General features: G+C 62.3%; 58 protein-coding genes, 1 tRNA gene and 1 pseudogene (2 of these 60 only partly in view). 31 read left to right on the plus strand and 29 right to left on the minus strand.

The window, feature by feature from the left end; all coding sequences use genetic code 11:
• Positions 1 to 1,519 carry the 3' portion of an acetate--CoA ligase gene (acs, locus tag P1M51_RS08970; RefSeq protein WP_276247863.1) on the plus strand. The gene continues 476 nt to the left of window position 1, outside the view, so the window shows 1,519 of its 1,995 coding nt (coding positions 477-1,995); its start codon lies off the left edge, out of view; the stop codon is at positions 1,517 to 1,519.
• 112 nt (positions 1,520 to 1,631) lie between these two features.
• Positions 1,632 to 3,242 (plus strand): long-chain-fatty-acid--CoA ligase, encoded by a 1,611-nt coding sequence (locus tag P1M51_RS08975; protein WP_276247864.1) that lies wholly within the window; start codon positions 1,632 to 1,634, stop codon positions 3,240 to 3,242.
• 306 nt (positions 3,243 to 3,548) lie between these two features.
• Here the strand turns inward: P1M51_RS08975 and P1M51_RS08980 are convergent, their stop codons facing one another.
• The 6 genes from P1M51_RS08980 to P1M51_RS09005 all read right to left on the minus strand — a co-directional run bounded on the left by P1M51_RS08980 (position 3,549) and on the right by P1M51_RS09005 (position 8,422).
• A complete protein-coding gene (locus P1M51_RS08980; RefSeq protein ID WP_276247865.1) occupies positions 3,549 to 3,809 on the minus strand; it encodes a cox cluster protein in 261 nt (86 codons plus the stop codon).
• 239 nt (positions 3,810 to 4,048) lie between these two features.
• Entirely contained in the window at positions 4,049 to 5,833 is a 1,785-nt protein-coding gene (gene ctaD / locus P1M51_RS08985) for a cytochrome c oxidase subunit I (RefSeq protein ID WP_276247866.1), read from the minus strand.
• A 187-nt stretch (positions 5,834 to 6,020) separates the two neighbouring features.
• Entirely contained in the window at positions 6,021 to 6,290 is a 270-nt protein-coding gene (locus tag P1M51_RS08990; protein ID WP_276247867.1) for a DUF6684 family protein, read from the minus strand.
• Positions 6,291 to 6,340: 50 nt separating this feature from the next.
• On the minus strand, positions 6,341 to 6,745 hold the full coding sequence (locus P1M51_RS08995; RefSeq protein WP_276247868.1) for a cox cluster protein: 405 nt from the start codon (positions 6,743 to 6,745) through the stop codon (positions 6,341 to 6,343).
• 46 nt (positions 6,746 to 6,791) lie between these two features.
• The gene (locus tag P1M51_RS09000) at positions 6,792 to 7,031 is read right to left on the minus strand and encodes a C2H2-type zinc finger protein (RefSeq protein WP_276247869.1); all 240 of its coding nucleotides are present in this window, start codon (positions 7,029 to 7,031) and stop codon (positions 6,792 to 6,794) included.
• The gene (locus P1M51_RS09005; protein WP_276247870.1) at positions 7,028 to 8,422 is read right to left on the minus strand and encodes a hypothetical protein; all 1,395 of its coding nucleotides are present in this window, start codon (positions 8,420 to 8,422) and stop codon (positions 7,028 to 7,030) included. The genes P1M51_RS09000 and P1M51_RS09005 overlap by 4 nt, the downstream gene beginning before the upstream one ends.
• A gap of 100 nt (positions 8,423 to 8,522) precedes the next feature.
• Here P1M51_RS09005 and P1M51_RS09010 point away from each other — a divergent pair, with 100 nt between their 5' ends.
• Both P1M51_RS09010 and P1M51_RS09015 read left to right on the plus strand, forming a co-directional pair.
• Positions 8,523 to 9,377 (plus strand): heme-copper oxidase subunit III, encoded by an 855-nt coding sequence (locus tag P1M51_RS09010; RefSeq protein WP_276247871.1) that lies wholly within the window; start codon positions 8,523 to 8,525, stop codon positions 9,375 to 9,377.
• Between the two features lie 145 nt (positions 9,378 to 9,522).
• The gene (locus P1M51_RS09015; RefSeq protein WP_276247872.1) at positions 9,523 to 10,578 is read left to right on the plus strand and encodes a S8 family serine peptidase; all 1,056 of its coding nucleotides are present in this window, start codon (positions 9,523 to 9,525) and stop codon (positions 10,576 to 10,578) included.
• A 94-nt stretch (positions 10,579 to 10,672) separates the two neighbouring features.
• Here P1M51_RS09015 and coxB read toward each other — a convergent pair whose 3' ends face one another.
• Positions 10,673 to 11,509: a cytochrome c oxidase subunit II gene (gene coxB / locus P1M51_RS09020; RefSeq protein WP_276247873.1), complete on the minus strand. Its 837-nt coding sequence runs from the start codon at positions 11,507 to 11,509 to the stop codon at positions 10,673 to 10,675.
• Positions 11,510 to 11,676: 167 nt separating this feature from the next.
• On the opposite strand from coxB, the gene P1M51_RS09025 reads away from it, so the two are divergent.
• Genes P1M51_RS09025 through P1M51_RS09045 form a run of 5 tightly spaced genes read left to right on the plus strand, consistent with a single transcriptional unit; the run spans position 11,677 to position 15,684 of the window.
• Positions 11,677 to 13,026 (plus strand): heme o synthase, encoded by a 1,350-nt coding sequence (locus P1M51_RS09025; RefSeq protein WP_276248488.1) that lies wholly within the window; start codon positions 11,677 to 11,679, stop codon positions 13,024 to 13,026.
• Complete coding sequence (locus tag P1M51_RS09030; protein WP_276247874.1) at positions 13,023 to 13,697, plus strand: hypothetical protein; 675 nt, start codon at positions 13,023 to 13,025, stop codon at positions 13,695 to 13,697. The genes P1M51_RS09025 and P1M51_RS09030 overlap by 4 nt, the downstream gene beginning before the upstream one ends.
• A gap of 31 nt (positions 13,698 to 13,728) precedes the next feature.
• Positions 13,729 to 13,962 (plus strand): Rdx family protein, encoded by a 234-nt coding sequence (locus P1M51_RS09035; RefSeq protein WP_276247875.1) that lies wholly within the window; start codon positions 13,729 to 13,731, stop codon positions 13,960 to 13,962.
• A gap of 40 nt (positions 13,963 to 14,002) precedes the next feature.
• A complete protein-coding gene (locus P1M51_RS09040; RefSeq protein ID WP_276247876.1) occupies positions 14,003 to 14,926 on the plus strand; it encodes an ABC transporter ATP-binding protein in 924 nt (307 codons plus the stop codon).
• Positions 14,923 to 15,684, plus strand: a complete 762-nt coding sequence (locus P1M51_RS09045) for an ABC transporter permease (RefSeq protein WP_276247877.1) — start codon at positions 14,923 to 14,925, stop codon at positions 15,682 to 15,684. Before P1M51_RS09040 ends, P1M51_RS09045 begins: the two co-directional genes overlap by 4 nt.
• A gap of 49 nt (positions 15,685 to 15,733) precedes the next feature.
• Here the strand turns inward: P1M51_RS09045 and P1M51_RS09050 are convergent, their stop codons facing one another.
• Positions 15,734 to 16,711 (minus strand): S1C family serine protease, encoded by a 978-nt coding sequence (locus tag P1M51_RS09050; protein WP_276247878.1) that lies wholly within the window; start codon positions 16,709 to 16,711, stop codon positions 15,734 to 15,736.
• Between the two features lie 80 nt (positions 16,712 to 16,791).
• Positions 16,792 to 17,421, minus strand: a complete 630-nt coding sequence (locus tag P1M51_RS09055) for a DUF420 domain-containing protein (RefSeq protein WP_276247879.1) — start codon at positions 17,419 to 17,421, stop codon at positions 16,792 to 16,794.
• A gap of 115 nt (positions 17,422 to 17,536) precedes the next feature.
• Here P1M51_RS09055 and P1M51_RS09060 point away from each other — a divergent pair, with 115 nt between their 5' ends.
• From P1M51_RS09060 to P1M51_RS09075, 4 genes are all read left to right on the plus strand, one after another.
• On the plus strand, positions 17,537 to 19,684 hold the full coding sequence (locus tag P1M51_RS09060) for a CocE/NonD family hydrolase (RefSeq protein ID WP_276247880.1): 2,148 nt from the start codon (positions 17,537 to 17,539) through the stop codon (positions 19,682 to 19,684).
• 81 nt (positions 19,685 to 19,765) lie between these two features.
• Entirely contained in the window at positions 19,766 to 20,185 is a 420-nt protein-coding gene (locus P1M51_RS09065) for a cobalamin B12-binding domain-containing protein (protein ID WP_276247881.1), read from the plus strand.
• A gap of 1 nt (position 20,186) precedes the next feature.
• The gene (meaB, locus tag P1M51_RS09070; protein ID WP_276247882.1) at positions 20,187 to 21,161 is read left to right on the plus strand and encodes a methylmalonyl Co-A mutase-associated GTPase MeaB; all 975 of its coding nucleotides are present in this window, start codon (positions 20,187 to 20,189) and stop codon (positions 21,159 to 21,161) included.
• Positions 21,162 to 21,186: 25 nt separating this feature from the next.
• Positions 21,187 to 22,098, plus strand: a complete 912-nt coding sequence (locus P1M51_RS09075) for an alpha/beta fold hydrolase (protein ID WP_276274379.1) — start codon at positions 21,187 to 21,189, stop codon at positions 22,096 to 22,098.
• On the opposite strand, the gene P1M51_RS09080 is transcribed toward P1M51_RS09075, so the two are convergent.
• From P1M51_RS09080 to P1M51_RS09105, 6 genes are all read right to left on the minus strand, one after another.
• Positions 22,095 to 22,481: a Zn-ribbon domain-containing OB-fold protein gene (locus tag P1M51_RS09080; protein ID WP_276274380.1), complete on the minus strand. Its 387-nt coding sequence runs from the start codon at positions 22,479 to 22,481 to the stop codon at positions 22,095 to 22,097. The genes P1M51_RS09075 and P1M51_RS09080 overlap by 4 nt on opposite strands.
• Complete coding sequence (locus P1M51_RS09085; protein ID WP_276247885.1) at positions 22,478 to 23,644, minus strand: thiolase domain-containing protein; 1,167 nt, start codon at positions 23,642 to 23,644, stop codon at positions 22,478 to 22,480. Before P1M51_RS09085 ends, P1M51_RS09080 begins: the two co-directional genes overlap by 4 nt.
• An 83-nt stretch (positions 23,645 to 23,727) precedes the next feature.
• The gene (locus P1M51_RS09090; RefSeq protein ID WP_276247886.1) at positions 23,728 to 24,003 is read right to left on the minus strand and encodes a hypothetical protein; all 276 of its coding nucleotides are present in this window, start codon (positions 24,001 to 24,003) and stop codon (positions 23,728 to 23,730) included.
• Positions 24,004 to 24,048: 45 nt separating this feature from the next.
• Entirely contained in the window at positions 24,049 to 25,191 is a 1,143-nt protein-coding gene (locus P1M51_RS09095; protein ID WP_276247887.1) for an acyl-CoA dehydrogenase, read from the minus strand.
• Between the two features lie 75 nt (positions 25,192 to 25,266).
• Positions 25,267 to 25,659: a hypothetical protein gene (locus P1M51_RS09100; RefSeq protein ID WP_276274381.1), complete on the minus strand. Its 393-nt coding sequence runs from the start codon at positions 25,657 to 25,659 to the stop codon at positions 25,267 to 25,269.
• Between the two features lie 47 nt (positions 25,660 to 25,706).
• On the minus strand, positions 25,707 to 26,459 hold the full coding sequence (locus P1M51_RS09105; protein WP_276274382.1) for a DUF2797 domain-containing protein: 753 nt from the start codon (positions 26,457 to 26,459) through the stop codon (positions 25,707 to 25,709).
• A 192-nt stretch (positions 26,460 to 26,651) separates the two neighbouring features.
• Here P1M51_RS09105 and P1M51_RS09110 point away from each other — a divergent pair, with 192 nt between their 5' ends.
• Complete coding sequence (locus tag P1M51_RS09110; RefSeq protein ID WP_276274383.1) at positions 26,652 to 27,797, plus strand: S8 family peptidase; 1,146 nt, start codon at positions 26,652 to 26,654, stop codon at positions 27,795 to 27,797.
• Positions 27,798 to 28,306: 509 nt separating this feature from the next.
• On the opposite strand, the gene P1M51_RS09115 is transcribed toward P1M51_RS09110, so the two are convergent.
• Positions 28,307 to 28,780, minus strand: coding sequence for a hypothetical protein (locus P1M51_RS09115; protein ID WP_276274997.1), 474 nt, complete (start codon positions 28,778 to 28,780; stop codon positions 28,307 to 28,309).
• On the opposite strand from P1M51_RS09115, the pseudogene P1M51_RS09120 reads away from it, so the two are divergent.
• Positions 28,721 to 29,444: pseudogene (locus P1M51_RS09120) on the plus strand (S8 family serine peptidase). The gene P1M51_RS09115 and the pseudogene P1M51_RS09120 sit on opposite strands and share 60 nt — an antisense overlap.
• A gap of 475 nt (positions 29,445 to 29,919) precedes the next feature.
• Entirely contained in the window at positions 29,920 to 30,249 is a 330-nt protein-coding gene (locus P1M51_RS09125) for a BsuPI-related putative proteinase inhibitor (RefSeq protein ID WP_276274384.1), read from the plus strand.
• Between the two features lie 34 nt (positions 30,250 to 30,283).
• Here P1M51_RS09125 and P1M51_RS09130 read toward each other — a convergent pair whose 3' ends face one another.
• Entirely contained in the window at positions 30,284 to 31,225 is a 942-nt protein-coding gene (locus P1M51_RS09130; protein WP_276274385.1) for an NAD-dependent epimerase/dehydratase family protein, read from the minus strand.
• 148 nt (positions 31,226 to 31,373) lie between these two features.
• On the opposite strand from P1M51_RS09130, the gene P1M51_RS09135 reads away from it, so the two are divergent.
• The 3 genes from P1M51_RS09135 (at position 31,374) to P1M51_RS09145 (ending at position 34,464) form a co-directional block, all read left to right on the plus strand.
• Positions 31,374 to 32,996, plus strand: coding sequence for a Na+/H+ antiporter NhaC family protein (locus P1M51_RS09135; RefSeq protein WP_276247894.1), 1,623 nt, complete (start codon positions 31,374 to 31,376; stop codon positions 32,994 to 32,996).
• Positions 32,997 to 33,081: 85 nt separating this feature from the next.
• The gene (locus tag P1M51_RS09140; protein WP_276274386.1) at positions 33,082 to 33,903 is read left to right on the plus strand and encodes an alpha/beta fold hydrolase; all 822 of its coding nucleotides are present in this window, start codon (positions 33,082 to 33,084) and stop codon (positions 33,901 to 33,903) included.
• A 24-nt stretch (positions 33,904 to 33,927) separates the two neighbouring features.
• Positions 33,928 to 34,464, plus strand: a complete 537-nt coding sequence (locus tag P1M51_RS09145) for a tRNA (cytidine(56)-2'-O)-methyltransferase (protein WP_276247896.1) — start codon at positions 33,928 to 33,930, stop codon at positions 34,462 to 34,464.
• Between the two features lie 132 nt (positions 34,465 to 34,596).
• Here P1M51_RS09145 and P1M51_RS09150 read toward each other — a convergent pair whose 3' ends face one another.
• The gene (locus P1M51_RS09150) at positions 34,597 to 34,950 is read right to left on the minus strand and encodes a PIN domain-containing protein (RefSeq protein WP_276274387.1); all 354 of its coding nucleotides are present in this window, start codon (positions 34,948 to 34,950) and stop codon (positions 34,597 to 34,599) included.
• A 36-nt stretch (positions 34,951 to 34,986) separates the two neighbouring features.
• Positions 34,987 to 35,199, minus strand: a complete 213-nt coding sequence (locus P1M51_RS09155; RefSeq protein WP_276247898.1) for an antitoxin VapB family protein — start codon at positions 35,197 to 35,199, stop codon at positions 34,987 to 34,989.
• A 123-nt stretch (positions 35,200 to 35,322) separates the two neighbouring features.
• On the opposite strand from P1M51_RS09155, the gene P1M51_RS09160 reads away from it, so the two are divergent.
• From P1M51_RS09160 to P1M51_RS09175, 4 genes are all read left to right on the plus strand, one after another.
• A complete protein-coding gene (locus P1M51_RS09160) occupies positions 35,323 to 35,532 on the plus strand; it encodes a hypothetical protein (protein WP_276274388.1) in 210 nt (69 codons plus the stop codon).
• A 111-nt stretch (positions 35,533 to 35,643) separates the two neighbouring features.
• Complete coding sequence (gene tfe / locus P1M51_RS09165) at positions 35,644 to 36,162, plus strand: transcription factor E (RefSeq protein ID WP_276247900.1); 519 nt, start codon at positions 35,644 to 35,646, stop codon at positions 36,160 to 36,162.
• Positions 36,163 to 36,828, plus strand: coding sequence for a DUF2110 family protein (locus tag P1M51_RS09170; protein ID WP_276247901.1), 666 nt, complete (start codon positions 36,163 to 36,165; stop codon positions 36,826 to 36,828).
• Positions 36,825 to 37,580 (plus strand): DUF5803 family protein, encoded by a 756-nt coding sequence (locus tag P1M51_RS09175; protein ID WP_276274389.1) that lies wholly within the window; start codon positions 36,825 to 36,827, stop codon positions 37,578 to 37,580. Before P1M51_RS09170 ends, P1M51_RS09175 begins: the two co-directional genes overlap by 4 nt.
• Here P1M51_RS09175 and P1M51_RS09180 read toward each other — a convergent pair.
• Entirely contained in the window at positions 37,577 to 39,808 is a 2,232-nt protein-coding gene (locus P1M51_RS09180; RefSeq protein WP_276274390.1) for a DUF2298 domain-containing protein, read from the minus strand. The two genes, P1M51_RS09175 and P1M51_RS09180, sit on opposite strands and share 4 nt — an antisense overlap.
• A 110-nt stretch (positions 39,809 to 39,918) precedes the next feature.
• Here P1M51_RS09180 and P1M51_RS09185 point away from each other — a divergent pair, with 110 nt between their 5' ends.
• From P1M51_RS09185 to P1M51_RS09195, 3 genes are all read left to right on the plus strand, one after another.
• Entirely contained in the window at positions 39,919 to 40,695 is a 777-nt protein-coding gene (locus P1M51_RS09185) for a glycosyltransferase (RefSeq protein WP_276274391.1), read from the plus strand.
• Positions 40,696 to 40,814: 119 nt separating this feature from the next.
• Positions 40,815 to 40,889: transfer RNA gene (locus tag P1M51_RS09190), tRNA-Met, on the plus strand.
• A 242-nt stretch (positions 40,890 to 41,131) separates the two neighbouring features.
• Entirely contained in the window at positions 41,132 to 41,629 is a 498-nt protein-coding gene (locus P1M51_RS09195) for a hypothetical protein (protein ID WP_276274392.1), read from the plus strand.
• Between the two features lie 70 nt (positions 41,630 to 41,699).
• On the opposite strand, the gene P1M51_RS09200 is transcribed toward P1M51_RS09195, so the two are convergent.
• Entirely contained in the window at positions 41,700 to 44,012 is a 2,313-nt protein-coding gene (locus tag P1M51_RS09200; protein ID WP_276274393.1) for a DUF2298 domain-containing protein, read from the minus strand.
• Positions 44,013 to 44,163: 151 nt separating this feature from the next.
• On the opposite strand from P1M51_RS09200, the gene P1M51_RS09205 reads away from it, so the two are divergent.
• Positions 44,164 to 44,616 carry a GtrA family protein gene (locus tag P1M51_RS09205; RefSeq protein WP_276274394.1) on the plus strand — a complete coding sequence of 151 codons (453 nt, stop codon included), beginning with the start codon at positions 44,164 to 44,166 and terminating at the stop codon, positions 44,614 to 44,616.
• 58 nt (positions 44,617 to 44,674) lie between these two features.
• Here P1M51_RS09205 and P1M51_RS09210 read toward each other — a convergent pair whose 3' ends face one another.
• From P1M51_RS09210 to P1M51_RS09245, 8 genes are all read right to left on the minus strand, one after another.
• A complete protein-coding gene (locus tag P1M51_RS09210) occupies positions 44,675 to 45,358 on the minus strand; it encodes a type 1 glutamine amidotransferase domain-containing protein (RefSeq protein ID WP_276274395.1) in 684 nt (227 codons plus the stop codon).
• Between the two features lie 72 nt (positions 45,359 to 45,430).
• On the minus strand, positions 45,431 to 46,000 hold the full coding sequence (hpt, locus tag P1M51_RS09215) for a hypoxanthine/guanine phosphoribosyltransferase (protein ID WP_276274396.1): 570 nt from the start codon (positions 45,998 to 46,000) through the stop codon (positions 45,431 to 45,433).
• Between the two features lie 37 nt (positions 46,001 to 46,037).
• Entirely contained in the window at positions 46,038 to 47,933 is a 1,896-nt protein-coding gene (locus P1M51_RS09220) for a hypothetical protein (protein WP_276274397.1), read from the minus strand.
• Entirely contained in the window at positions 47,930 to 48,433 is a 504-nt protein-coding gene (locus P1M51_RS09225; protein WP_276274398.1) for a hypothetical protein, read from the minus strand. The genes P1M51_RS09220 and P1M51_RS09225 overlap by 4 nt, the downstream gene beginning before the upstream one ends.
• Before the next feature lie 42 nt (positions 48,434 to 48,475).
• Positions 48,476 to 48,895, minus strand: a complete 420-nt coding sequence (locus tag P1M51_RS09230; RefSeq protein WP_276274399.1) for a hypothetical protein — start codon at positions 48,893 to 48,895, stop codon at positions 48,476 to 48,478.
• 699 nt (positions 48,896 to 49,594) lie between these two features.
• On the minus strand, positions 49,595 to 50,038 hold the full coding sequence (locus P1M51_RS09235) for a type IV pilin N-terminal domain-containing protein (protein WP_276274400.1): 444 nt from the start codon (positions 50,036 to 50,038) through the stop codon (positions 49,595 to 49,597).
• A 244-nt stretch (positions 50,039 to 50,282) separates the two neighbouring features.
• Positions 50,283 to 50,759: a type IV pilin N-terminal domain-containing protein gene (locus tag P1M51_RS09240; RefSeq protein ID WP_276274401.1), complete on the minus strand. Its 477-nt coding sequence runs from the start codon at positions 50,757 to 50,759 to the stop codon at positions 50,283 to 50,285.
• A gap of 236 nt (positions 50,760 to 50,995) precedes the next feature.
• Positions 50,996 to 51,445 carry a type IV pilin N-terminal domain-containing protein gene (locus tag P1M51_RS09245; protein WP_276274996.1) on the minus strand — a complete coding sequence of 150 codons (450 nt, stop codon included), beginning with the start codon at positions 51,443 to 51,445 and terminating at the stop codon, positions 50,996 to 50,998.
• Between the two features lie 419 nt (positions 51,446 to 51,864).
• On the opposite strand from P1M51_RS09245, the gene mbhE reads away from it, so the two are divergent.
• The 4 genes in view from mbhE to P1M51_RS09265 are tightly spaced (each overlapping or abutting the next) and all read left to right on the plus strand, a layout consistent with a single transcriptional unit that may run on beyond the window.
• Complete coding sequence (mbhE, locus tag P1M51_RS09250) at positions 51,865 to 54,297, plus strand: hydrogen gas-evolving membrane-bound hydrogenase subunit E (protein ID WP_276248489.1); 2,433 nt, start codon at positions 51,865 to 51,867, stop codon at positions 54,295 to 54,297.
• The gene (locus tag P1M51_RS09255) at positions 54,294 to 54,770 is read left to right on the plus strand and encodes an MnhB domain-containing protein (protein WP_276274402.1); all 477 of its coding nucleotides are present in this window, start codon (positions 54,294 to 54,296) and stop codon (positions 54,768 to 54,770) included. The genes mbhE and P1M51_RS09255 overlap by 4 nt, the downstream gene beginning before the upstream one ends.
• Entirely contained in the window at positions 54,767 to 55,117 is a 351-nt protein-coding gene (locus tag P1M51_RS09260) for a sodium:proton antiporter (protein WP_276247917.1), read from the plus strand. The genes P1M51_RS09255 and P1M51_RS09260 overlap by 4 nt, the downstream gene beginning before the upstream one ends.
• A protein-coding gene (locus P1M51_RS09265) for a complex I subunit 5 family protein (protein ID WP_276274403.1) crosses the window boundary here: on the plus strand, positions 55,117 to 55,305 show its start. The gene runs 1,383 nt beyond the window's last position; 189 of the gene's 1,572 nt are visible here — the first part of the coding sequence; its start codon is at positions 55,117 to 55,119; its stop codon lies beyond the right edge, outside the window. The genes P1M51_RS09260 and P1M51_RS09265 overlap by 1 nt, the downstream gene beginning before the upstream one ends.

A 55,305-nucleotide genomic window follows, 5' to 3' on the forward strand; every position in this document is an offset into this window, starting at 1 on the left:
CATCGGCGCACCCCACAGCGAGGTGTTCGCCGGCTTCTCCGCACAGGCACTTGCAGACCGCGTCGACGACGCCAACTCTGACTACGTCGTCACCATCGACGGCTACTATCGCCGCGGCGAACTGCTCAACCACAAGCAGAAGGCAGACGAGGCGATGTCCCTCGCAGACCACGACGTCGAGAACGTCCTCGTCTGGACGCGCGACGAGGACCTGCACCCGGACGTGGAACTCGAAGAAGGCAGAGACCTCCGAGTCGAGGACATGCTCCCGGACTACAAGGGGGCACGCGTAGACCCCGTCTCCCGGGATGCAGAAGACCCCCTGTTCTTGATGTACACCTCGGGGACGACCGGCCAACCGAAAGGCTGTCAACACCGCACGGGTGGGTATCTCGCCTATGCCGCGGGCACCTCGAAGTACGTCCTCGACATCAAACCCGAGGACACCTACTGGTGTATGGCGGACATCGGCTGGATTACGGGCCACACCTACATCGTCTACGGGCCGCTCGCGCTCGGGACGACCAGCGTCATGTACGAGGGCGCACCTGACTTCCCGCACAAGGGACGGACGTGGGAACTCGCAGAGAAGTACGACGTAGACATCTTCCACACCTCACCGACGGCGGTGCGGATGTTCATGAAGTGGGGCGAACAGTACTTAGAAGACTACGACTTCTCGTTCCGTCACATGACGACGGTCGGCGAGCCGATTCAGCCGGAAGCGTGGCTCTGGTACTACAAACACGTCGGCAAGGAGGAGGCCGTCATCGTGGACACCTGGTGGCAGACCGAGACGGGCGGCCACCTCATCACCAACCTGCCGGCGCTGAAAGACATGAAACCCGGTAGCGCGGGCGTCGGGTGCCCGGGCATCAAACCGGGCCTGGTCGACGACAAGGGCGACCCACTCGAACCCGCGACGGGACAGGCGGGCAACCTCGTCATCACCCGGCCATGGCCGGGAATGCTCCAGACGGTGTACGGCGACGACGACCGCTTCATCTCGACCTACTGGGAAGACTTCTCCGACACCGATTCCGACGACTGGCGCGACTGGACGTACAAGGCCGGGGACGGCGCAGTCCACGAACGCGACGGCTACTTCCGCATCCTCGGACGCTTAGACGACGTGATGAACGTCGCGGGCCACCGCCTCGGGACGATGGAACTGGAGAGCGCCGTGGCAGAAGTCGAGGACGTCGCCGAGGCCGCCGTCGTCTCGAAAAAAGATGCCCAGAAGGGCGAAGTGCCAGACGTGTACGTCATCCTGCGTGAGGGCGTCGAAGCCAGCGACGACGTCCGACAGCGCATCGTCGGGGCCGTGGAAGACGAAATCGGCAAATTCGCTCGTCCGGCGAACGTCCTGTTCGTCGAGGACCTCCCGAAGACGCGCTCTGGGAAAATCATGCGTCGCCTCCTCGAAAACATCTCGAACGACGAGGAACTCGGGAACACGACGACGCTCCGTGACCCATCCGTCCCGGAGAAGATTCGCGACCAGCTCAAGTCGAACTGAGCACAAATTTCGGTTCCTCTTTTTTCTTGGAGTAATCTCGCCTGCTGGTAAGACTTAACATCTGCCGATGGCGAAAAACCTATGGTCCATTTTACCAAGTTTATCATGATACATGGAAAAACCGCTACTCGTCACCGAGTTTTTGGACAGAGCTCGGACCTATTACGGCGACAAAGAAGGGGTCATCGCGACCACTGGGGAGCGACTGACCTACGACGAAATCGGTGAGCGCGCAGACGGCTTTTCTGCGGCCCTCCAGGCCCGCGGTGTGGAGAAAGGCGACCGGGTGGCAGTGCTCGACCCCAACACCCACTACCACCTCGAAGCCGCCTACGGCAGCATGCAAATCGGCGCGGTTCACACGCCGCTCAACTACCGCCTCGTCCCCCGGGAGTTCGAGTACATCATGAACGACGCCGGCGTCAAGGCCATCTACGCCGACTACGAGTACGTTCCACAAATCGAGCAGATTCGTGACGACATCCCGACGGAAATCTTCATCACGAACGACGCGGCTGCAGTCGAGGGCGACTGGGAAGAGTTCGACGACGTGGTCGCAGAGTCGACCGACTACGAGCGCCCGGAGATGGCTGAAGACGAAGTTATCACCATCAACTACACCTCCGGGACGACGGGCGACCCGAAAGGCGTCATGCGCACCCATCGCTGTGAGACGCTCCACGCCTACCTCATCACCCAACAACAGCGCATTACCGACGAGGACGTGTACCTCTGGACGCTGCCAATGTTCCACGCAAACGGCTGGGGACACATCTTCGCGGTCACCGGCATCGGGGCGCGCCACATCTGTACCCGCGGCATCGACGCAGAGGGAATCTTCGACACGGTCGTCGCAGAGGACGTTTCCTACATGTGTGCCGCACCGACGGTGCTCAACTTGCTGATGGAACACTACGACGAGGCCACGCCACAGACGATTGGGGACAGCGACGTACGCGTCGCCACCGCCGGCAGTGCGCCCCCCGAGGCGACACTCAGAGTGGTCGAAGACGAGTTCGGCTGGTATCTGATGCACGTCTACGGCGCGACGGAGACCGGACCGCTCATCACTACCTCCGACTTCAGGAGTTTCTTCGACGACGATGACGACGGCCGCTTCCGATTCAAGAAGCGCCAAGGCATTGGCTACCTCGGCACGGAGATTCGCGTCGTGGACGCAGACGGCGAGGACGTGCCGTGGGACAACGAAACCCTAGGAGAGGTCGTCGTGAACGGGAATCAGGTCATGGAAGGCTACTGGAACAAAGAGCAGGAAACGCACGAGGCCTTCAACGACCGCGTCGAGGGCTACTACCACATGGGCGACCTTGCGGTCGTGGACGAACACGGCATGATTTCGATTCAGGACCGCAAGAAGGATATCATCATCTCCGGCGGGGAGAACATCTCCTCTATCGAACTCGAAGACACCCTGTTCGACCACGACGCCATCGCCGACGTGGCCGTGATTCCCGCGCCGAGCGACAAGTGGGGCGAAACGCCGAAGGCGTTCATCGTGCCCGCAAACGGCGATATTAACAACCCGGGTATCACGCTCGAAGACATCGAGGACTTCTGCCGAGAACGCCTCGCAGGCTACAAAGTCGTCCACAATGTCGAGTTCGTCGACGAACTGCCGACGACGGCGACCGGCAAGGTCCAGAAGTACGAACTGCGCAAGCAGGAGTGGGACGACCAAGACTCGATGGTCGGGCAGGGATAAGGCTAATTAGTTTTCTTTTCCGAGTCTAACACTTATTTGCATCCTCTCCGAGTAGTTATTGATTACCGTGTTCTTCCTCATCGTCTCGCTTGCGTTCATTACTCTCGGGAGTATTTCGATGTACAACCCACAGCGATTACTGGCGTGGTCTTACGGACCACTAATGAAACATGACCCATTAACCGATTCTGGCACCATGTTCTATCAATTCGTTGGGTTCGTGAACGTCTTGATGGGCATTTTCATTCTGTTCACGGAGTCAGACCTACTGTAACTGCGTTAGAAATCAAATCCGTAGAGACACCCCTACTCCACATACCGGTCTGAAACGTAGATAACCAGCCCGAGGACGACGCCGAGCACCACGGCGAGCGTCAATCCGCCGTAGGCGGCAAGGCCGAGCGGGGTCGGCGGGAACGGAATGATGCCGAGAAATTTCGGTGCGAGGATGTCGCCGCTCACGAACGTCCCGAGGATGAGGCCGGTGAGGGCCGCGATGGCGACGACGATGACGTAGATGGTGAGGACGACGCGCCGACCGCGGGTGAGCCCCTGCGTCTGTGCCATACCGGGAGTTAGGAATCGCCGACGATTAGCCTTTTGACCTCGCGGTGCCAACCGCACGTATGTCCGACAAAGAGCTGTTGATGCTCATTCTCGGTGCAATCGCCTCGCTAATGTTCCTCGGCGGCTTCATCCTCGTCCTGTTCTGAGTCGCTGCGGGCGCTCAGACTTCTGTTTTCGACTGACCGCGAACGCGTCGCTCACGACGAGAGCACACAGAAAAATCGACCCGCAAAAACGGCCTATTCGTCTTCGACTTCGCCGCCGTCGGTAGCGACTTCTTCTTCACCGCCGTCCGCGGCGATGAGCGAGCGGTTGAGGCGGTTGCGGTGCCAGACCCACTCGTGACCGAACTGGTTGGTTTCTTCTAAGTCCCACGGGTCTGCGTTCTCCAAGACCGGCCCTTCCATCCAGGAACTGACGACGTTCCAGACGAAGATGAGCGTCCCGACAGCGATGAGGAACGCGCCGAGGGTCGCAATCTGGTGGAGTGCCGTGATGGCCTCCATCGGCGTGATAGCCGGGTTGAAGTCGTAGGTCGCGTAGCGACGCGGCATGCCGAGGTAGCCGAGGATGAGCATGCCGAAGAACGTCAGGTTCGTCCCGATCATGACGAGCCAGAAGTGCCACTTCGCGAGCGTGCGCTGGTACATCCGACCGGTGACGATTGGGAACCAGTAGTAGAGCGCGCCAAAGAGACCGAAGCCGATGACGCCCATCACGATGTAGTGGAAGTGACCAACGACGTAGTAGGTGTCGTGGAGCACGAGGTCCACCGGAATCGAGGCGAGGAACACGCCGGTCACGCCGCCGATGATGAAGTTCGAGATGAACCCGATACAGAACAGCATCGGGGCGGTAAGCCGGAGCTTCCCGTTCCAGAGGGTCGTAATCCAGTTGAACGTCTTGACTGCACTCGGTATCGCGATGGCGAGCGAGACGGCCATGAACGAGGCCCGCAGACGTGGGTCGATACCCGTAGAGAACATGTGGTGGGCCCAGACGCCGAACGAGAGGACGCCGATGGCGAGCGTCGAGTAGACGACGAACTTGAAGCCGAACAGTTTCCGGCCCGCGAACTTTGGCAGGATGTAGCTGACCAGTCCCATCGGCGGCAGCACGAGGATGTACACCTCGGGGTGGCCGAAGAACCAGAACAGGTGCTGCCAGAGGATGGGCGACCCGCCGCCGACAGTGAAGAACGTCGTCGCGAAGTTCCGGTCGAGCAGGAGCATCACGATAGCGCTGCCGAGCAGTGGGAATGCGAAGAGCACGAGGCCGGACTGGGTCAGGATGGTCCACGAGAAGATGTCGAGGTTAGCCCAGTTGACCTTGCTTCCGCGTTCTGTGAAGATGGTGACGATGAAGTTGATGGCACCCATGGTGGCAGAAACCCCGGAAAGGTGCAGTCCCAACAACATCAGGTCCACGCCGGGGTTTGCCTGTTCAGCAGACAGCGGCGTGTACATCGTCCAGCTGGTCTGGGCGGCCTGAATTTGCCCGCCCGTGAGTGGGTCGAGGAAGAAGCCAGCCCAGATGAGGAGTGCCGCCGGTGGCAGGAGCCAGAAGGCGATGGCGTTGATGCGTGGGAACGCCATGTCGTCTGCCCCGATGAGCAGCGGGATGAAGTAGTTCGAGAACGCCGCAATCATCGGCGTCCCGAACAGGAACAGCATCGTAATACCGTGACTCGTGAGCAGCCCGTTGTAGAGGGTTGGCTCGATGAGGTCCTGTGCGGGTGCCGCGAGCTCGATACGCATGAGCAGGACCGCGAGGCCACCCCAGACGAACGCAATAATCCCGTAGAGTCCGTAGAGGATGCCGATATCTTTGTGGTCAACCGTGGTCAGCCAGCGGATAAGTCCCGCAGGCTTCTCCTCGTGAGCGGTGCCTGTCTCTCGTCTGTAGCCCCCGCCACCCGACAGCGGAGCGTACGAGCGCCAGTCCTCGACGCGCGAGAGCCAGGCAGCGACGGCGATGAGGAATACCCCCATCAACACCGTCAGTGCTAACTGTCCATTCGCCATGCTCGCTCCTCGGAACCACAGGGTAAAGAATGGTTAGGTTCCGTCCCCGCGGCGGCCGGTTTTCCCGGCAAAATAGGTCGCAAATTGGCGGCGCTCAGCCCCATTCGTGAGGGGTGATATTAGGGGCAGTTCGAGACGCGTCACTCAGCGGGCAAAAAATCGTCGAAACAAGGGCCCTGTGGACTGCTCAGTGGGTCTCGTACGGATTTTCCATGTTCTCGTTCTGTTCGATTTCACGCTCACCGGTCGAAATCGCCTTGCCGGCGTAGTAGGTGAGGATACCCATCGAGATGAAGGGGATGAGGAGGAGGCCGTACTGAAGGCTCGATTTCTCGAGGTTGAACCCCCACGGGTTGAAAATGGCGAACCCGATGATGAAGAACAGGATGATTCCCATCGGAATCATGTTCACCGTGAGGTCGAGCCACGTATCCCGGTCGAAGAGCGGTGTTGCCATCGTTGGGGGATGCTACGGCCACCGGAATAAATAGATTGTTGGTTCGGCGTTCAGAGACGAGCGGGTTCTGCGACCGCGCCGACGACACCACCGATGGCGAGGATGGCCCCCGAGAGAAGAATCGACAGGCCACGGAAGACGAGGCCGTTCATCGCTTCGAGTGCGGCGACGACGGCGTCGAGCGAGAGTCCGGCGGTCTGTGAGAGCACGAGGCCAGCCCCAACGACGAGGAGGAACACGCCGATACCCGAGAGGAGGGGCCACGGCGTCTCGATGTGGTCGGATTCTTGCAGGATGCCGGTCACGCTCCCTGCAAACAACAGGAGGCCGCCGACAGCGAGAGGAAACAACGCCATGACGATGCCGACCTCGGAGATGGCGAGGCCGAGGGCGACGAACACCGGCCACGGACTGGCCCGGCTGTACTGGTCGCTCAATCCCGCTTGTTCGTCCATGGACGCGACTAGGGAGTGGCGATAGAAAGGGGCATCGGAACGCCACTCAGGCGAACAGCGAATAGGCGAACAGGAAGCCGAAGTAGAGGAACACGAGGGCGGCGAGCGCCTTCAATCGGAACGTTCGGAGGTCGGCTTCCTCTTCGTCGCGAGCGGTCTCGACCGCCTCACGCTCTGCGGGGGTCAGCTTGCCGTCGTGTTCGAGGCCGAGGTGCAATGCCTGCCACTGTTCGCGGGCGAATCGCTGGTCACAGTACGGACACGAGGTGGGTGCTTCGTCGGTCATATGAACGGGGGAGTGAGGGCTGGTTCTGCGACGATCCAGAGGCTGACCATGGTGTAGAACATCATCACGGCGATGTAGGGGTACTGGCTGCGCACGGCCTGCAATCGTGACGGGAACAGGTCGTAGGCGGTGGCGTGGGCTACCCAGATGGCCCCGAGGTGGCCAAGCAGGACGAACGTGAGGTTGACGCCGCCGAACCACGACGGAAGCGGGAGGACGGGCACGTCCGGTGGGGGCGAGAAGGGGGAGGCCGCGACGGTCACCAGCGCGGGCGATAGCGAGAGAAAGTAACCGAGGAAGTGCGCGAGGTGGTAGCCGGCGGCGATGGCGAGCAGCGACGGGGCGAATCGGTTCGCGAGCGTACGCGGTGGCAGATACGTCTCCGCGTACTCGATGCTTTTCGTCGTCGCGAGGCGGTAGGCTCCGAGGAACAGGGCGAACCCGGCGAGGATGGCGGCCGGGTAGAGGATGACTGCGGGCACGCCGAGGCCGACGAGCCACGTCGCGAAGTCCACCCACGCGGGCGTGGTGACGAGTCCGTCGTACGTGGTGACCCAGAGAATCGCGATGACGAAGGCGATCTCGTCCGGGCCGGTGACGAAGCGCGTCTCGGAGAGAGCGGCCCCGGGAAGGCGGAAGCTGAGCCCATCTTTCGTGCGCTTGAAGGGGGCGACCCGCCCGTAGTACCGAAACACCCGCGAGACGGGGTCGACAGTCGAAAACCACGTCTCGGGACCGTAGACGACGGCTCCGGTGAGCGTGACGACGGTGTAAGCGAGCACCACCGTAGCGAGCAAGTCGGCCTGGTCTGCGAGCGGACTCACGACTTCGAGCCAAACGAGTGCGAGCAGGCCGGCGACGCTCGGCCACGCGCCGAGACTCTCGGGGTACGGCGCATCGAGTGCGGGCAATGCCTCCGCGAGGGTGCGCCACGGGTTCACTGCCTCCCAGGTGTTCCCGAGGAGGTAGACGGAGATGGTGTACCCAGCCCACCAGCCGACCCAGACGGTCAGGATTGCGAGATTGCTGAGGGGGAACTGTGGACCGAAGAGTCCGAAGTAGAGCACCGCGCCGAGGCCGACGACGCCGACGAGTTTGAGGACGAGGGCGAACACCGTCTCGCGGGGGACCGAGAGGAGTCGGTGCCATTCGTGGACTGCGTCGATGAACCCGCGGTTCGTGACGAAACTCGCTAGCAGGAACGACGCGCCGATGACGCCGCCGCCGGTCATGAGAAAGAGCCACGTCGGAATGGCGAGTTCCTCGGGGGTGGCAGAGCGCAGACTCCCACCGTGGGCGAGTGCGCGGCCGGTTGCGAGCGCGGACACGAGGAGAATAACCGTAACACGGCGGAGCCATCTGCGACCTCTCAGGGGGGCTCGGTCGCTCATTGTCCGGCGGTAGTCGTGGCACGAACGTGTACCTTCCGAAAGCACTTCCTGGCAAACGCGGTTGGGAGGGTTTTTAGTATTCCACTGTAAACGTCCGACCATGAGCGTAGAAGACGCATCGGATGACCACGGTGGTCACCACCACCTCCCCGCGGTCGAGGACTGGCCACGCGGGTTCGGTGAGGCGAGTTGGTGGCCGTTTATCACCGCCCTTGGTGGTGCTGGGCTGTACACCGGCGCGGGCCTGTTCGTGCTCGGTCGGGGTGAAGACGCACTCGTCGACCCGATGGCCGGGCCGGCGGTGTTCATCGCCAGCACTTTCCTCTTCCTCGCCGGCCTCTACGGCTGGCTGTACCACGCCTTCGTCGTGAACTTCTGGGAAGGCGGTTCCCACAGCAAAGGCCTGCGCCTCGGAATGGTCACGTTCCTCGGGTCTGAAGTCGCAACCTTCGGTGCCGGGTTCGTGTACTACTTCTTCATCCGTGCAGGCGCGTGGCCGCCAGAACACATACCTCACGGGTTCCTCGGTGCACTCGTCATCGGGAACACCATCCTGCTGATTCTCAGCAGTATCACACTCCACTACTCACACGTCGCCCTCCGGAAGGGCAACCGGACGCGATTCATCCAGTTGCTCGCCGCGACGCTACTCCTGGGTATCGTCTTCCTGTTCGGGCAGGTGTACGAGTACTACGAGTTCATCGTCGTTGAAGGCTTCACGCTCACCGAGGGCGTGTTCGCGAGCGCCTTCTTCGGCCTGACGGGCCTTCACGGCCTCCACGTTTCGATGGGAGCTGTCCTTCTCGGCATCGTGTTCGTCCGCGCACTCAAAGGGCAGTACTCAGCAGAGCGCCACGTCTCCGTCTCGACGGCCTCGATGTACTGGCACTTCGTCGACGCAGTGTGGGTCTTCCTCGTCGTCGTGCTGTACGTCGGCGCGGTGTACTCCCTGTAGTCGCCCACTCCTTTTTCGGCCTCCCATCGCCTGAGCGACGGCACCTCTTGCCGACACTGCCTGTCGAACATCGAGACATTCCAGGAATCGTGAATAATCCTTAACAGTTTGACACAGGAATTATTAGCTGTGGTTCTCTGTGACGATGATTGATAAGCTCTGCTACCTCGACGAACCTGCAGTCCTCGACGGCTTAGACTGTACCGTCCACGAAACCTACGAGTTCGGCGAAGCCGGGAGCGCGGTCCACGTCGGCGCAACTCCCGGGGGCTTCAGACAGCTGCGTGCGGACGACCGCGTAAACCGCGTCGAGGAGAACCTGCTGGTTCGCGTGCCCTACGAACCCGCCTTCGTGAACGAGGAAAAATCCTCGCTCGCGACCATCGAAGACATCAGGCAAGTCCATTCGATTCCCCGCAACGGTTCGACCGGCGACGGCGTCACGGTCGTCGTCCTCGATTCGGGTGTGGACCCGAGCCATCCCGTCTTCGACGAGACAGCGATGCGCGAGGTGGACGTGACCGAGGAAGGGGGCGGCGACGCAATCGGCCATGGAACCGCCGTTTGCGGACAGTTGGCTCGCCTCGCGCCAAATGCCGACCTCGTCTCGCTTCGCATCTTCGGCCAGCGCGGGCGCACCCGTACTGACACCGTCCTCCGCGCCTACGAGTGGCTCCACAAAAACCGGTCGGCCTACGACGTGGTCGTCATGTCCTGGGGGACAGAGCGTCGGTCGCCCGCCCTCGACCGCATCCACGAACACCTACTCGACGCTGGAATCCGCGACGTGGTCGCCGCGGGCAGTTCAGCGGCGCGCAACGGCAGTCCGGCGACAGCCAAGCGCACCCTGAGCGTCGGCGCGTGTACGATGGACAGCGAACGCGCCTCGTTTTCTGCGACCACGCCCGGTCGGGACAACCCGGACGTCCTCGCCATCGGCGTGGACGCGCGCCTCGCGCAGGCAGGCCGGACGAAGATGGGTATCGACCTCGCGGGCCAGTGGGTCAAAGCCTCCGGCACGTCGGTGGCTGCTCCGACGGTGGCCGGACTCGCCGCACGGTATCTCGAACGGTTCCCGGAAGCTACTCCAGAGACGCTCAAACGCGATTTCGAAGCGGCAACGACGGCGAAGACCGAGGGTGGGGCCGGAGTTATCGATTACAGAGAGACGGTCGCACAGGCGATCCGACGAGCAGGCTAACCGGGCCGCTGGCTCACTGCGGATGAAAACAGAGAGAAGAGGTGTGGTTACAGAAAATCAAGGAGAAAGCCCACGACTGCAGTCGTGGGAGAAGTCACGCGGCGAGTTTGGCCGTGGAGTTGTTGCTCGCGGCCGTCGTGTTGTTGCCGCCCGCCGTGGTGTTGTTGCCGCCAGACGTCGTGTTGTTGTTACCGGCTGGCGCTTCTTCTGCGCTCTGTTGCTGTTGTTGAATCCACGCGTCGTAGGTCTCGCCGTCGGTGACGTTCACTTCACCGAGCATCGCGGAGTGACCGACGCCACAATACTCAGCACAGTAGAGCTGGTAGGTGCCCTCACCGGACGGGTTCACCTTCGTCTTGATGGTGTGGGTCTCACCGGGGAAGGCGTCCTGCTTGAGGCCCAACTCCGGCACGTGGAAGGCGTGCAACCAGTCTGTAGAGGTTATCTTTAGATACACCGGGCGGTCGGATGGGATGACCATCGTGTCCGAAGCGTTCACCCCGTGTTGTGGATAGTGGAACGTCCAGAAGTACTTCTGTGCGGTGACTTCGACCACCACGGCATTCTCTTCCTCGATGTTCTCGGCTGCGTCTTCTGGGGCGGTGACGAACTCGTTGCCAAGCACCTGGTAGGAGGCGACACCGACGAAGAGCAGGATAATCGCGGTGGCAACGGTCCAGGTGATTTCGAGCCGACGGTTCTCCTGAGTCGGTTTCGCTTCATCCGACTTGCGGAACTTGAGGACGGCGTAAATGAGGATGCCCTCGGTGAGAATTGTAATCGGAATCGCGACGTAGAGGAGTTTGCTGTTCAACCCATCGATGAGCCCCTTTGTAACCGACGTCGCTTCTTGCGCAGCCACTGGTTCGACGACGAATGCAAGAAGCGCTACGGAGAGCAGGGTCCCGAATCCGACGCGCTTGTAATTCATCCTTGGTTGGGCTTAGAAAGAGGGGCATAAATACCTAACTTTCCCCTCTCCGTGCGCGGAAAGCGCGGGGAATAAATAGCCACGCATGGAACGTCCGAGTAAGAGGGTACGTTATCGTGTCCGACGCCACTGCTCCAAAATTTACCACGTTGCTCACCGGTGCAGCGATGGGTGTCTACCTGCTGGTGGTCGTCGGCGCAACCGCCTCACTCACCGACGCAGCGGCCGCCTGTTCTGGCTGGCCGGTCTGTGGTGGCGGCGGATTCGACCTTTCTGACCCGGCTATCGTCGTCGCACTCGGCCATCGTCTCGTCGCCGCGCTCGTCGGCTTACTCGTGTTACTCGCCGTCGTCCGCGGCCTCCGCGGAGCCGCCTCCCGCCGGGTCAAACTCGTCCTCGCGGCCGTCACCGCGCTCTACCCGGCGCAAATCGGCCTCGGCGCGCTCGTCGCCACGACCGGCGCGACCGCGAGTCTGCCGACCGCCCACCTCCTCGTCGGCATGGCCATCTTCACCGGCCTCGTCGTCGCACTCGCCTGGACCCTAGAGGAGGAGACGGCCCAGTTCAGCAACGAACCACACGAAGGCGAGGAGCCAGAGCCAGCACAGGCTCCCGACCACGTCACCCCGCTCAAAGACCGCCCGCTCGCCGCCCGCGCGAAGGCGACCATCTGGGCGTACTTCCAACTCATGAAACCGCGGCTGATGTGGCTGCTCGCACTCGTCGCCGCCGCCGGTATGGCGCTCGCCTCCGGCCCGGGACTAAGCATTCGCACCGTCGTTCTCACGCTCACGGGCGGCGTCCTCTCGATTGGCGCGAGCGGGACGTTCAACCACGTCCTCGAACGCGACATCGACCAGAAGATGGAACGCACCTCGAAGCGCCCGCTTGCGACCCACCAGGTGCCCGTCCGCAACGCGCTCATCTTCGGCTTCGCGCTCACGGGCATCTCGCTCTGGGTGTTCGCGCAGGTCAACCTGCTCGTGGCCGCCCTCGGCCTCACCGCCATCCTGTTCTACAGCGTCATCTACACGCTCGTCCTCAAGCCCAACACCGTTCAGAACACGGTGCTTGGCGGGGCTGCGGGCGCACTGCCCGCACTCATCGGCTGGGCCGCCGTCACCGGCGACATCGGCCTTCCGGGCCTCGCGCTCGCGGGCGTCATCTTCCTCTGGACGCCGGCGCACTTCTACAACCTCGCGCTGGCGTACAAGGACGACTACGCCCGCGGGGGCTTCCCGATGATGCCCGTCGTCCGCGGTGACGCGCTCACGCGAAAACACATCCTCTGGTACCTCGCGGCGACGCTCGTCGGCGCGAGCATCCTCGGCACGGTCACGACGCTCGGCTGGCTGTTCGCGTTCACGACCGTTGCCCTCGGTGGCGTGTTCCTCTGGGCGGTGGTCAAACTCCACCGCGAGCGGACGACCGACGCAGCGTTCCGCGCGTTCCACGCCTCGAACGCCTACCTCGGGATGTTGCTGCTCGCCATCATCGTCGACGCCCTCGTCCTATGAGTATCACAAATCGCACGTTCAGCCTGCCGCGTCCGCGCCAGTCCACTCTGATGTGGGGGGCGCTGCTCGTCAACACCGAATTGTTGCTCGTCATCGCCTACCTCCAGGTTTCAGACGCGCAGCCGACGCTGGCGTCGCTGAAGTACTACATCTATCCGTGGGTCTGGATCAACGTCTCCCTCTGGGCGCTCATCCGGACGACACCCGCGCCGACGAGCCCCGAACACCGACGGCTCGCAAAAGCCGTCGCCGTCGGTTACTTTGTCGTCCTCGGCATTGCAGGCGGCATCGTCGGTCCCGCCTCGGGCCTCCAGCCGACGGGTCTGCGCCTCGCAGTGCTCTCGATTCCGCCCGGTTGGGGACCGGCGCTGCTCTACGGCGGCGAAGCCATCCGCTTTGCGCTGATGCCGTACAATCTGCTCGGCTACCTCGCGCTCGCCTACCTCGTCTACGCGACGGTCATCGACGCGGCGAGCTCGGCGATTACGGGCATCCTCGGGCTGCTCTCGTGTGTCTCCTGTTCGTGGCCCATCCTCGCCTCAATCGTGAGCGGCTTCGTCGGGAGTTCAACGGCCATCGCCGGCGCGGTGTACGCCCAGTCCTACGGCCTCTCGACGGCCGTGTTCGTCGTCACCGTCGGGTTACTCTACTGGCGGCCGTTCGGTCGGTGAAGCTAACCGTCCGGCGACGTACCCTCTTCACATGACCGACGTGGAAATCACCTACTGCGTGCCCTGTGGCTTTCTCCCGCGCGCAGAGGAGCTTCAACACGCGATTTGCACCTCTTTCGAAGGACACCTCGACAGTCTCACCCTCAGAATGGGTGACCACGGCGTCCTCCGGGTGACGGTCGACGACACGGTCGTCTTCGACAAGGCCGACGACGACTACGACGTGGACGCCATCGTCCGCGAGTGTCGCAATCACGTACGCTGAAACCGAACCCCTTACGACCTGGACGAGTCTGCATTTAGGTATGACTGACGTACTCGTCTGCGAGGACGTCCAACGGAAATACGGCGACACCGTCGCCCTCGACGGCGTTTCGCTGACCGTCGCAGACGGCGAAGTGTTCGCGCTCATCGGCCCGAACGGCGCGGGCAAGACCACCCTCATCCGGGCGCTGACGGGGACGACCGACGCCGAGGGAACCATCTCCGTCTTCGGCAACCCACCGGCCGAGGCAGACCGCGCTCGCATCGGCTTGCTCCCCCAGTCGTTCGACCCACCAGAGCGCCTCACGCCCCGCGAACTGCTCCACTATTACGCCGGCCTCTACGAGGAGGGCAACGACCCAGACGACTTGCTCTCGCTCGTCGGCCTCGAAGAGTCGGCCGACACCTGGTACGAAAAGCTCTCGGGGGGCCAACAACGGCGTACCTGCGTCGCCATCGCGCTCGTAAACGACCCCGACCTGTTGTTCCTCGACGAACCGACGACGGGCATCGACCCCGCCGGCAGACGAGCCATCTGGGGCCTGCTCGAAGACCTCGTCGCCTCCGGGACGACGCTCTTTCTCACGACCCACTACATGGAGGAGGCCCACCGCCTCGCCGACCGCGTCGGCCTGCTCTCTGCGGGGAAACTCGTAGAGGTCGGCCCACCCGACGAACTCGTCGCAGACTACGGGGGCGAGAGTCGCCTGACCTTCGAGACGAGCGCCCAGACCGCAGACCTCGCGGGGACGGGCTATCGCGTCGAGGCGAGTGAACATTCGCTCACTATCTTCGACGTGCCGCCTGAGCAAATCGGCGAGGTGGTGGCCGCCCTCGAAGCCCGCGGCGTGACCTACGACGCGCTCTCGTGGAGCCAGCCGACACTCGAAGACGTCTACCTCAGACTCACCGGGTCCTCGTTCGCCGACGACGATGCCCTTGCAGAACCGGAGGCAGCGCGATGAGTCCACCGGGTCGCGTCGCCGCGGAGTTCGTCGCCGCGTGGCGTTCGTTCACCCGTCGTCGGACGGCCGTGTTCTTCACGTTCTTCTTCCCGGCACTGCTCGTGCTCATCTTCGGCGCGCTCGTCCAGACGCAACCGACCGGTGGCGGCCTGTTCGCGGAACCCGCGGGCTACTACGTCCCCGGCTATCTCGCCGTCGTCGTGCTGTTTACACCTCTTTCACGGGTGGGGAGCGAAGTCGCTCGTCACCGCGAGGGCAACCGGTTCGAGAAACTGGCGACGACCCCCCTCAGGCGATGGGAGTGGCTTGCGGGCCAGACGCTCGTGAACGTCGTCATCATCGGGATTGCCGCGTTGCTGTTGCTCGGCATCATTCTGCTCACGACGGGCGCGGACATCATCCTCTCGCCGGTCATCCTGCCGTTCCTCGTCGTCGGCGTCGCCCTGTTCTGTGGCCTCGGGGCGATTCTCGGCAGCACTGCTGGGTCTCAGGACGGCGTCATCGCGGCGAGCAACGCGATTGCCCTGCCGCTGTTGTTCCTCTCTGAGACGTTCATCACGCCCGACTTGCTGCCCGAATGGTTCCGCCCGGCGATGGAACTCTCGCCGCTCACCTACTTCGCCCGCGGCGTCCGCGCTGTGACCTACGGGCCTGTAAGTGGTGGGCCGACAGCGTGGATAGAATCGTTCGTCGTCCTCACGGTGCTCGCGGTCGTCGTCTTCGGCGTGGGTGCGGTGCTCATTCCGACGACGGACTGATATGATTCGAGCGGAAGCCCACGACTGAAGTCGTGGGAGGATGTCAAGCTCAGGCGACCGATATTCTGCGGGCGGGTTTCGGCCGCGTGCCGAGCGTGAGCGTCTCGGTGAGGCGTTCGCCGTCACGGATGATTTCGACCGTGAGCGGTTCCTCCGGGCGAGTCTCCAGAATTAAGTATCGCATGAGTTCCTCGTGGGCGCGAATCGGGTGGCCGTTTACGCCAACGATGATGTCGCCGCCGACGGGAACCTCCTGACCGCGAACCTCCTTCGTGCCGTGACATCCGACGAGTGCGCCGCTCGCCGGGCCGAGGCTTACGTCCGCGACGAGTACGCCCTCTGGGTGGTCGAGGTCGTTCGCTTCCGCGATGGTCGGCGAGACGTCGATGGTGCGAACCTTTAGATACGAGTGGTTGAACTCGCCGTGTTCGATGAGTTCCGGAACGACCCGGTTTATGATTTCTGCGGAGATGGCGAAGCCGATGTTGTCCCCGCCGCGCGCCCGGTTTACGCCGACGACTTCGCCGGCGAGTGTGACGAGTGGGCCGCCACTGTTGCCGGGGTTGATGGGAGCGTCGGTCTGGACGGTGTCGGGAATAGAGAAGCCGTCCTGAGTTATCATCGAGCGATTCGACCCGCTCACGACGCCCGCGCTGATGGAGCCTTCTAAGCCCATCGGGTTGCCGAGTGCGGCGACGTACTGGCCCGGCCGAGGATTGGTCGACGCGATTGGCAGGGGGTTCGCGTAGTCGGGGAGGTCTGTGACTTCGACCACGGCGAGGTCGGTGTAGGCGTCCGTGCCGACGACGGTGCCGACGCGCCAGTCACCCTCGCTGAAGCGAATGTCCACCTCGGGTGCCGTGGTCACGACGTGCTGATTCGTGACGATGTAGCCGCGGCCGTCTCTCGCGTCGTAGACGAACCCGGACCCGGAGCCGTTGTAGCGCCCGCCGTGGAGAACGTACAGCGACACGACGGAGGGAATCGTCTCGCTGTACAGGGTTTCGTAGGTGTGATTTTGCGTCATAGGTCAGACAGCTAGCGTCCGCGCTGGCTGCCTTTACCTGTGGTTAGGGTCGCTGAGAAGATAAGGCGTGTGCAGACCTGTCACGGCCGACGCAGGCCGAGCGTCGGGAGCAGGAACAGTGCCCCGCGATGGAGTGGTTCCCACGCGTAGATGTGGTTGAGCAGGAGGTAGGTGACGATGCCGAGGCCGAGACTGAGCGTCCACGCGGCGACGGCGATGCGGCCGACTTTCGCGTGATTCGTCCGCTTCAGTTCTTCCGGTGTGTGCGTCAGTCCGAGGACGACGGCGAAGATGACCACCGGCACGGACACCACCGAAAGGAGGATGTGGACGGCGAGCATGATGAGGTAAGGGATTTTCACCAACTCGGGCCCGACGAACGCCTTCTCGAAGCCGCCGCCGACCTTGAGCAGGTAGACGACGAGGAACAGCAAGATGAGCCCGAATGCGGTGAGCATCGCTGCCCGATGTTTGCGAATCTCGCCGCGCTTGATGAACCGCCAGCCGGCGAGCAGCGCGAGCAGCGCCGCCGAGTTGATGACGGCAATCAGGTCAGACAGCAGGATGACCGTCTCGTTGCTAATCTGCGGGAAGATGTCGATGACGCCGGCGAACACGCCGATGACGAGGGCGTAGCCGACCACCGACAGCAGGATGGTGAGCGTGCGCGGATTCTCCTTCGCCCAGGAGGTACCACTGGCAGTAGCCATTGGTCGGGAGTAGCCACCGGTCGGCTATGTGTCTTTGCGTTTTGCGCCACCGCACGGGGACCTTTGGACGATTCCACTAGCCCACTTTTGAGGATACTCCGTCTGGGTTGATTCAATGCGAGAGCGACACAATCTCAATCGACGAAGCGTCCTCCGGGCGGCGGGAGCACTCGCGGGCGCTGGCCTGCTTTCGACCACCAGCGAAACGGCCTTCGCGGCCGAGGTTCAGGACGGCATCGAGACGACGACGGGGACGTCAGAACCCGACTACGAGGCCGCCCCGGCGTATCACGAGTACGTCCAGACAGAATTCGAAATCGACGGGCAAGCAGAAGACCCGAAACTGTACGGTGAAATCATCCGCCCGCGCGACCCGGAGACGGGCGACCTCGTCGAAGACGTGCCAGTCATCCTCACCTACTCGCCGTACAACGATCTTCGGAGTCCGAACCGCGAGGCTCCGGACACCCTCGCGCCGACCGAAGACTCCGGTGAGAGCAAATCGACGGCCGACGACGCCACCTCACAGTACTTCGTGCCCCGGGGCTATGCCCGGGCGATGTTCGACCTCGTCGGGACGCGAAACTCGGGCGGGAAGTACGACTACGGGGGCATCCGCGAGCGCAAAACGGCCGCGCAACTCGTCGAATGGTTCGCAGCCCAGCCGTGGACCAACGGCAAGGTCGGCATGATAGGCGGGTCCTACGATGGCACGACGCAGTGGGCCGCAGCCATCGAGCAACCACGGGGCCTCGCCACCATCGTCCCGCAGGTAGCCATCGACCGCTGGTACGACTACGCCTACATCGAAGGCGTTCGCTTCGACACGTTCGGGACGCCACACCTGTTCGACTTCGGGTTCTCCGTGGCCCCGCCGCTCGACGCAGACCCCGAAATCGTCGAGACCATTCTCGAACACGCCCAGCCCGGTGACCGCCTCGAACACACCGTCGAATCCTCCGAGTTCGACGTGCTGTATGACGAATTCTGGGACCGCCGCGACTACAAGGCCAAGGCAGACCAGATTCAGTGTTCAGCCTACGTCGAAGGCGGATGGCTCGACGACAACGTCAAACACTGGGACTCGACGCGGATGTACAACGCTCTGCCCGACGACGCGCCGAAGAAACTCGTCATGGGCCAGTGGGGGCACGACGTGAACCAACTGCCAGACGCCCTCGACGTGCGCCACGCGTGGTTCGATTACTGGCTCAAAGGCCTCGATACCGGCGTCATGGACCTGCCACAGGTGGACACGCAGATTAATACCGGAAGGCGGTACCAGTACGACGCGCCGTCGTTCCCACCCGAAGACACGCCCGAAGTCGCGTTCCCGCTCGTCCGGTCCGACCCCGACCCGGGCGAACTGGCGCTTCGCGGCGCGAGCATCCCTACCTACGAAGACACCCTCGAAGGCATCGACGAGGCCACGATGCTTTCGGAAGACGGGGCCGGAGAGACACATCTTTTGTTCGAGACTGACCCACTCGCAGACCCGCTCCGGTTTTCCGGAACGCCCGTCCTCGACCTGCTCGCGAACACCACCGACGACTCGGCGCACTTCGCCATCCTCGTCTACGAGCGGACGGCAGACGGTTCGACAGAACTGGTCGCCCGCGGCGCACGCAACGCAAAAAATCGCCACAGTCTCCGCGAACATTCGGACGTCCCGACCGACCGCCCGTATCGCGTGCCCGTCGAAGCCATCGACATCGACCACGAAATCGCCGCCGGCAACCGCCTCGGCCTCGCCATTGCCGCCGACAACACCGACTTCATCCGCGAGGACCCGGACGGCAGCGGTACCCACGAAGTCGTCCTTCGCGCACCCGACGGGACGGGCGGGACGGCACTTCGCCTACCCATCATCGACGGTGCGGCGACCGCAGGCGAGAACACGACGGTTCTGCCCGACGTAGACGTGACCCGATCTGACGACGGAAGCGTGTTCTACGGCGGGCAGACGAATCAGGTCACGCTCGACCTCGCCGTCGCCGACGCTCCGGTCATGCTCCGGGAACCCGTCCCCGAGGGCTGGTCGGTGGTCGGCGGCGACGGCACCGTGAGCGACGGCTACGTCACGTTCGCAGAACGCACGCAGGGAGCGAACGTCTCGTACTTCGCAGAGGCCCCCGACGACCTCGCCGCGACCGGCGAGTACACCTTCGGGCCAGTCGAGTTCAGCCCCGACGACGGCGCGACATGGGTGACGCTCTCTGAGACGACGGACACCAACGCCGTTCTCGGCGTAAGCGAGACCTAATCCGGGCACGCTGTTTTCGCTATCTCGCCCGTGGATGTCGGTTCCGGTAGAGTAAAATTGCCTGATAAAGAATGACTGACCATGAGTACAGAGCAAGCACAGCGACCGATTCGGTGTCTCGTAGCGAAAGTGGGTCTCGACGGCCACGACCGCGGCGCACACGTCATTGCTCGCGCCTTCCGCGACGCCGGATTCGAGGTCATCTACTCGGGGCTACACAAGGCCCCCGACGAAGTCGTGCAGGCGACGGTCCAGGAGGACGCAGACGTCCTGGGCATCTCCATCCTCTCTGGCGCACACAACACCCTCGTCCCGAAAATCATCGACGGCCTGAAGGAGTACGACGCCTTCGACGACACGCTCATTCTCGTCGGCGGAATCATCCCGGACAAGGACAAGAAGGCACTGCGGGAAGCGGGCGTCGACGCCGTCTTCGGGCCGGGCTCTGCGATGGAAGACACCATCAAATTCGTCCGCGAGAACGTCCCCGCTCGCGACTGATATGAGTGCGACAGCGAGTCTCGTAGACGACCTGCTGGCTGGCAAACACCGGGCGCTCGCGCGGACCATCACGAAAATCGAGAACCGCTCGCCGGGCTACCGCGAGCTGGTCTCACAATTACACGCCCACACCGGCGACGCGGAAGTCGTCGGCGTCACGGGCAGTCCCGGCGCGGGGAAATCGACGCTCGTCGACCAGATGGCGAAAGTTTACCGCGACCAGGGGTTCACCGTCGGCGTCATCGCCGTCGACCCTTCCTCGCCGTACACGGGCGGGGCCGTCCTCGGCGACCGCATCCGAATGGCTTCGACGGTCGGCGACATGGACGTGTTCTTCCGGTCGATGAGCGCCCGCGGCAGCCTCGGCGGTCTCTCTACGGCCACCGCAGACGCGGTCAAAGCGCTCGACGCCTTCGGCAAGGATAAAATCATCATCGAGACGGTCGGTGCGGGACAGAACGAAATCGACATCGTTCGCACCGCGGACACCGTCGCCGTCCTCGTGCCGCCCGCGAGCGGCGACGACATCCAGATGCTGAAAGCCGGCATCCTCGAAATCGGCGACGTGTTCGTCGTGAACAAAGCCGACCTGGATGGCGCAGACCGCACGGTCCAGGAGCTAAAGGAGATGATTCACATGCGCGATTCGGACGACGACTGGGAGCCACTGGTCGTCGAAACCATCGCCAAGTCGGGCGAGGGCATTGCGGAGTTCCTCGACGCGCTCTCCGAGCACTACGCGTATCTCGAAGACTCGGGCCGCCTCGAAGAGAAAGCCCGGACCCGCTACGCAGAGGAGATTCGGGCGCTCTTGCGGGCCGATATTGGCTCGCTCATCAGCGAGGAAGTCGAAGACCAGGGCGGCATCGAGGCACTGGTGGACGAAGTCGTCGCCCGCGAGGCAGACCCCTACACTATCGCCGACCGAATCATGGAACCGCTCGAAGACTGCGTGAGCGAGCGCCGTCAGTCCTAAAGCGTTCGCCCCCGTTTGATTTTCTATGAAGCGACGCCTCCTCGCCGGAGCCTCAGCCCTCGCACTCGCATCGCCCGTTATCGCAAACACGTATCTCGCCCGCCAGGCCGAGGACCTCGAACCCGCGCTTTCTGGAACCCAGCACACCTTCCACTGGCGCGGCTTCGACGTGGCGTACACCGAGGCGGGAGACGCAGACGACCCGGACGTCCTCCTCTTGCACGGCATCAACGCCGCCGCCTCCAGCCAGGAGTGGGTGGAACTGTTCGACGCGCTCGCCGAGGACCACCACGTCATCGCGCCAGACCTGCCCGGATTTGGCAGTTCAGAGCGCCATCCGGTGACCTACGACGCCGAGTTCTACACGAACTTCGTCAGCGAGTTCGCCGCCGCCATCACCGAGGACGCAACGTGGGTCGCCTCCTCGCTCACGAGCGCCTACGCGGCCGCCGCAGCCGAGGATGCAGACTGCGCGGAACTCGTCCTCATCTGCCCGACGACCACGACGATGGGCCAGCGCCCGTGGGTACAGACGCTGATTCGCCTGCCGATTCTCGGCCAGACGCTGTTCAACCTCGTCGCCTCGAAGCGGTCGATTCGCCACTTCAGCGCGGACCACAGCTACTACGACGAGGCCGAAATCACCGACGAGCGCACGGACTACGAGTGGCAAACGGCCCACCAGCCGGGTGCCCGCTTCGCCCCCGCCGCGTTCGTTTCGGGAGCACTCGACAGCGACATCGACCTCGGCGAAACCCTCGCCGCACTCGACGTACCCGTGACCATCGTCTGGGGCAACGACGCGGACATCTCACCGGTCTCCGAGGGTCGCGAACTCGCAAAGGAAGCCGATGCGAAGCTCTTCGTGTTCAAGCGGGCGAAACTGTTGCCGCACGTCGAGCGCTCCGAAAAAGTGTTCGAGAAAGTGTTCGCTTAACGCGGGCGGAAGATGAGCAGACGTTCGCCCATCGTCGCCGTCTGTTCGACGCCCACACCGACGACGAGGCCCGTAGACACGTCCTCGGGGTCGATACCGCGCACCTGCCCGGTGAGACGCACCGGGCCAAAGTTCACGACGGCGGTCACGTAGGGCGTATCTTCTGCGAACTCCGGGGTTGCGACGTGGACCACGGTGTACGTTTCGATTTCTCCGGATTCGGGGAGCGGTTCCTGTTCTAACGCCTGAGTTCCGCAGTGGGGGCACGCTCGCCGCGGCGGGAGCGACCCGTGGCCGTTCGCACAGCGCAGGTAGAACCCCTCGCCCGCCTCGATGGCGTCGAGCAGGTCGTCGTACCCGGCGTCGCGGACGTTTTCGGTCATGCGACCACCTCCAGCACGTGGACGACGGCGCTGCCGACGGTACCACCCGCGTTGTGACAGACGCCGACGGAGGCCCCCGGGATCGCGTCGCTGCGGGCGTGGTCGCCGCGCAGGAGTTTGGTCATCTCGACGAGTTGGGCCGTGCCCGTCGCGCCGACGGGGTGGCCCTTCGCTTTCAGACCGCCAGAGAGGTTGACCGGCAGCGACCCGGAACGGGTGGTCTTCCCGTCTCGGGCGGCCGTGATGCCTTCCCCGCGCTCGAAGAAGCCGAGCGACTCGATGGCGAGCACTTCGGCGATGGTAAAGCAGTCGTGAACCTCGGCGACGTCAACGTCTTTCGGGCCGATACCGGCGTCCTCGTAGGCCTGTTTTGCAGCCTTGTCCGCTGCGGGCGACGTGGCGAGGTCGCCGCGGTCCTGAAGGGCCATCTTGTCGCCACCCTGGCCCGTCCCGGTGACGGCGACGGTCGCTTCGATGTCGTGGCGCTTTGCGTAGTCCTCACTCACGAGCACCGCCGCGCTCGCCCCGTCGGTGATGGGGCAGGCGTCGAACAGGCCAAGTGGAGAGGCGATCATCGGCGCCGAGAGCGCCTGCTCGACCGTGATGGTCTTTCTGAACTGGGCGTACTCGTTGGGCAGCGCGTTGTCGTGGTTCTTCACCGCGATAGCCGCGAGGTCCTCGCGCGTGCCGCCGAACTCGTCGAAATACGCGCGGGCCATGAGAGCGTAGGCCCCGGGGAAGGTCATTCCCGCGCGGACTTCGTAGAGGTCGTCTGCGGCGATTGCGAGCGCCTCGGTCGCACCTGCGGTTCCGAGGTTGTTCATGCGCTCTGCGCCTCCGACGAGCAGGACGTCCGCCTCGCCGTTGCGGATGTTCTTCACGGCCTGCCTGAGGGCGACCCCGGATGAGGCACACGCCGCCTCGAAGCGTGTCGCGGGCACATCGAGGCCCACGGCTTCGGCCATGAGCGGGCCCTGATGGCCCTGATGTTCTGCTAACTCGCCCATGAAGTTGCCGTAGAGGAGGGCTTCGATGTCGTCTCGGTCCACGCCCGAGTCTGCGATGGCCGCGAGCCCCGCCTCGGCGAAGAGGTCACGGGCGGTCCGTTCTGGCTGCACGCCAAAGGGTGTGAGTCCGACCCCCGCGACGCGTACGGTAGTCATACGTTGACATAAGTCGTGTGCGAGATAAAGCCCTGCCGGACGCTCCGATATTTGAAAAGTGGTGTCTGTGAACGTGACAGTCGCTACATTCCCATGTCGTCTGCGGCCTCCGGAATGGGAAGGTCGTGGGGCGAGACGGCCAGGAGTTCTGCGGCGTGGTCTAAGGCCATGTCGAAGCCGTAGTAGCGTTCGAGTTCGTCGCCGTCGGCACTCGGGCGCACCTTGAGCATGGCGTACCCCTCGATGTTCTGGGCGATGGCTGCCGTTTTTCCGCCTTTGTCGAAGGTGAGGACGCGCTCGTGGTCGGTTTCGAAATACCGGGCCGTAATGTCGTTTTCCGTGAGTTCCGTCTCGCTCATTGAGAGCAGTAGTGAATGAAGGCAGTCGTACCTATCGGTTCTCGCCTACTTCAGCAACTGTGCGGCGATGGTGTTGCGCAGCACCTCAGAGGTGCCCTCGTAGATTTCGTTCAGCTTCGCGTCGCGGTAGAAGCGCTCTGCCGGGAAGTCCTTGGTGTAGCCGTAGCCGCCGTGAATCTGAATGCCCTCGTTCGCGACTTCGCGGGAGATTTCACTGGCGTAGAGTTTTGCCTGTGCGGCCTCCTTGATGAAGTTCTCGCCGCGAATCTTCTTGTCCGCCGCGAGGTGCATGAGCATGCGGGCGGCCGATATTTTCGTATCCATGTCGGCGAGTTTGTGCTGGATGGCCTGGAACTGTGAGATGGGGCCGCCGAACTGCTCGCGCTCCTGGCTGTATGTGACAGCCTCGTCGAGTGCTGCCTGTGCAATTCCAATCGACCGGGCGGCGATGGTGATGCGCCCACCGTTCAGGGTCTTGAGCGCGTGGACGAAGCCCTCGCCTTCCTCGCCGAGCAGGCGGTCTTCGGGGATGCGCAGGTCGTCAAAGCGGAGTTCGGCGGTCGGACAGCCCTTGTCGCCGAGTTTATCCTCCGTGCCTTCGACGTAGAAGCCGTCGTCTTCCTCGGGGCGGACGATGAACGAAGAGATGCCCTTGTTACCGGCGTCGGGGTCGGTTTTGGCGAACAGGGTCACGGTGTCGGCGACCGACCCGTTCGAAATCCAGAGTTTGCCGCCGTTGATGACGTACTCGTCGCCGTCTTTCTCCGCGGTCGTGCCCATCGCGGGCACGTCGCTACCTGCCTGTGCCTCAGAGAGAGCGAACGCGCCGATGTCTTTGCCTTCGGCGAGTGGCGTGAGATACTCCTGTTTTTGCTCCTCGTTGCCGAACTCGTAGAGCATGTTGCCCGCGAGCGAAATGTGTGCCGCGACGATGGTGCCGACGCCGCCACTGCCGCGTGCAATCTCCGAGAGCCCAATCGCGTAGGAGTGGTAATCGAGGCCTGCACCGCCGTACTCCTCGGGGAAGGGCATTCCCATGAGGCCGAGTTTGCTCATCTCGGAGATGAGGGCTGCCGGGAATTCGTCGTCGTGGTCGATGTCCGCTGCAATCGGTTTGATCTCCTCGTCGACGAACTCGGAGACCATGTCCTTTATTTGCTGTTGCTCAGCGGAGAGGCTGAAGTCCATACGGAGGAATTAGGATGGTCGTTCCTTTACTTTTCGTATCCCCGCCACGATTTGCCATCGCAGCGAGGGACGGTCTTACTTGTCCTCGAGAGCGTCTGCGATGCGGCCGAGTTCACGGCGGATGTCGACCATCTCGTCGCGGACCTTGCGCACTTCACGGACGAGTTCCTCGTTCGCGCGGCTGTTGCTCTGTTCGCGCTCTGGTCGCCCGCCCATGGCACCGCCGGGGCCGCCACCGCCCATCATGCCGCCCATCATCTGGGCGAATGGGTTGCCGCCGCCACCCATGCCGCCGCCCATACCGCCACCGCCGAAGGCTTCTTCGAGGCGCTCTTCGCGGCTTCGGTCGCCCTCGCCTTCCTCTCGCTCTTTGGCTCGTTTCTCGCGAATCTCCTCGACGCGCTCGCGGAAGGACTTTTCCTGTGACTCTGACTCGGCTTGCTTCTCCTGCTTGTCGTCTTTCGTCATAGGCCCGGGTTGGGAGTGACCGGGGAAAAACGTTGGGGGATGTAGACTTAAAACGCGAGCAGGCTCGACTGGACGGGTTTCGTCGACGCTTCCGCGGTGAGTTCGTATCCGACGAGGCCGCGAAGGTCGACAGCATAGGTCGACCCGGCGTGGCCCAGGAGTAGAACGCGCCCCTGGCTGCCGATGACGGTTCCCGTCGCGAGCGTTTCGGCGATAGGCGGTGCGTCGAGAGAAAATCCGTAGTCAAAGTCGAACTCTTCGATGACGTCAAAGTCAGTGAGAAGGGCGTTCCACGCCGCCTCGTCAACCGTGCGGTGGAGGCCCGGAATCTTCGTCGGGACGCGCACCCGGTCAACCAGCCGGTTCGCGATTTCAGCTTCGCGCTGGCGAGCGATGCGGCCGTCTTTGACGGTGGCGATGTGCGCGCCGCGGTCTGCACCCTGCTCGGTGAGGCGTTGGCGGAGTCGCCAACTGCGGGTCACGCCGACTTTGAAGATGTCGGGGGCGAACGCGGCGAGGTAGATGGCGTGTTCCTCCTCGCAAGTGTCGACCGGTTTGTCGCAGTTTCCGGTGCAGATGGCACACGGCCACAGGTCAGAATGCAGGTCGCAGTAGGGAGCGCGAGGTTCGTCACAGGCGACGTGGTCGTCGTCGTGGACGACGCCCGCACAATGTCTTCGACCGAGCGAATAATCGAGTCGATGGCCCGGAACCAGTGGCTCGCGGTGAACTGTGCCGTCCTCGGCGACGAGGAGGGCGGCCTCGTTCTCCTGGCCCGTCCGGTACCCGACGATTTGCACACTGCGGGCTACGCTCGCAGCCGGTAAAAGCCGTCCGTTACCGTCGGTCGCGATGAACTCACGAGTCGATTACCTACATCGAGACACTCCCCGCCAGAAACGTACATGAACTATCATTGAATTAGTTAGCAGGTTAATATTTTCAGAACAAAATTGCGAAAATTTTAATTGCAGACCGTCTGTCTCGCAGGTATGGCTGATTTGCCAGACACTCTCACACGTCGTAACGCACTCAAACTTCTCGGAACCACGACGGCCGCCGCCGGACTCACGGGCGTCGCAGCCGGTGACCTCAGCGGCCAGACCACGCGCGTGAACGTCGGTTTCGACAATTCGAGCGCGAAGCAGGCCGCGCTCGACCTCGCGGACACCGTCCACTGGGAATTCGCGTGGAGTGCGGTCACGATTTCACTCCCGACCGCTGCTATCGACACGCTTCGTGGCGTCCCGGGTGTTCGCTACGTCGAAGTCGACCGAACGATGGAAGCAATCGCACAGGACCTCCCATGGGGCGTAGACCGCACGGACGCGGAAGTCGCGCACGCCGCGGGTGACACCGGCGCGGGAGCCGATATCGCCATCATCGACACCGGTATCGACCAGTTCCACGCAGATCTGGCAGACAACCTCGGCAACGGTCGGGCCTTCACCGGGCCAATCGCGACGAGCAACTGGCAGGACGACAACGGTCACGGCACCCACTGTGCGGGTATCGCAGACGCTCTCGACAACGACACGGGCGTCGTCGGCGTCTCCACCGAAGCGACCCTTCATGCCGTCAAAGTTCTCACCGCCGCCGGAACGGGGATGACCTCCGACGTGGCGAAGGGTATCGAGTGGGTCGGCGACCAGGGCTTCGACGTCGGGTCGCTGAGCCTCGGCGGCGGCGCCTCCGAGACGCTCAAAGAGGCCGTCGAGTACACCACCAGCAAGGGCGTCCTGCTCGTCGCCGCGGCTGGAAATGACGGCCCGTGTACGGACTGTGTTGGCTACCCCGCCGCCTATCCCGAAGTCGTGGCCGTCAGTTCGACCAACCAGAACGACGGCCTGTCGAGTTTCTCCTCGCAGGGACCGGAAATCGATATCGCGGCTCCGGGGTCGAACATCTACTCGACGTACACGGGTGGCAGCTACGCCACCCTCTCAGGCACGTCGATGGCCTGTCCACACGTCTCGGGCGCAGCGGGGCAATTGATGGCGCAGGGTCAGTCGGCGAGTCAGGCACGCAACACGCTTCTCTCGACGGCAGAAGACATCGGTCTCTCCGCAAACGAGAGTGGCGCGGGCCTGGTCGACGTGGCCGCCGCGCTCGGCCACAACTCCGGCGACGACCTATAAGTGACATCCTCCCGCGCCTGAAGACGCAGGCCTCCCACACCCACCAACGGGCGGTTCGTTGGGATGTTTATGGTTCGCACCCCGACGAGGTGCTGGCTATGCCACGTAGCCGTTACTCCTATCTCGTCCGGGCAACGGACGGGACTCGGAGGTACCTAGTTGTTTTGTGTCGGTCCGCCGTCCGCGGGCTTACGTTTTGATGAGGCAAACACCCAGTCAACTGCCAGGTTTCGGACTGTCAGAACCCGATGGGAAACCATCGAATCGACACCGAGTGATACGCACGGAGAGCACCTAAGACTATGCTGTACAGTGAAAGTAACCAAAGACGGCGATTCATCCACGTCCTCAAGGGCGTGGTATTCTCGCCTGCAATCCTATAAACTATCGATTAGATAGTTCAACGGTCCTGAATTGTTTCCACTAAGCAGTTCTCTGCCAATTATTTTCATAATTAATAACAAAGAATTTAATTACTGTTGGCTTCTGGTGAGGTTATGACAGAATTGTCAGAGACTGTCACTCGTCGTAACGCACTCAAACTCCTCGGTTCGACCGCCGCCGCAGCCGGGCTCACGGGTGTCGCCGCGGGCGACCTCACGGGCGACTCGATGCGGGTCAACGTCGGTTACGATACGGAGACCGCAAAACAGGCCGCACTCGACCTCGCCGACACGGTTCACTGGGAGTTCGCCTGGGACGCCCTCACCATCACGATGCCGACAGCGGGCCTCGATTCGCTCCAGGGCGTTTCGGGTATCCGCTACGTCGAGAAGGACACCGAAGTCGAAGCGCTCGCTCAGACGCTGCCGTGGGGCGTAGACCGCACGGATGCGGAAGTCGCACACGCGAACGGTGACACCGGCGAAGGCGCAGACATCGCCATCATCGACACCGGCATCGACCGTTATCACGGCGACCTCGTGGACAACCTCGGCGAAGGACGGGCGTTCACCGGGCCAATTGCCTCCGACAACTGGCACGACGACAACGGCCACGGCACCCACTGTGCGGGTATCGCGGACGCGGTTGACAACGACACGGGGTGTCGTCGGCGTTTCGACGACCGCAACCCTTCACGCCGTCAAGGTACTCACCGCCGCCGGCAGTGGGTTCAACTCGGACGTGGCAAAGGGCATCGAGTGGACCGTAGACCAGGGCTACGACGTTGGCTCCATGAGCCTCGGGGGCGGTGGCTCCACACAGAACGGGAAAGAAGCGGTCGAATATGCGGCGAACAAGGGTGTGTTCCTCATCGCCGCCGCTGGCAACGACGGCCCCTGTACGGACTGCGTGAGCTACCCGGCCGCATACCCCGAAGTGATGGCCGTGAGCGCGACGAACGACCAGGACCAGCTCGCGAGTTACTCCTCACAGGGTCCTGAGGTCGAAATCGCCGCGCCCGGCACGGACATCTATTCGACGTACACCGGCGGGACGTACAACACGCTTTCCGGCACGTCGATGGCCTGCCCGCACGTCTCGGGCGCAGCGGGGCAACTGATGGCCGAGGGGCAGTCCGCCAGTCAGGCCCGGAGCACCCTCAAGAGTTCTGCTGAGGACATCGGCCTCGGCGCGAACGAAAGTGGTTCGGGGCTGCTCGACGTGGCCGCCGCACTCGGCCAAAACTCCGGCGACGACCTGTAACCTCGGCAAATAGTTGTGAACTACCCTGCCCTACCGCGCTCGGGGCTACCCGCCCCTCGCTTGTTGAGGACAGGGCTTCCTGTTTCTGTGTCAAGACTTGCACCCGTGGGCACAGCGGTCTCAGACTCCGCAGGCGATTTCCCTTTACGGGCAGTTCGGAGTGTCCCACTCCTACTGAATCGACACTCGGCCACAACCGACGATGCACGCTTGTTGTCGTCGTTCGAAAGGCGCGACGCGCCTTTCGTGATGACGAAACGGCTTCGCCGTTTCGAACCACGTTTGAACAACGCCGGAAGCGTGGTGAGTATCTTACTACCCCCTTCGACCGAATCGGTAGTAAGCGTATCGTACATAGTGAATGTGAACTATGCGGGCGGTGTATCCCCTCCCTACTCGCGTCTTCGACGCTCGTTGAGGAAGGGGGCTTACCGCCTTCGATTATGCTAAACTACACCACCGCCTCTATCCGGACATGACGCTCGAAAAATCGCTCACCGCGACGTCCACGAACGGAAGCGTCGATTTCGTCCTCACGCTCAGGAACACTGGCGAGGACACCGTCTCGCTCACCTTTCGCGATTCGGGGAAGGCAGACTTTGTCGTCTTAGACGGCGACGAGGAACGCTGGCGCTGGTCGGACGGGCGCATGTTCGCCCAGGTGCTCACGAATCAGGATATCGAACCCGGAGACACAGTCGATATCGAAGCGGAGTGGGAGGACCCAGACCCCGGCGAGTACGAAGTCGTCTGCGAACTCCGGACGATGGAAGCCGAGGAAGAACGGACGACATTCTCGGTGTGACTGGGCAGTAACACCAATCAGTAACACCAGTCGGTTAGTGTTCCTGGTCGGGGTTTTCGAGCAGTTCCTGTACCGCTTTCCGCACCGATTCGTGTGAGGAGAGCCGTGGCTCGTAACCGAGTGCAGAGAGTTTCTCGATAGAGAGGCGCATCTTCGGCACGTCGCCGGTCCAGCCACGGTCGCCGCCCGTGTACTCGTATTCGGGGTCGAGGCCCATCTCGTCTGCGACGATGTCCGCGATGGTCGTGACTGAGGTGGTCGTCCGGGTACCGAGGTTGTAGGAGTTCATCGGCGCGTCTGCGTGTTCGACGACGTGGGCGATGGCTTCGACGCACTCATCGACGTGCATGTAGGACTTCTCCTGGCGACCGTCGCCAAGGATGACGAGTTTCTCGGGGTCGGCCTGCAACTTCTCGACGAAGTCTGGGACGACGCCGTGGCCAAAGCGCGGGCCGACGATGTTCGCGAAGCGGAAGTTCCACACGGTGAAGTCGTAGGAGTGGGCGAACACAGAGAGGAGACTCTCCTCTGCGAGTTTCGCCGCGCCGTAGATGCTGATGGGTTCGAGTGGGGCGTAGTCTTCTGGCGTCGGACGCGGGGCCTCGCCGTACACCGTCGACGAGGAGGTGTAGACGATGTTCGAGACGCCAACGTCGTCCATCCGCTCTAAGATGTTGTACGTGATGTCACCGTTCACCTCGAACTGCTTGCGCGGTTCGTCCGAGTTCACGTACTTCTCCGCTGCGGCGAAGTGGAACACGGCATCGAGGTCGTCGGTGATGACGTCCCCGACGGCTGATTCGTCGGTGAGGTCGGCGTTCACGAATTCAGCGTCGTCGGGGACGCTCGACCGGATGCCGTTCGAGAGGTTGTCGGCGACGACGACGTCGTTTTCGGGGAGCAACTGGGCGACCATCCGCGAGCCGATGAGACCCGCACCGCCCGTGACGAGGATGCGCTTGCCGGAAAGCTTCATGCGCCGAGATTTGTCGGGGTGCTCAAAGTCGTTCTGGGTCGGTACGGAGAATTTGTGGTTAGGCATCAATGCACAAACACTCGCGATTTCTGGATGGGTGTCCAAGAGCCAGAACAATTATTAGTGAAATTCTGCAATACCAGACAGAATGCCAACTGAGACGTACGGGTTGATTAGTTTGCTGCCTGCGTTGCTGGCAATCGTCCTGACCCTCATCTCGCGACAGGCGTTACTGTCCCTGTTCGCCGGTGTGTGGCTCGGAGCGACCATCCTTGTCGGGTGGAATCCAATCGCAGGAGGCGCAAAATCGCTCGCACTCGTCGTATCGAACGTCACCTCCGCGTTCAATGCAAAACTCCTGTTGTTCACCTTCCTCGTCGGTGCGTTACTGGGCATGGTGTTCCTCTCGGGGGGAATGCGAGCGGTGGCCGATGGAATCGTGAAGCGAATCAAAACGCGCAGACAGGCGAAAGCGGGCACGGCGTTCCTCGGGACGCTCATCTTCTTCGACTCCTACGCGAGTACGATGATTTCCGGGTCGGTCATGCGCCCGGTCACAGACCAGTTCGACATCTCGCGTGAGAAACTCGCCTACCTCCTCGACTCGACCACCTCACCGATGGCCTCTATCGCCGTCGTCTCGACGTGGCTCGGTTTCGAGGTGGGCCTCATCCAACAGCAGTTCGACGCACTCGGGATTCAGCAAAACGCGTTCGTCGTGTTCGTCGCGTCCATCCCGTTCCGGTTCTACAGCGTGTTCGCGCTCATCCTCGTCTACATCGTCGTCTTCACCGACTGGAACTTCGGGCCGATGAAGAAGGCAGAAGAGCGCGCACAAAACGAAGGCAAACTCATGCGCGACGACGCCTCGCCGCTCATGGAGACGCAGGCGAGCGACATCGAGACGCCCGAGCACGTGAGTCCACGCTGGTGGTACTTCGCCGCACCAATCCTCGCGCTGGTCGTGGTCACACTCGTCGGTCTGTGGTGGACCGGTGGTGGCCCGGCGAAGACGAACGCCGCGCTCGCCGGAACCAGCGGCCTCGGTGCAGTGTCTGCGTTCCTCGGGTCCTACGCAGACGCGCTGAAGGAAGCGGGAACCGCCGACGCCATCCTCTGGGCGGCGTTCGCCGGGTGTGCGACGATGCTCACCATCCTCGTCGGTCACGCCCGCATCGGCCTCGACAAGGTCAGCGACGCCATCTTCGAGGGCTTCAAGATGGTCATGTTCCCGGTCGCCATCCTCTCGCTCGCGTGGACGATCGGAAACGTGAGCCAGTTGCTCGGCGTCGGCCCGTACGTCGTGAGCGTCGCAGAGGGCATCATCACCGCCCCGCTGCTCCCGGCCGTCATCTTCCTCACGGCCGCGCTCATCAGCTTCGCCATCGGGACCTCGTGGGGGACGATGGGGATTCTGTTCCCGGTCGCTGTCCCGCTCGCCGTCGAACTGAACGCGACCCTCACGCTGGCCATCGCGGCCATCCTCACCGGGTCGCTGTTCGGAGACCACTGTTCGCCAATCAGCGACACCACGGTCATGAGTTCGATGTTCGCTGCGAGCGACCACGTAGACCACGTCGCCACGCAGATGCCGTACGCGATTCTCGCCGCCGTGGTGGGGACGCTTGGCTTCCTCGTGAGCGGCTACACCGCGCTGTCGCCGTGGGTGACACTCGCCGTCGGCACCACCATCATGGGCCTGAGCGCGTACCTCCTCTCTGAGTACGTCGGCAAGACCGACCGCGTTGGCGTCGGCGCGCTATTCGAATAATTCGGGACGCCGTCTCCCGCCTTTTTCGCCTCTCACCATCGCGTTCGATTGATAGACTTTTCTCCCCCGGTCTGATTGTGCGGGTATGCGCCTCCCCTACGAGTGGGCAGAAGCGACGATTCCAGTCAACGGAGTCGACCTCCAGTGCTACCGAACGGGGAACGGCCCGCCACTCCTCATGGCACACGGCTTCTACGAGAACGCGCCGTGTATGGCGCAGTTGGCGAACGACCTGGCCGACGACTACGAGGTCATCCTCTACGATGCTCGCGGCCACGGAATGTCGGATGCATCCGAAGCCGGGTACACAATCGACGACCGGGTTGCAGACCTCGTCGGTGTTGTAGACCACCTCGACCTCGAAGACCCCATCCTGTTTGGTCACTCGATGGGTGGGTCTGCGGCGGCGTGGACGACCGCGACCCATCCCGACCTCCCGCGTGCCCTCGTCCTCGAAGACCCTGCCAACCTGCGTGGTCATCACGAAATCGAGGCCGAAAAACGGGTGGCGCTCGTTCGAGACCGACTCGAAGCCATCGACTCACAGACGGTCGCAGAACTCGCGAGCGACTACGAGCAGTACGGGCCGAACGCCGCCCGTCAAATTGCCATCGCGAACACGGAGTGTCACCCACATATCGTCGAAATCGCTCGGGAAGGGTATCCGCGGACGGCGGACGCCTTCCCGAAAATCGAGTGCCCGACGCTCGTGTTGAAATCCGATGCCGACACGGAGGTTCGAGCAGCTGACGTGGCCGCAGCAGAGCCGTTGAGACACGGCAGACTCGTCCACATCTACGATGCCGGTCACTCGGTGTTCCGCGACCAGTACGACGCCGCGTTCGCCGAATTACAGACGTTTCTCCACCGTGTCGAAACCCGAACGTCCCAATCCGAAACCCCCTAACCGTCGCCGCCGCTTTGCTCGTCTATGCAGGGAGAACCCGAAGTCGTCATCCTTCGGCTGGGTCACCGCCCCGGTCGGGACGAGCGGATGACCACGCACGTCGGCCTCACGGGCCGAGCGCTCGGCGCAGACCGCGTCATCCTCGTCGACACCGAGAGTTCGAAGGACACAATCGAAGACATCACCGACCGCTTTGGCGGCCCCTACGACGTGGAAGTCGTCTCCTCACACCGCCCGGTCATCCGCGACTGGGAGGGAAAAATCGTCCACCTCACGATGTACGGCGAGCGCGTCCAGGACGTTGAAGCCGACATCCGCGCCGCCCACGCCGAAGAACCCCTGCTCGTCGTCGTCGGCGCGGAGAAGGTTCCCTTCGAAGTATACGACGCCGCAGACTGGAACGTCGGCGTGACTAATCAACCGCATTCTGAAGTAGCCGGCCTTGCCGTGTTCTTAGACCGCCTGTTCGAAGGCCGTGAATTAGAGCGCGAGTGGATCGGGGCGAAAAAGCGCGTCATTCCCCAGAAGAAGGGCAAGCGCGTCGAACCGGTCGAGGAGTGAGCGGTCGCTGTTCTCACTGACGTTCGAGCAGAAATCCGCGGTTTCAATAGTAGAAGGAGCAAAATCGGTCGATTTTCGCAGTCTTCTCCGGAAACGATGTCCCGAGAGTTCGTTTCGAGATAATGGCCACACTCAGATGAAGTCGATGTCGAGGATGTCGGTGATTCCAGCGACGTCAAAATCCGAGTCAGCCACAACGAGTCGCTCATCGAGCCCCTTCGCAGTGCCAGCGATGAATGCGTCTCGCGCAGCGAGTGCCTGGCCACGCTGGTGCAGGTCGTTCTGCAGTTTTGCTGCGGCGCGTTCCAGGTTAGCTGTCTCTTCGATAACGGCCACCCACTCGAGGGCATCTTCGAGGGCGTCAACATCTGCGGGGCCGGCTTTGAAAACTTCTCCCTGGTAGACTTCGAACATCACCAGTGGGGGGTGCAATTGCGCGTTCGTCGAGGTGACTCTCGACGTAGTCGATGGCTTCGTCGGTCCCATCGAGATAGTCGATGAGGACGCTGCTGTCGTAGAGCGTCATCGAGTGCCGACGCCCTGCTTCATGTCTTTTCGTGCATCGCGGGCTTTCTGTGCGGCGTCTGTCCCTTTCCAGAGTCCGGCACCGTCTCGGACGGTCTCCCGCCGTTCTTCGATGAGTCGAGAGAGCAAGTCGTCGAACGTCTCGTCGCTTCCCTTGAGCGCTGCGAGCGCTGCATGGGTGTCGTCTTTGACTCGGATACTCTTGCTCATAGCGGTTGTATACAGGCCCGTATACAAGGGTGTTGCGTCGATTGACTGAACCTAGGTTAACGGATTTCGCACACATGGGCGAGAGCAGCATAATTTATCACCAAACTGCCACGTTGTCGAAACATGGCGGACACCACGCTCGAACAACGAGTGACCCGCATCGAACGCCTTCTGTACCTCGTTATCGCAATCCTCGTCGTTCCGTACCTGCTCGGATTTGCAAATCACTTCGGCCTGTGGGTTGGCGGGAGTCTCGGCGTTCTGGTTGGCCTGGTCCTGTTGGTGCTGATTGTCGCTGTCACCCGGTGGCGCGGTGGTGCGACGACGAGGTAACGCCCACCGCTCAAATCGCGTGTTCGGCGTCTCGAAACGGTCCGTGACGGACGACACGACGCAACCGCGCACCCGATGGTTTTAAACTGCTGAGCGCACCACGTTCTGGTAATGGCTTTTGAGGAGCTGCTCGAGGACCCTGTCATCCAAAAATATCTTCACGAGTTGGTTGGACCGACGGGTATGCCGGTCGCCGCCGCGCCGCCTGACGGCGAGGTGACTGACGAGGAATTGGCGGAGGATCTGGGGCTCGAGCTCAACGACGTGCGACGCGCCCTGTTCATCCTCTACGAGAACGACCTTGCGAGCTACCGACGGCTCCGCGACGAGGACTCCGGCTGGCTCACCTACCTCTGGACGTTCGAATACGAGACGATTCCGGAGAACCTGGCTGACGAGATGGAGCGCCTGCTTGGCGCGTTAGAAGAGCGCCGTGAATACGAACAGAACAACGAATTTTTCCTCTGTGAAGTGGACTCCATTCGCTTCGAATTCGGCGAGGCGATGGACTTTGGCTTCCAGTGTCCGGAATGTGGCTCGCCGCTCGAATCGATGGACAACTCGCGGCTCGTCGACGCGATGGACGACCGAATCGACGCCCTCCGAGACGAACTCAACGTAGACATCTGAATGGTAGTACTCGCAACGAAACTGTACGTAAAAGGAGAGGCCAGAGAGCGGTCGCTTGACGGCCTTCGCTCGCTCATCGACAACGACATCGGCGACTTGGACGTCACCTACACCATCGGGATACTCGACAACGACTTCCCGTCGGTGACGCTCGACGGCCCAGACGCCACCGTCGCCAGAAACGCCCTCCGCGAGTCGTGGGGGGAGATTACCGACTCGTTCGCCGAGGGCGAGACCTACGTCGGTACCTTCGAACACTGGGACGACGACGGCTTCATCCTCGATGCTGGCCGCGAGATTCGGATTCCCGCTGACGAGATTGGCCTCGGAGCGGGGACGCCCGAACAGATTCGGAAACGCTACGGCCTCGTCCAGCACATGCCACTTCGGTTCGTCTACGGCGAGCCGTGTCGGCTGGCCGACGAACAGCGCGACGACCTCTACGAGTGGACTCGTGGCCTCGGACGCGTGAACGTGAACAACGCCACCCGTGGCGAGGTTCGCGCCACGGTTAACCGTGCGGGCCACGCACAGGACATCGTGACGGTCGAACGCCTCGGCCTGTTAGAACAGAGCATCGTCTGCAAGGAAGGGACCGACCCGCCGGGACTGCTCGCCAGTATCGGTGAATACGTCCCCGCAGAACTCCTCTGTGTAATTCCATGAGACGCCGGCTGCTCGCCCTCGCTCTGCTCGTCTTGCTCACCGCATCAGCAGGCTGTATGGGGATTTTCGGTCCCGGCGAGGTCGACCAGCAACGTCTCAACGAGGATGCATCGTACGACTGGAACACGTCGGCAAACGCTACTATCGACGTCCGAAGCGGCGAGTACCAGTCGGTGTACGTCGTCTCGAATCAGTCTGAAATCGAATTCTACGAGCGTGACGGCTTCGGCACCGAACGCCCGCTCGAAATCTCCGCGCTCAAATTCCAGTACGAAAACGGCACGGTCGTAAACGCCTCCGCGCTCGACGTTTCACAGACGCGCAACCGTCTCATCGTCGGCCTCCCCGCCGCAGACGGCAAAGTCGCGTTCACCGGCGCGGCACAGGGCAAGAGTTTCGCGACGCCGACGTTCGTGACGGGCACCTACGAGGTCATCTTGCCGCCCGGCATGCGCGTCGATTACGTCCCGCTCGCGCAGGTCCAGCCCGGTGGCTACGAGACGCGCCTCGAAGACAATCGCGTCCACATCACGTGGGATGACGTCCAGAGTCGGGCGATCGTCCTCCGCTGGTACCTTGACCGCGACCTGACCATCTTCGCGACGGCGGCGGCCGGCCTCGCCATCGCGGGGGTCGTCGGGGCGTTCTACTATCTCCGGCAAATTCGCGTCCTGCGCGAACGCCGCGAAGACCTCGGTCTCAGCGTGGATATGGACGACGACCGGCGCAGACCGCCGCCGGGAATGCGTTAACTCGCTGCGAGCTGGTTCTGGTCGACTTCGTAAATCGTCACGTGCGAACTTTCGTAGGCAACGCTCACCCCGGACAGCCGTGAGAAGTCGCCGGGGTCGTAGGCTTCGCGCTCCTGTGGCCCGACGTAGATGTAGCGCACGTCGTACTGTTCGAGGACCGCGACCTGCTGGTCGGGCGTACCCGTGTAGAACTGCGTGACGTCGCCGACCCGCTCGTCGTAGGCGGCCTGCCCGCGATAGCCGATTTCGTGAGTCCACCCGAGGACGGTCGGCAAGCCGGTGAGCGCGGAGGGTGCGTTCGACCAACGGTAGGCCCGCCCCGGTGCTTCGATGATGTGTGGCTGGCCCTCCTTCTCGTCGAGCCAGTGGATGGCCTCGACCTCGCTCGCGTGATAAACGGAGACATACTGGAGACTGTCGAGAGTCATGTCGTCGGTCGCGCCATCGTCGAAGTGTCCCGCGAGGGCGAACGCGCCGTAGAACGACGTGGAGACGACGAGCAGTGCGGCGAGTACCGCGGTGCCCTTGCGCCAACTGGTCGGGATGGCGCGTCCGCCGCCCAGAAGGCGTGCGAGCATGATGGAGGCGGCGACCGACCAGAGCACCCACACCTGCATGTACACCTTGAACACCGTGTTGAACCGGCCGGGGGCGGCGTCTTCCTGGACGAAGGCGAACTCGACGATGAGGACGAGGCCGAGGCCGGCGAGCAGCAACACTGTCTCGTAGCCGAGGTCGTCGCGGAGGCGCAACAGCACCCAGCCGACGACGAGCAGCGGGGCAAAGACGGCGATGGCGGCCAGACCACCGAGCCACGCCGTCGGGACGAACAGCGCGAGGACCACACCGGTCTGGGCGGCGTGTTTCTTTATCTCGGGCTTGACGTGCGCGAGGAGGTAGGGGACGAACACCGCGAGGAACGCGCCGTGGACCACGAGCAGGCCCGCGAGCGGGCTTCGCTCTGGGAAGAAGCCGATACTTCGGCCGCTCGCCGTCCCGAGCCAGAACGGGAGCGTCCAGAGAAGCCCGCCGACGAGCACGAGAAGGGCGACGCCGAGTGCGCCACCGAGTCGCGACCCCTCGCGGGTAATCGGTGAGTCGAGGCGCTCGGCCCGCGTGACGACCGACGTTGGCAACAGCGAGAGCGGTCGTGCAGGGGCGAACGCGACAGAGAGCCACGTCAACCCGACGATGGTCGGGAACGACCAGGTGTTGACGACGGCAATGAAGCCCGCGAGCGGTGGAATCGCCCCGAAGACGAGGAGTCGACGTCGGGTCACCTCCCGCTCGGGCGTCCGGAAGTACGCAAACAAGAGGCCCGCGCCGAGCAGGAGAAACGGCGTGCTCATCATGTGGGCGTGGAGGTCGCCGTTCAGCCAGGCGAAGAAGGGGAACTCGTTGATGGTGCCCGGAATCACGCGACTCGGATGCCAGTAGGCGAACTCACTCGGTGGAGCGACCACTTTCTCTGCGGCGAGTTCGTGGAGGTTCGCGGCGATGGCCTGTCCGAGTGGCCCGCCGATGGCGTCGGGAAGCGCCCAGACGAGCACCTGCAACCCGGTGAGGATGTTGCTCGCAAAGCCGACGAAGAAGACCGCAAAGAGGCCGGCCGTCCGCCGCGAAACATCGAAGCTCCCGGCGACCATTCCGGCGACGCTGTACGCTGCCGTGAGGAGCATTCCATAGAAGCCCGCAAGCGCGAGGTTGTACGCGAAGCGCGTCTCGGTTCCCGTGAGAATCGTCAGCAACGCGGAGATGAGGTGGCCGCCGTAGTAGTAGCGCACCGGTTCGCCCGCGTACCAGAAGTCTTCAGGGGGCAACACGGGCGACCGGAGCAGCGTCTTCAGCAGGCCGAAGTCGAGGAACTTCTCACCGCCGCCGGGCCAGACACCGGGGTCCGCCCCGCGGACGACAATAATGAACAGAAACGCGAGCGTGAACAGCAGGGGTACGTCGATGCGGTCGCGCCACCCCACTTCGACGCCCCGAGAGAGGGCGAACGCAGAACCGGCGACGAGAACGACAAGCCCTGCGGCGAGGGCAACCCAGCCAAAGGCGAGGTGGCCCACCCAGTAGGCGGTGAGCGTCATGATGCCGAGACCGAGCGGCAGGGCGAGGCCCGCCCCGCGGTCTGCGACCCGGTCGAAGATGAGCGCGGCGAGCGGCATGGAAAGCGCCCAGAGTGAGAGATACACCGCGAGCCAGAGCGCGACGAGACCGACTTCCATTATCCGAGAGAACGGACAGGAGGAATTATACCTCTTGTGGATGCCAGAATCGCCCGCCCTGCGCTCGAAGGCGAATCGCTTTTAGCCTCAGCGATTGTCACGTAATTAAGATGGAGTGGTCTGTCGGCATCGTCGTTCCTGCGTTCCAGCCAAACGTCTCACAGCTCCAGGCGTTCGTCCGGGCGCTCGACGAGACCCTCTCGCCCGCCGTGATTCGCATCGAACTCGACGACCCGCGCCCGGGGGTCGTCGACGCTCTCTCCTCGCTCCCCGCAACCGTCAACGCCGTGGACGCTCGTCGCGGCAAAGGCGCGGCCATCGCCGCCGGCTTCGAAGCCCTCGACACCGACGTCTACGCCTTCGCCGACGCTGACGGCGCGACGCCCGCCAAATCGATTGCGGACGTAGTCAAACCCGTCCTCGACGGCCGAGCCGACCTGAGCGTCGGGTCGCGCAGACACCCCGACGCCGTCGTCAAGAGTCACCAGACGCTCGCCCGCCGCCGCCTCGGCGACGCATTTGCATGGATGGCCCGTCGCCTGCTCACCGTCGACCTCTACGACTACCAGTGTGGCGCAAAGGCGATGACCGCAGACGCCTGGGCCGCCGTCCGCGAACACCTCTACGAACCCGGCTTCGCGTGGGACGTCGAACTCATCGCCATGGCCGGCGCACTCGGCCAGCGCGTCACCGAAGTCCCCGTCGAGTGGCACGACCAGCCCGACTCGACCGTCGACCCCGTCGGCACGACGAAAGCCCTCGCCAAGGGCCTGTTCGTCTCGCGCCACCGCGCGAAACTCGTCAGTCAGGACCGGTTCCACCAGGCCATCGCCAACCGCCGCGACCAGCCGACGGCGCTGGTCGATCTCGGGACGAAAGACGACTAAAGTGCCCGCAGTCGGAGGTAGGCCGGGTGTGTGACAGGTATCGCCTCCACGGCAGGCAAAATGTCGCACACGGCGGCAGAATCACAACCCTTAATGGGGGTGCTCGAATACACTGTAGTAGCGAGATGGGATAGCCAGGAGATTCCGCCGGGCTCATAACCCGGAGATCGGTAGTTCAAATCTACCTCTCGCTATCATCGTCGGGTTGACATGTTTCTTCTCAACCCGCTCCCATCCTTGTATTTTTTCGTGTATAGCTTTAGGTAGGTGTCTGTGGTTGCTTTGCTCAAAGACACGCAACTTCCACACTGTTAGATGATACGAGGTTGGAAAGTGGTTCTTAGGAAGAAGCAGAACTGCATTTCAGGTAGTAATCTTTCAGTAACCGGCATCCAGTACGCTGAGCCTTATAAACGATAACGGGGCCACAGAGGGTGTGGCGAAGCAATTGACGAAGACGCTTGTCTTTCAGCTCGAATGCAACGGTGACGAGCAACTGCTCCACGAGGCGTATGTTGAAGCCCGAAACGTGTACAACGAGACGATTCGCCTCGCGAAAACGGGGCTGAATTGGACCGAGATTTCGTCGAAGGTAGAAGACGAGGCAGCGCTCGTGAAGAACACTACTCAGCGCATCGTCGCGAAGGCCTACAATGCCTACGAGCAGTACCTCACGCACGACGACTACAACGAGCCAAGTCACACCAAGTTCGGACCATATCCTCTGCGAATGAACTTCACTGAAGGGTACACCCTCTCGATCGAAGACGAGAAGATCAGGTTTCGGGTGAGTGCGAAACCGTACAAGCCAGTTACCGGCACTCTTCGTGGCGCTCCTGAGAGCGTAGCGTTACTCCAGACCGCCATCGAATCGAAGACGTGGCGTGTTGGGACTGCAGAGGCGATGGGGACGAGCGTGCCGTCTAAATCGTAGACGACGGCGTCGTAGTCGGTCATCTTCCGGATGGACTCAGAGTTGGTGCAAAAGCGTTCCCGCCGCCTGCTCACGATTTCCCGTATCGCTCGCGGAGCACCGACTGGTCGACGGCGTAGATGGTGACCGAGCCATGCTGGAAGGCCACGGAGATGCCCTCCTGGGCGGCGAAGTCGCGCACGTCGTAGGCGTCTCGCTCTGCGGGGCTGACGTAGATGTACTCGATGTCGTAGGTGAGCAGGTGCTGGGCGGCGATGTCCCAGCTCCCGACGTAGATGGTCTTCACGCGGCGTTCGCGGATTTCGACGGCTTCCTCGCCGTGGTAGCCCTTTTCGTGTTCCCAGCCGACCATCGTGGGGATGCCCGTGAACACGGACGCGGGGTTCGCCCAGGTGTACGTGGCTCCGGGGTGTGAGACCATGTTCGGTTGCCCCTCGCGCTGGCTCAGCCACTCGAAGGCGGCGGCCTCGTCGGGGTGCCATTGCTCGACGAAGCGCGTGGCGTCGAGGGTTGGTTCGACAGGTCGGTCTGCGGTGAGTGGCCCGCCAAAGTGCTTTGCGAGCGCGAGGCCGCCGAAGGTCGCAGACGAGAGGACGAGCACGGCGAGGGCGACGTTCGCGACGGTTCTCCCGCGACTGCGAGAAACTGTTGGCAACAGTGACCGCTCCAGGGGAGAACCCCCGTCGAGGGCGCGGGCGAGTGCCACTGCACCGCCGACGCCCCAGAGCACCCACACCTGCATCGACACCTTGTAGACGGTGTTCCAGCGCAGTGCGTTCGGGTCGTGGGGCCACACTTTCGCGTAGACGAACTCCACGATGAGTAGGAGGCCGAGGCCGGCGATGAACAGGAGCGTCTCGAAGCCCACGTCGCGGTCGGTTCGGAGCAAGAACCACCCTACTGCGAGAAACGAGAGGAGCAGGAGGATAGCTCCGACAGTGAACTGGGTTGCAAGCAACGTTCCGGGACCAATCACGACTGCTCCAACGACCACGGTTTCCGCGCGCCAGAGATCGTGCTCGCGGAGGAGTGCGGTGACTCGGGGCGCGAAGTAGCGGGCGAAGATAGCGAAAAAGAGGCCATAGACGAGCAGCAGGCCGCTGAGGTCGCTCCGCGATGGGAGGACGCCGAGACCCTCGTTCGGGGGGCGGCTCAATACGAGATACGGAGCTGCCCAGAGCGCCGCGAGCAGGGCGACGCCACCGAGGAGGAGGCCGGCGGTGACGAGTCGGGTGCATTCACCGCGGAGCGACTGGTCGGTGGTCGAATTGGTGGAACCAGTGAGGAGACTGCGGGGTGTCGTCGGCGCGAAGACGAGCGTCAGGCCGGTGAGGCCGAGCGCGGTCGGTCCCGACCAGGTGTTGATGTACGTGAGCAGGCCGGCCATCGCGGGGAGTGCGCCGAAGACGAGGAGACGGCGACGGAGCAATGCGTCTGCAGGCGTCCGGGTGTAGGCGTAACAGAGCGCCGCCGTGAACACGAGAAACGGCGTGCTCATGAGGTGAGCGTGGAGGTCGCCGTTCAGGAACTCCCAGAACGGCGTGACGTGAATGGTGTCTGGAATGATGTACCGGCCAAACCAGTAGCTGAGCGTCTCTGGATTCGTGGCGACGACGAGTGCCTCCTCGTAGGGCATTCGAATCCCATCGAGGAAGACGTGACCGAAGCGGGCGGCGAGGTCATCGGGAAGGACGCCGAGCAGCAGCCGACCGGGCGTGGCGAGCGTCCCGGCGAAGCCGACGAAGAAGGCGCTCAGGGCTCCGGCTTTGCGGGGTGAACTCCCATGGTGTGCGGCAATCGTGGCCGCGAGGCCGTACGCGCCCGTGACGAGCGTGGCGTAGAAGCCAGCGAGCGCGAGGTTGTACGCAAAGCGGGCTTCGGTCCCCGTGAGCCACGCGAGGGCGACCGTGAGCAGGTGGCCGCCGTAGTAGTAGTTCAGGCGCTCGCCGGCAAACCAGAAGTCCTCGGGCGGAAGGACGGTCGCACGCAGGAGCGTCTGGAGGAGGCCGTAATCGAGGAACTTCTCCCCGCCCGGGGCGTGGACTGCGGGGTCTACGGCGCGGACGGCGACGAGGAAGGCGAACGCGAGCGAGAAGACGACCATCGTCTCTGCGTAGTGGGAAAGCGAGAGCGAGACGCCGCGTCTGAGTGCGAGTGCAGTGCCCAACAGGAGTACCCAGAGGGCGATGAGAACGGTCCAGAAGGTGAAAAACACGTGGCCGAGGAGGAAGGTCACGACTGTCAGTACGGCCAGTGAGAGGGGCAGGGCGAAGGTAGCGCCGCGGTCACGAAACCCGGGGAAGGCGAGGGCTGCGAGGGGAGCACCTGCGAGGGTGAGGGCCGCGAACGCCACCAGCCACCAGAGGGCGAGGGCGAACTCCATGTGGATGGTTTCAATCCTCCTACATCACGGTCGAGATAAGTGTCTTCTGGTCGGCAAGACAGCAGATATTTACCCCCGCTCGCGGTGAGTCTCAGTCAATGAAGAGGTCTCTCTGTGGGGCGGTGGGGATAGCGACGGTGGAGGGGACGCAGTGAGTCAGCCAGACGAGCGCGGGACGCTCTGGAACCTCGTCCAGTCGCTGCTTTCAGGAGTGCGTTTCGGGCAGTTTCTCTCCGTCGGCATCGTCGGCCTCCTGTTCGACAACGCCGCGCTGTTCGTCCTCCACGGCCTGCTCGAAATCCCCCTCTGGATAGCGAAGGTGGGCAGCGCAGAGACGGCCATCGTCGTGATGTTCCTCGTAAACGAGAACTGGACGTTCTCGCGGTGGGGTGAGTCGAGTCCCGGCGAGTTAGTAAAACGCTTCCTGAAATCCAACCTCGTGCGCGTCGGCGGCGTCGCCATCGCGTGGGCCGTCCTGCTGGTGTTAAACGGTGAGTTCGGCGTCTGGTACCCCATCGCCAACAACGTCGGCATCGGTGTCGCGTTCCTCTTTAACTACGCCTCAGAGAGCCTCGTGACCTGGCGCGTCCACGAAAACGAGTGACTGATTGACTACTACGAAAACAGAAAACTAATCGTCTGAATCGACTGAAGTCGCCTGATTATTGCTCGATGCTCAATTCGTCGAGCAGCGTCTCTGCGGCTGCGGCCGAGGAGCCCGGCCCACGCGCCGTGACGAGGTCGCCGTCGACAGTCACGCTGGTGTCCGAATCGAGTTCTGCATCCCAGTTGCCGCCCGCGGCGACGACCTCGTCTTCGACCCAGTAGGGCAGTTTCGTCCCGTCGGGGAGCACATCATCGTCGTCGACGATGTCTTGTTCCCACGCGTTCGGGAAGCCGGTGACGTCGCGCCCCTCCACGAGGAAGCCGTCGTCGCTGTCGCGGGTAAACGCGAGGATGCCTACCGCGTGGCAGATGACGAGCGCCGTGCCCGACCCCTCGACGGCGTCGCGCAGGAGCGTGCGTGCGTGGACATCTTGGTTGATGTCCCACACCGTGCCGTGGCCGCCGGGGAAGACGACGGCCTCGTAGTCGCTCGCGTCGGCTTGGGCGACCGGAATCGGATTGTTGAGTCGCTCGTCGTTCTCGTGGATGTCCATGATGTGTTCAGCCTGCTCCTCGCCGATGTCATCAGGGTCTACCGACCGCTCGTCGATGACGGGCGGTGACCCGGACGGTGTAGCCACCGTCACGTCGACGCCCGCGTCGCTGAGTTGGGTGAGCGGTTCGATGCATTCTTCGCCCCAATACCCGGATTCGCTGACGACAAACAGTGCTGATGGCATTGTAGCCCAGGATATTGGCCCGTGGCGCATAAGCGCCACGCCCGGAGAGAAACTGACCGCCTAATCTGACGGTTAGTTGTCGCCGTGTTCGTCCACGATGACGACTTTACCGTCCCGGACGTCCACGTTGATGAGCGTCTTGACGTTGTAGCCCGTCCCCTCGATTTTGTTCTCGCCGCCGACCTTCTTGATGACCGCGACGACGTCCACGACATCCGCGCCAATCTCTTCGAGTGCGCCCGTGAGCGCCTTGAGCGTGCCGCCCGTCGAGAGCACGTCGTCGAGCAGGAGGACCCGGTCACCCTCGTCGACGTCGTTGATGTACATCTCGTTCTCGGAGTAGCCCGTGACCTGCGAGAGCGCCATCTCGCCTTCGAGGCCGTACTGGCGCTTGCGGACGACGACGAGCGGGATGTCCGTCATCAGGGAGACGGCAGTGGAGATGTGGATGCCCATCGCCGCGGGCGTGACGATCTTGTCTACGTCCTCTAAGCTCACCTTGCGGATGATCTTGATGACGATCTCACGGAGCAGACTCGGCTCCAACATCGGAACGCCGTCGCTGATTGGGTGGACGAAGTACTGATACCCGTTTTTCTCGATGATAGGGGCCTCAAGCAGAGACTGCTTCAACTGGTCCATGTCGTGGGTAGTACAACCCCCCGGTAAAAACTGACGATTATCCGGCCAGCAACGGGAGTTTCTCCGCAAGCCACCCGACAAATGGGAGTGCGAAATCCCCGGCGTAGGCGAAGTATTCGATACCCGAGAGTAGGAGAAACAGCGTCCCGACACCAGCGGTGAGGCCGAACAGCGCGGCTCCCAGTCGGTCGCCGCGGTCGGTGAAAAGACGCCAGACGGCCCACAGCCCGAAGGCGAGTCCGACCCCGATGCCAAGCAGTGCGTGCAGCTGCACCGCCTCGCCGAGCGCGGGCCGCTGGACGAGCAGGAGGAGGACGAGCAATTGCCCACCGACGAGTATCGTCGCGGTGTAGGCCCACGCGAGCGTCGCAAACTCGTTCTCGACGCCACGAGGAACCGAGGGGAGGCGCATCACCGCGTAGAGGAGGAACGGGAAGACGGGGAGGAGATAGCGAACCGTGATGGTTGCATGAAGCGGGAGGTTCGGGAGATACACGGCCGTGAGGCCCAGGCAGTACACGAAAACGAACACGTCAGTCGCCCCTGCAGGTGAGGACAGCCACGACGCGACGCGATTCTTCGACCGGAGTCGCTGGACACCATACACCGGAAACGCGGTGAGTGCGCCGAGCAGTGGCGCGGATTCGAGAATCGAGAGGTTGATGGCTTCGTTGCCGTCCATCTCGATACCGCGCACGTAGTAGCCCTGTCGAACGTAGGTCTGGAACAACCGTTCAGGAGAGTTGAGGGCTGTGTCGATACCCCGGGTGGCCATTTGCGTGAAAAGCGCAACTTTCCCATTGAGTGAGGCGAGCAGCGACTGGATGAGCACCCACAGACCACTTGGACTATTTCCTCCCGAACTACCGCCTCCACCGTTACCACCGCCACCCCCTCCACCGCCCGCCCCTCCACCCGACGTTCCAGAGTCGGGAATCGGGCCACCGTCGTACTGAGGCAACAGAAGCGGCGGTTCGAACGGATTGCCTGAGATGAGGAAGTTCGTCGCGAAGAATGGAATCGACGAGAGGAAGAGCGCGAGTCCAAGGACCGAAAGCGTTCGGATGTCGTTCGTCGGTGCAGTGAGAAGGTCGACGATACCGAGCGCGAGGAGCAACACGAGCGCTTCGAGCCCCTGAATGGAGGCCGTCAATCCAACGAAGACGTACGCAAGCGCCCGCATTCGGAGATCCCCCTCACGACTCCGGTAGAAGCAATAGAGCGTCCCGACCGCGAACAACGTCGTGAACACGTGACGTTTGGGAATCGACGCCCAGAACCCGACCGGCGTCGCGAGCACCGCGAACGCACCCGTGACCAGCCCGACGCGTCGGTCGTACAACTCGGTGAGCAACCGATAGAGCACGACGCCGACGAGTGCCGCGGCGACCATTGCCGTGACCTGGAGTGCAGCCTGGTGCATCCACACCGGGTCGAGCGGGCCGGCGAGGGCGACGTTTCCCGCGAACAGGAGGAGTGCGAGACCGCTGCCGACGAGGGTGAACTGCGTGCGCCGTCCGGTCAATCCACCCGCGAGATAGAATCCTACGAGGGTGAGACCACTCCAACCGGCGACGATGGCAATGCGCGGGTCGGCGACGACGGAGACGGCTTGCAGCACCCAGAGGACGGGCAACGACATGAAAATCTGGCCGTAGTTGCGGCCGTAGAGTTTGCCGTCAAGGAGCACCATCCCAGGCGTGTCCGGGCCGGGACCGTACGGGAAGCTCTCGAGCCAGAGGTGCCCCTCGGAGACGGCGACGAAGGCGTTCACCACCGTCCACGTATCACTGATGAAGATACCGATGCGCCAGTAGCCAATGAAAAACCAGAGGGCGACGACGAACAGGAGCAGGCCCCAGCGGTCGCGGAAGATGAGCCGTCCGACTCGTTTGCTTTTGTGGACGAGGGATTCGTCCGTCCGGTCGGTCATCTGCGCACCTCGACAGTGACCGGCTGTCGCGCCAGTTCGCGCTCCTCGCCGCCGGCCCGAACCAAGACAATGAGTTCAGCGTCGTACTCGTCTGCGGTCACCCGTCCCGGTGCGAGCGCCTTCTGCTGAAGCGCGATTGATTTGTTCCCCGTGTCCTCCGGGCTCAAGAACAGCGTCGTCCCGTGGGTGTACCCGAGGTCGGGAATCCGTACCTTGTAGACGACCATCGGCTGGCCCGTGACCGCATTCACTCGAATCTGTGCATCGGGAACGCGAAGATAGAACGACTCAGCGCCGTACTGACCGCGAACGAGTGCGACCCCGTCGGTGGGAATCGAGTGCACAGTCACATCCACCGCTCCCGAACCAATCGGCGCTTCGGGCGTCGATTCCTCGGGCGCGGGCGTAAGGTCAATCGCCCCGACGAGCGGGCCGGAGAGTACGGTCACGACCAACAACACGAGAACGGTCGCGGACGCGACTACTCGTTCCGGTTCCATCGTTCTCGAAAACTAACGGATAGCCCATAAATACCACCGCTCTCAGACCTTCGCATTCGGGCCGTGCCACTCGGTGATGATGATGTCGACGTTTCTCTTTGGCGCGTGCCACATCACCTGGACGGTGGCCTCGGGCGGTACGCCCTCGAGTCGAAGCGTGTCCCCGGCGTTGATGGGGCCTTCCCACTCACCGAGATACCGACCGTTCGCCGTCCGGAACCAGATTCTATCGCCCGCGAGCGAATCGCCCGATTCGTGAACGACAGTGAGCGTCTCGGTGCTTTTGTCGTACTCAAAGCTGAGAGCCACTGACGGCGCGGGTTTCGGCGACTCCGTGATCTCGGCGAACCCGAGGAAGCCAACAGAAAGGGGAACGAGCAACAGGAGCGCCACGGCTACGATGAGCGCGTTGCGACCCTGCGGACTGTTAATTAAATCTCGAACTCGGACACCCCAAATCATGGTTCACCCCGGCCACAACAGCGAAGACGCGAACCGTCTACCCCATCCCTAGCCTACTCGAGTTAAGGCGGTACTAGGAGATAAAATAGTTGGCTTGAATGAGTGTTGTGAATGTTGTCATTCGGGTGGGTGAGGACTGAGATTCGGTTCGAGGTGGAATCTTCACAATTGGCCCGAATCCCCGGAAGAGACGGGTGTGTGGACGATAGAATCTGAGTGTGGAAACTGGGGTGTTTGCGGGTGAATTGGCGTTCTGCGGAACGCGAAAGCTAGAATTCAGGCGTTTCAAAGCCTGAACGCCCAGAATTTGCGTGTGGAAAACACCCGATTGTGGGCTGATTTCGCGTCATTTTGGGTGTGTTGGGCGTAGAGAATCTCCACAATCGGTTGCTGTCTTGCGGTTTTGGTTTGTGGTGGAAATCGAGGAGGAAATTGGGTGTGTTTTTGAGAGTCTTGGTTTGGCTAGAAGCGTAGAATTTCGATGTTTGGAGCGCTCTCGCGCAATTCAGGTACTCGTTGCTTTGTGAAGCACTTTCCACAATCGGTTTGCCACACTCGCCCTTTCGGGGTCATTAACAGTACTCTTCCGGGGTTTGAACCCGATTGTGGAAAATCTGAGTGTGGAGATTTGGAGTTGCAGGACCGATGGCTCTCGAAGAATATGTCACGTCGATAAAAAGCGAAAATTTGGTTATTGGATTACGCTTCTGGGCCGTCCCAGGTCTGAATGGTAGAAGTATCCCCCGAACCATCGTCGAAGATTAGTCGAATAGTATCGCCGGGGTCCACTGCACCACCATTTCCTGTGGTAGAATCTACCGTAATGGATGAACCAGCAGTAACAAATGTAGTACCACTGTTAAAGTTATCCCAGGTTTGTTCAAATCCTGCACTGGATTTCACATTAAGATTTGAACCTTTAATCTTGTCTCCTGATTCGTGGGTGATGTCCAAACTGGTAGCGCCTTCATCGTAGTCGAAGCTGAACTGTGCCTGTGGTGCAGTGTTCCCTACCTGGTCCCCGAGACCAAGGACGAACGTTCCAATCACTGCTGCGAGGATGACCGTGATGGCGACCATCAAGATGACGCCAATCACGGGCGATACCGCGTCTTCCTCCGTAAAGAGTTGTTTGAGTTGCATGGTATGGTTCCATGCACGCCCAATGGCAATTCCAATGATTTGTCATAGCGACAAATCAGACATATTTGCCTCCGCTCAACAGACGTGCCCGACGTTTGCCCGTCGATGTACCCAGATTTGAGCGTGCTAGTTACTCATTTAGAGTGTCTTGTAATAAAGGTATTCAGTATTTTCATAAATTATGAATTCTATTGATTTTAGTCTGACAATAAGGGCAAAGTGAGATAAAAAACGTGTTACCGAATTAGGCGTCTGGGCCGGTCCACTTCTGGAGCGTCGAGGAGTCGGAGTTGCCCGACTGCCAGACCACACGGACAGTTGCTTTTGAGAGGTCAAGGGTAGTACCAGAGGTCGTAGCTGCCTTGAGTGTCACAGATGACCCTGCCGACACATCTGTGTCCCCACCCATTCCGCTTGGTCCCCAAACTGCACTACCACTTGCGTCACCGTCTCCGGACGCACCAGACCACTTCACGGTGAGGTCAGCACCCTTAATTTTATCTCCGCTTGAGTGAGTAATCGCGAGTGTATCTGCGTTTGTATCATCAGTATAATCGAATTCGAAGCTGGCCTGTGGAGCCGTATTCCCGACCTGGTCGCCGAGTCCCAGCACGAACGTGCCGATGACGGCGGCCAGAATCACCGTGATGGCGACCATCAGGATGACGCCGATTACGGGCGATACCGCGTCTTCCTCTGTGAAGAGTTGTTTGAGTTGCATGGTTTTGTTTCCATGCACGCTCTGATAGGGCGTGGCACCGAGCTAACGATTCGACACACGTGTCGCCTTACCCCTTTGAGCGTGCTAATTCCCTTTTCTCACTGACAGGATATAAATCTACGCCGAAAAAATTAGAACAAAACACTGTACGACTGTCAGACACGAGTCTGACGGCTCACGCTCAGTATGTATAATTACGACTCTCAAAAATCTGTTCGGAAAACTTTACCGCGTGATTATGCGTCTGGGCCAACCCACTTCTGGAGGGTCGAGCTGTCACCAGAGCCGGCGTTGTAGAGCACGCGGACGGTGTCGCCTGAGCCAACAGTCTGAGTGATGTCAGGGGCTGGAGTGCCGGAAGGTCCGACCGTGATTGAATCACCAGCAGTAACGAACGAGTCACCATCGTCTGGCCAGGTTTGTGCAGCAGTGTTTCCTACTTTGACTTGAAGGTTTGCTGCCTTAATTTTGTCACCAGATTCGTGCGTAATGGTGAGCGTATCTGCTCCCGAATCGTAGCTGAAACTGAAGCTCGCCTGCGGAGCCGTCTTCCCCACCTGGTCGCCCAGCCCGAGAACGAAGGTACCGATGACTGCTGCGAGGATGACCGTGATGGCGACCATTAAGATAACGCCGATCACGGGCGAGACTGCGTCCTCTTCTGTAAAGAGTTGTTTTAAGTGCATTGTGTTTACCTCAAAGACACGCTGACCTCGTGTGGCGGGGCCGAATTCCCGCGCCCAGTTAACCTGAAGCTGGTCGAAGATTTGTTGGCAAATCCCCTTCCCCCCTCTCCAGTTCAGACCAGAGTGTTCACCCTTAGTAATGTATTCAAGTATCTTAAATGTTTCTGTTGACATTAATTATAGACTAACGACTGGAAATGTGCGCTTACCCAGGACCGTCCGGATTTCGTGGGTATGTTCCGGCAAGGATGGGGGGAGAGTTTGGGAAATCGGAAAATCACGCGGAGACGCGCTCACGGCGCGCATTGAGAACGGTTAAGTTGATTTACTGGTGAGAGACAGTTGTGCTACCACAGACGCTGTCACTCCTGCAGGCGTCTGGCGCTCGCGAGCTCCTCTCGCTCCTTGGCTCCGGCCCCTTGTCCGGGGTCGTCGCCGCGACGTCAGCGCCTGCCCCGGACACACAAGCGTTGCTCGCGGTGCTCGCGCTGCCATTCATCGGCGCGGCACTCGTCCCGGTGGTGTACCGCGCCCTCGGCGAGCGCACGGCCTACTACGCCGCGGCAATCGCGCTGTTCTGTTTCGCGCTCGTCGCCACGCAGTACGGCCGCGTGGGTGCGGTGACCATCCCCTGGATACCTGAACTCGGCGTCTCGCTCACGCTGTACGTGGACGGCCTCTCGCTGCTCATCGGCTTCCTCGCGAGCGGCGTGGGCGTGCTGATTCTCACCTACTCCGGTGGGTACATGCACGGCGAACCGGGCCAGGCAAAGTACTACGCCTCACTGCTCGCGTTCATGGGGTCGATGCTCGGCGTCGCCTTCGCCGCTGACCTCATCGCGCTGTTCGTCTTCTGGGAACTGACAAGCATCTCGTCGTTCATGCTCATCGGGCACTACCAGCGCAAACGCAGTTCGCAGTACGCAGCCCGCAAGTCGATGATCATCACCGTCGCTGGCGGCCTGTTCATGCTCATCGGCTTCCTGCTCCTGCACGCCCTCTCGGCGGGAGCCATCGGCGAGGCCACGTTCACCCTCGTCGGCACCGAGGGCGCGATGATTGAGAACGCAGACGCTATGAACGAAGCCCTGCGTTCGTCTGGCCTGCTCGTGCCCGTCATCGCCCTCATCGGCGTGGGCGCGGCGGCAAAATCCGCGCAGGTGCCACTCCACATCTGGCTGCCAAACGCGATGGAAGCGCCGACGCCCGTTTCGGCGTTCCTCCACTCCGCGACGATGGTCAAGGCAGGCGTCTACCTCGTCGGACGCTTTCGCCCACTCCTCGTCGGCGACGAGTGGATGCTCATCTTCGCCACGCTGGGCCTCATCACGATGACCGTCGCCGCCCTCCTCGCGGTAGGGGCGACCGACATCAAGGAACTCCTCGCCTACTCGACGGCGTCACATCTCGGCCTCATCATCGCCGGCTTCGGCTTCGCGAACGAACTCGGCGCGGAGACCGGCGCGTTCCACATCCTGAACCACGCGGTGTTCAAGGCCGCGCTGTTCCTCGTCGCCGGTATCATCGCCCACGAGGCGGGCACGCGACTCATCTCCGACCTCGGCGGGCTCAGAAAGGACCTGCCAATCGTGGCGGGCATCACGGCCGTCGCGGCGCTCGGCATGGCCGGCTTCCCGCCGTTCAACGGCTTCTACTCCAAAGAACTCCTGTTCGAGGCGGCCTACGAAGTCGCCGCGCACGCGGGCGGCCTCTGGTGGGTGTTCCCCGCCGTCGCCGTCTTCGGGAGTATCTTCACCTTCCTCTACTCCATCAAGTTCCTCTCGCTGTTCTTCGGCGACAAACCGGACGGCCTGGGGGAGGTCCACTCGCCACCGTGGACGATGCTCGCGCCGCCGCTCTTGCTGGCCGGCATCGCGCTGGTCATCTCCATCAGTCCGCAGACGGCCATCGACACCATCGTCCAGTCGGTGTTCGAGAGCGCGATTCCCGCCCACGGCCCGGGTGAGGAAGTCCACCACATGACGATTGGTCTGCCGACGAAACTCAAGCCGGCGGTCATCATGAGCGCCATCACAATCGCCGTCGGCGCGGTGGCGTGGCCGTTCTACGACCGCCTTCACGCGGGCGTGAACGCGCTTACCGACGTGAAGTATCTCCGTGCAAACTGGTACTACGACAACGCGGTCTACGGCCTCACGAGCGCCTCACAGCTCTCGATGCCACAGGTTCAGACCGGCCTCGTCCGCACCTACGTCACGTGGGCGCTCGCGGCCGTGAGCGTGCTCGCACTCAGCGCGTACCTCGCGGCAGGGGCCGCCCTGCCCGCGTTTACGGGCATCGGCCTCGGCATCCCAATCGTGCTCGTGTTGCTCGTCGCCGTCGTCGGCGCAGTCGCCGTGAGCATCGCCCCCTCGCACATCGCGGGCGTACTCACGCTCTCGATTCTCGGGTTCATGGTCGCGGTGTTCTTCGTGCTCGCGAACGCACCCGACCTCGCCCTGACGCAGTTGGTCATCGAGACGCTCGTGCTCGTCATCTTCCTGCTCGTCCTCGACAAACTGCCGGCCTACTACGGCACGGCACGGCGAGCGGTGGCGGCACGCGACGCCGTCCTCTCGGCTGTCGTCGGCGCGACGGTGTTCCTCACCGTCCTGCTCTCGACGGCCGCGACGCCGGACGACCCAATCTACACCTACTTCATCGAACGCGCGGGTATCCCCGAGGAACACGGCCCGCTCCTCGTCGATTACGGTGGCGGGGGCAACATCGTGAACGTCATCCTCGTGGACTTCCGAGCGTTCGACACGATGGGAGAAATCGCGGTGGTTGCGATGGCTGCGCTGTCGGTGCTCACACTCATCGCCATGCGTGGACGAGGTGAGCGCGGATGACGGACAAGGACACGACCGTCATTTCGCGGACGGTCACCCGCATCGTCGTCCCGCTCATCTTGCTTCTAGCCATCGCGCTGCTCTTACAGGGCCACAACCTGCCGGGCGGCGGCTTCATCGCCGGCGTCCTCACGGTGGCAGCGTTCGCCCTCATCTACATCATCTTCGGGCTTTCCTACCTCGAAGAAGAACTCCTGCATCGCCGGCCAGAAAGTTCGCTCGACGTTATCCAGCCGCGCATCGTCGAAGACTATCGCGGGATGTTCGCCACGGGGCTCATCCTCGCGGCGGGCAGCGGCATCGTCGCCATGACGGTCGGCTTCCCGTTCCTCACGCAGGCGGTCCTGTTCGTCTACGACGTTCCAATCTACCATGAAATCGAACTCGCCTCGGCGCTCGTGTTCGACCTCGGCGTCTACTTCGTCGTGGTCGGTGCACTGCTCACGATTCTCGGGGTGGTGGGGGCAGAATGACGCAGTTTGTCCTCGCCGCCGTCCTCGGACTGCTGTTCGCCCTCGGGACGTTCCTCGTCCTGCGACGCGACATCGTCCGCGTCGTCTGGGGCGTGACCATCATCAGCCAGTCTGCGAACGTCTACCTCGTCACCATGGGCGGGCTCTCGGGGTCGGTCCCGATTCTCGCCCACGGTGCCCACGGCGACCTCTCGGGCGTGACCGACCCGCTCGTCCAGGCACTCGTCCTCACGGCCATCGTCATCGGCTTCGGGACGACGGCGTTCGCACTGGTGCTCACGTATCGCGTCCACCAGGAACACGGGACCATCGACCTGTTCGAACTCGAACGTGGAGGTGACACCTGATGGAACCTGCACACCTCGTCATCGCGCCGCTGCTCACCGCGCTCGTGACGGCCATCCTGACGCTCGCCACCCGCAGTTCGCTCTCGATTCAGCGCGCCCTGAGCCTGGTCGGTGGCGTTGGCTACCTCGTCGGCGTCGGCGTGCTCTACAACGCGGTGCAGACGGACGCAGACGGCGTCATCGTCTAC

The organism is Haladaptatus sp. QDMS2, assembly GCF_029338295.1.
Taxonomy (GTDB): Archaea; Halobacteriota; Halobacteria; order Halobacteriales; family Halococcaceae; genus QDMS2.

Bases quoted from the DNA above. Each gene is read 5' to 3' on its own strand.
- P1M51_RS09025 (WP_276248488.1), top strand. From the start codon at position 11,677: ATGGGTGTCTACCTGCTGGTGGTCGTCGGCGCAACCGCCTCACTCACC.
- P1M51_RS09235 (WP_276274400.1), bottom strand. From the start codon at position 50,038: ATGCAACTCAAACAACTCTTTACGGAGGAAGACGCGGTATCGCCCGTG.
- P1M51_RS09225 (WP_276274398.1), bottom strand. From the start codon at position 48,433: ATGGAACCGGAACGAGTAGTCGCGTCCGCGACCGTTCTCGTGTTGTTG.
- P1M51_RS09145 (WP_276247896.1), top strand. From the start codon at position 33,928: ATGCAGGGAGAACCCGAAGTCGTCATCCTTCGGCTGGGTCACCGCCCC.
- P1M51_RS09155 (WP_276247898.1), bottom strand. From the start codon at position 35,199: ATGAGCAAGAGTATCCGAGTCAAAGACGACACCCATGCAGCGCTCGCA.
- P1M51_RS09080 (WP_276274380.1), bottom strand. From the start codon at position 22,481: ATGACCGAAAACGTCCGCGACGCCGGGTACGACGACCTGCTCGACGCC.
- P1M51_RS08975 (WP_276247864.1), top strand. From the start codon at position 1,632: ATGGAAAAACCGCTACTCGTCACCGAGTTTTTGGACAGAGCTCGGACC.
- P1M51_RS09160 (WP_276274388.1), top strand. From the start codon at position 35,323: ATGGCGGACACCACGCTCGAACAACGAGTGACCCGCATCGAACGCCTT.
- P1M51_RS09100 (WP_276274381.1), bottom strand. From the start codon at position 25,659: ATGACGAAAGACGACAAGCAGGAGAAGCAAGCCGAGTCAGAGTCACAG.
- P1M51_RS09135 (WP_276247894.1), top strand. From the start codon at position 31,374: ATGCCAACTGAGACGTACGGGTTGATTAGTTTGCTGCCTGCGTTGCTG.
- P1M51_RS09000 (WP_276247869.1), bottom strand. From the start codon at position 7,031: ATGACCGACGAAGCACCCACCTCGTGTCCGTACTGTGACCAGCGATTC.
- P1M51_RS09065 (WP_276247881.1), top strand. From the start codon at position 19,766: ATGAGTACAGAGCAAGCACAGCGACCGATTCGGTGTCTCGTAGCGAAA.
- P1M51_RS09260 (WP_276247917.1), top strand. From the start codon at position 54,767: ATGACGCAGTTTGTCCTCGCCGCCGTCCTCGGACTGCTGTTCGCCCTC.
- meaB (WP_276247882.1), top strand. From the start codon at position 20,187: ATGAGTGCGACAGCGAGTCTCGTAGACGACCTGCTGGCTGGCAAACAC.
- P1M51_RS08990 (WP_276247867.1), bottom strand. From the start codon at position 6,290: ATGGCAACACCGCTCTTCGACCGGGATACGTGGCTCGACCTCACGGTG.
- P1M51_RS09075 (WP_276274379.1), top strand. From the start codon at position 21,187: ATGAAGCGACGCCTCCTCGCCGGAGCCTCAGCCCTCGCACTCGCATCG.
- P1M51_RS09180 (WP_276274390.1), bottom strand. From the start codon at position 39,808: ATGGAAGTCGGTCTCGTCGCGCTCTGGCTCGCGGTGTATCTCTCACTC.
- P1M51_RS09005 (WP_276247870.1), bottom strand. From the start codon at position 8,422: ATGAGCGACCGAGCCCCCCTGAGAGGTCGCAGATGGCTCCGCCGTGTT.
- P1M51_RS09245 (WP_276274996.1), bottom strand. From the start codon at position 51,445: ATGCACTTAAAACAACTCTTTACAGAAGAGGACGCAGTCTCGCCCGTG.
- P1M51_RS09055 (WP_276247879.1), bottom strand. From the start codon at position 17,421: ATGGCTACTGCCAGTGGTACCTCCTGGGCGAAGGAGAATCCGCGCACG.
- P1M51_RS09015 (WP_276247872.1), top strand. From the start codon at position 9,523: ATGATTGATAAGCTCTGCTACCTCGACGAACCTGCAGTCCTCGACGGC.
- P1M51_RS09185 (WP_276274391.1), top strand. From the start codon at position 39,919: ATGGAGTGGTCTGTCGGCATCGTCGTTCCTGCGTTCCAGCCAAACGTC.
- P1M51_RS08995 (WP_276247868.1), bottom strand. From the start codon at position 6,745: ATGGACGAACAAGCGGGATTGAGCGACCAGTACAGCCGGGCCAGTCCG.
- P1M51_RS09210 (WP_276274395.1), bottom strand. From the start codon at position 45,358: ATGCCATCAGCACTGTTTGTCGTCAGCGAATCCGGGTATTGGGGCGAA.
- P1M51_RS09085 (WP_276247885.1), bottom strand. From the start codon at position 23,644: ATGACTACCGTACGCGTCGCGGGGGTCGGACTCACACCCTTTGGCGTG.
- P1M51_RS09150 (WP_276274387.1), bottom strand. From the start codon at position 34,950: ATGGGACCGACGAAGCCATCGACTACGTCGAGAGTCACCTCGACGAAC.
- P1M51_RS09130 (WP_276274385.1), bottom strand. From the start codon at position 31,225: ATGAAGCTTTCCGGCAAGCGCATCCTCGTCACGGGCGGTGCGGGTCTC.
- P1M51_RS09255 (WP_276274402.1), top strand. From the start codon at position 54,294: ATGACGGACAAGGACACGACCGTCATTTCGCGGACGGTCACCCGCATC.
- P1M51_RS09040 (WP_276247876.1), top strand. From the start codon at position 14,003: ATGACTGACGTACTCGTCTGCGAGGACGTCCAACGGAAATACGGCGAC.
- P1M51_RS09230 (WP_276274399.1), bottom strand. From the start codon at position 48,895: ATGATTTGGGGTGTCCGAGTTCGAGATTTAATTAACAGTCCGCAGGGT.
- P1M51_RS09035 (WP_276247875.1), top strand. From the start codon at position 13,729: ATGACCGACGTGGAAATCACCTACTGCGTGCCCTGTGGCTTTCTCCCG.
- P1M51_RS09110 (WP_276274383.1), top strand. From the start codon at position 26,652: ATGGCTGATTTGCCAGACACTCTCACACGTCGTAACGCACTCAAACTT.
- P1M51_RS09140 (WP_276274386.1), top strand. From the start codon at position 33,082: ATGCGCCTCCCCTACGAGTGGGCAGAAGCGACGATTCCAGTCAACGGA.
- P1M51_RS09125 (WP_276274384.1), top strand. From the start codon at position 29,920: ATGACGCTCGAAAAATCGCTCACCGCGACGTCCACGAACGGAAGCGTC.
- P1M51_RS09010 (WP_276247871.1), top strand. From the start codon at position 8,523: ATGAGCGTAGAAGACGCATCGGATGACCACGGTGGTCACCACCACCTC.
- P1M51_RS09045 (WP_276247877.1), top strand. From the start codon at position 14,923: ATGAGTCCACCGGGTCGCGTCGCCGCGGAGTTCGTCGCCGCGTGGCGT.
- P1M51_RS09095 (WP_276247887.1), bottom strand. From the start codon at position 25,191: ATGGACTTCAGCCTCTCCGCTGAGCAACAGCAAATAAAGGACATGGTC.
- P1M51_RS09240 (WP_276274401.1), bottom strand. From the start codon at position 50,759: ATGCAACTCAAACAACTCTTCACAGAGGAAGACGCGGTATCGCCCGTA.
- P1M51_RS08980 (WP_276247865.1), bottom strand. From the start codon at position 3,809: ATGGCACAGACGCAGGGGCTCACCCGCGGTCGGCGCGTCGTCCTCACC.
- P1M51_RS09170 (WP_276247901.1), top strand. From the start codon at position 36,163: ATGGTAGTACTCGCAACGAAACTGTACGTAAAAGGAGAGGCCAGAGAG.
- P1M51_RS09090 (WP_276247886.1), bottom strand. From the start codon at position 24,003: ATGAGCGAGACGGAACTCACGGAAAACGACATTACGGCCCGGTATTTC.
- hpt (WP_276274396.1), bottom strand. From the start codon at position 46,000: ATGGACCAGTTGAAGCAGTCTCTGCTTGAGGCCCCTATCATCGAGAAA.
- P1M51_RS09030 (WP_276247874.1), top strand. From the start codon at position 13,023: ATGAGTATCACAAATCGCACGTTCAGCCTGCCGCGTCCGCGCCAGTCC.
- ctaD (WP_276247866.1), bottom strand. From the start codon at position 5,833: ATGGCGAATGGACAGTTAGCACTGACGGTGTTGATGGGGGTATTCCTC.
- P1M51_RS09220 (WP_276274397.1), bottom strand. From the start codon at position 47,933: ATGACCGACCGGACGGACGAATCCCTCGTCCACAAAAGCAAACGAGTC.
- P1M51_RS09200 (WP_276274393.1), bottom strand. From the start codon at position 44,012: ATGGAGTTCGCCCTCGCCCTCTGGTGGCTGGTGGCGTTCGCGGCCCTC.
- tfe (WP_276247900.1), top strand. From the start codon at position 35,644: ATGGCTTTTGAGGAGCTGCTCGAGGACCCTGTCATCCAAAAATATCTT.
- P1M51_RS09175 (WP_276274389.1), top strand. From the start codon at position 36,825: ATGAGACGCCGGCTGCTCGCCCTCGCTCTGCTCGTCTTGCTCACCGCA.
- coxB (WP_276247873.1), bottom strand. From the start codon at position 11,509: ATGAATTACAAGCGCGTCGGATTCGGGACCCTGCTCTCCGTAGCGCTT.
- P1M51_RS09060 (WP_276247880.1), top strand. From the start codon at position 17,537: ATGCGAGAGCGACACAATCTCAATCGACGAAGCGTCCTCCGGGCGGCG.
- P1M51_RS09050 (WP_276247878.1), bottom strand. From the start codon at position 16,711: ATGACGCAAAATCACACCTACGAAACCCTGTACAGCGAGACGATTCCC.